The following is a 57,408-nucleotide window of genomic DNA, read 5'->3' as shown; positions in this document are numbered from 1 at the left end:
CCAGAAATAACTATTCGTTTGCCAATCATGTTCGCACTTCGCTTGATGCACTGAACCAGTAATGGCTGAACCTTTAAAAAACCCATCCGTGAAAGCGGGTGGGTTTTGGGTGTAAAATAACTCTCTCATTCTGGGGGAGAGATCAGAAAACCTAGATTTCATTTAACGGCTTTGGTATTTCACTCCCCACTCACATAATTGTTCCAAAACAGGTAATAGAGTTTCCGCTTTATGTGTGAGACTGTACTCGACTTTAGGAGGAACTTGAGGGTACTCTTTCCGTGTCACCATACCATCTGCTTCCAATTCCTTTAGTTGGGAACTCAATGTTTTATAAGTAATAGCCCCTATCTGTCTTTTCAAATCATTAAAGCGAACCGGCTGGTTTTCTGCCAGGAGGTATATAATAACCATTTTCCATTTACCACCTATGACTGACAAGGTATAACCAAACGGTGTATCTTGAATATTCTTAACCTTACCTTTATATTCAGCCATGCTCATTTTTTACACTATCCTTTCTGGTAGTAGCTATCAATAATGTGCGTACTGTTTTTTTATTTGATTTACTTTTATTCTAATCTTACTTTGAGTAAAGGAGAGAATAAAATGGCTCATGTTAAAACCTACAATCACGGTGTTGCTTGGGAAGAAGGTTTCGGCGTCACACAAGGTTATAGCGTCAATGGTACGATCTACATTTCGGGGCAATTTTCCCATGATATGCAGGGCGCGTTTGTTGGCGAGGGTGATATCGAGGCACAGACCCGACAGACGCTGGATAATCTCGATCGCGTGCTGGCGGGATTTGGTGTCACGAGGTCGAACATCGCTGAGATAGAGGTCTTTCTGACAAATCCGCAAGAGCATTTCGAGAAGTGCGTCAGTATGTACAAAGAGTATGTCGGTGACCATCGTCCGGCTGCTACTCTCATCGGCGTGTCGGGTCTTGCGTTTCCTCAACAACTGATTGAAATCCGCGCCGTCGCACATACCAACTAACTAGGCTGCCGTGGTCAGGCGCAGCAGGTGGGGGGGCTGAACCGCTTGCAAACGGAAGCTAGTTATGTCAAAGACGTGTGGTCTTGGTTTTAAAAGACCAAGGTATGTATTTTCACAATCACCTTTGATGATCAAGGGAAATTTGCAAAACCAAAACCCTGTAACGGAATTAATCTGCTGTTACAGGGTTAGGCAATGTCTTCTCATTCGTATCACAATTATTGACACATCGACAATTCTCGATATAATAATGCGTATGGATCCAATTGAAATTTTTAAAGCGCTGTCCAACGAGTCTAGACTCCAAATTTTGCATTGGTTAAAAGAGCCTGAAAAACATTTTATACCCCATGAAGGAGTTGATATGAGAAAGATCGGGGTATGCGTCAGTCAAATAACTGAGAAATTGAATATGACCCAATCAACCGCGTCCCAATATTTGTCCATTCTCCAACGCGCTGGGCTGATCAAGACGGAGCGTATTGGAAAATATACGTACTATACCAGGGACGAAGAAAAAATACGTGAAATAGGCGCTTTTTTTAGCAGTCAAATATGAACGAATATAACTGAATGCTTCATGGAGTATTCAGTTATATTTTGAGTTTCATATCGACATATCTTAATATGTTTAAATTTTAAGGGGTGCAATTCATGTCGAATACATGGAAGGTTTACTTTTTGTCATTGGTCAGTTTTCTGGTGGGTACTTCAGAGTATGTAATCTCTGGCATCCTGGATAAAATCTCGGATACTATGGGCATCTCCATTACAGCGGCAGGACAGCTGGTTACTATATTTTCATTTGTGTATGCCATTTTAACTCCTGTGATGATGGCCATAACGGCGAAAATGGATAGGAAGAGGCTTCTTGTTAGTGCGCTAGGAATTTTCGTAGTTGCCAATATACTTTCGTTCGCTCTTCAGGGATTTGAATTCTTTATTATGGCGCGTGTGATCATGGCTGTAGGTGCTGGGATGGTGGTTGTGACTGCTTTAGATATTGCGGCCAAGATCTCTCCTGAAGGCAAGCAGGCGAGTTCAATCGCAACTGTCATTATGGGATTTACAGCATCTTTAATTATCGGAGTTCCCCTTGGACGAATAGCGGCAGCTGCATTTAGTTGGCAATCTGTATTCGGGTTTATTGCAATTGCAGGTCTTTTGGCGATGTTTGTCCTGTCCCGCACAATCCCACGAGTAAAAGGAGATGAACCCGTACCTCTTTCGAAGCAATTAGCACTGTTGAAAAACCCGAAAGTTGGGCTTGGTTTATCGGTTACGTTCTTTTGGCTGGGTGGATACTCCATTGCCTATACTTATATATCTCCTTATCTTCTCGAAGCAGCTGGTATAAGTGAAAATTTGTTGAGTAGCGCTTTATTGGCGTTCGGTTTAGCTAGTCTGGTCGGTTCCAAATTCGGTGGTTACAGTACGGACAAATGGGGAGTATCTTCTACATTACTTGGTGGAATGGTTCTGCACGTTGCAGCTCTCATTTTGCTCTCGATTACCGTCTCTATCTCACATGAACCGTTTACGGTGATCGCGATATTGGTATTATGGTCCTTCGCCGCTTGGTCTTCCGGGCCAACGCAACAGTATAATTTGGTTCGGATTGCACCGAATAATTCTGGGGTAATGCTTGGTCTTAACCAATCCATGATGCAGCTCGCGATGGCGGCAGGGGCTGGAATTGGCGGTATCGCTGTTGATCAAGTATCCTTATCGTCAATTACTTGGTTTGGTATGATTGGCGTGTTGATCGCTATCGTTGCTGCACTGATTTTACATGTGATAGTAAAAGAAAAAGTTAGACATAAACCAGGCACATACGAAACACAGTCCAGCAACCGCTGAACGCCAGTCCTAGAGACACAGGCTCGAGGAACGTATGCGTCGGTGACGCGATGTTAACAGAAGGCCATCCTTTCAGGGTGGCCAGTTGTTTTGAGGAACCAAATCATCCGGTGCGGTTTTCATCTTAACTGACTAACTAAGCACAGCCTGCTTCTGAAACTCACTCATGATCCCAATCAGCATCTCTTTATCCATCTGCAATTCGTCTTGCCCCACTTTTTTCAGCAGTTTCTTGGTGTTGTCATTCGGGAAAGTGATACTCCGCTTCCAATACGAATGGAACAAGCTCATAGAAGCATTAAAGGCTTTCTCTTCTTCGGTTAGCAGCTCGTCTGTTTCAAATGGAACAGGTACTAAGTTCGGAAAGTTCAAGACTTCTTTGATGCAATCGACTACTAATTGTTGGGTAGGTGGAACAGGGTTGGTAGCATGATAGATTTCCTTATGCTCGCCATGAGTGAGCGCAGCGAGCAAGACAGAAGAGACATAATCAACCGGAACGAGGTTCGAATTCACGTCGACATCCACCAAGATTCGGTACTTCTGATTTTCCCAGCCTTCTGTGCGGGACGCTCTTCTTTTCAATACGCGAAGGCCTTTTAATAATCCATACAAGCCAAAATTGGTATCAGCCTCGCCCGTTTTGGAATCGCCGATAATGATCGACGGTCTGACAATGATGGTCTCCATTTTGTCGCTATAGGAAAAGACGAGATGCTCTGCCAAGCATTTTGTCTCTTCATAGTTGTTCACGTAGGAGCGTTCCGGGCTGTACAGCGCTTCTTTTCCTTCTGTTTCGGTGCCGATGGTATAAGCCGTACTTACATAGATAAAGCGGGGGGAGCGAATGGCTTCTGCGAATTGTAACGTATTTTTTGTTCCCACTACATTTACCTCGTACGTCTGCGGTTTCTGAGCGGGATCAAAGGAAAGGTATGCGGCAATATGGTACATCGCCTCTATTTTTTGATTGAGCAGTCCCAGATCATTTTCAGAGACGCCCAAGCCTTTTTTCGAAACATCACCGAGTAAAATATGTACCCTTGCCTGGTGTTCTTCGGCAAAGCTCTGCAACAAATCGCTTGCTTTTTTTTCATTACGAGCGAGTAAGTAAAGGGAATGGCCTTCGTTTAATAGATCTTGGGATAGTTTTTTTCCGAGAAAACCTGTTGCTCCGGTTACAAGGATATTCATATGGTTAACCAGCTCCGTATGTTTGTTAGGGGGAGTTACTGACATATCAACAATTCATTATATGATGAAAAATACAGCTGTGACGAGTGCGGATGAAACGGTATCGTGAACAACGGCGCCTTTTAAACAACTGTTTAACAGTCACTTTGATAGCTATTTGCCCTGCTTTCCCGGTATTTTCCTCTGGAGACAAACTGAAAAAACCTCCTGAGCTACTACTGTGTAGCGGCAGGAGGTTTCTTGCTTACAAGCTATGCAATCCAATCGATGGTAGTTCCAGATGCATGTTGGTTTTCCATTCGCTGTTGCAGGTAAGGGTTTTTCTTTTGCTCATCTAATTGCTCGTCATTAGATGAACGCTCTGTCTGATTAGCCTCTTGAGAATTCTCAAGCTTTTTGTCGATCTCGTCAGCCATCTTCAGCAACTTGCCGTCCAAGCCTTCTGCTTTCCGCTTTAGTTCTTCGGACTTCGTAAAATCTCCGTCCTTTGATGAGGGCTCCCACGCTTTAGCTTCTAATTCCAAGGTAATCTGAGCGCGTTTTACACTGTGTATATTCTTGAGGTCGTGAGTTGCCGTTAAAACAGCATGGAGGGTAGGGGAGGGTTGAAGTGATGACTCGTCTTGGTCGGGGGCGATATCCGAAGATTTCTGTTCCTGGCTCTCTTCATCCGTGCCTCTCGCCTTGCGTTGTTCTTCCAACTGAATTCGTTTCATTTGCGTCTCGATTTCCTCGATCTGTTTGTCCATCTCATCCAGTCGTTCTTTCATGACTTTCGGGTCTGTCAGTTTTTCAACCGCATCCGCATAATAGTTGTTCCGTCTCTCCAGCATGGCTTGCTTTTGTTCCATGAGGCTTTGCAGCATCTTATTGGGTGCGTTTTTTCCATTGCTTAGCTGTAGGCCTTGCTGGCTAATCGTTACATGATCCTGCTTTTTGTTGCTGTCATGCTCCAGGGCTTTCGTCTGTAGGTGAATTCCTGGGCTTCTATACTGGACGGACGAGCTTATGGCATATCTAGGTGTAACAGACAACATGAATGATGATACCTCCTTTCATAAATCGAATCGTCAACCAAAACGGCAGCCAATCCAGAGTGCGGATTACTTTTTGGTTATTATTTGTATCGGAAAGAATTTTTCCAAATTTTACTTATCCAATGCCGTGAAGTTTCAAATAGGTACTAACAGGGGAAATATACTTTGCAGAAATGTTCACGTGGAAAAGGTGGGCATAGGTATAAGTCTGACCTGATAGGAACGCGCCTTCTGACGACCGGTGGGGCGTTGTTTGCGTTGCAACTCGTTATTCTACTTCACTAGAGAGGAGTCATCACAGATGATAAAGAAAATGATTACTGGTTATAAAGCATCGCTATCAAAGCAGATCCTGTTTTTACTCGTCCTGCTTATTGTTGTTCCCTCTGTCGTTTTGAGCCTCACCTTAACACAACTGGCGCGCAACCAGTTAGAGCACGAATTGCTGTCTCAAGTCGAATCGGTTACTACGATGATTACACAAGTACTCAATAACTCGTACGAGGATTATTCTGCTACGATTGATAGCTTTGCGGATGTTCAAGTTCCGCCGGGGCAAAGTGCGGATACGTATATCTATGATCGCATCCGCAACATAGAGAAAGACATTGACAATGTTTTGGCTGCGTTTATGTACTACGACAAACGATATTACAACTCGGCGAAAAAGGAAATTGATCCGACTACCCGTGAATGGTACAAGGAAGCAATGCAGCATAAAGGGCAGGTCGTTGTGACGCCACCTTATATCGACGCGATAAGCGGAAGCTACGTGATTACGTTTGCCAAGACGCTCCCCGATGGGAAAGGAGTAGCAGGAATCGACGTTTCTATCGATCACTTAAACGAGCTGGTAAAGACGTACAAGATCGGAGAAAAGGGATATGTCAGCTTGTTCGATCAGAACAATGTGACAATGTCGCATCCGCGATTCCCGCAGGGCAAGCCGCTTGAAGACGAGCGCTTCCAAGTGATGCGTAATCAGGCGCAGGGTTCTTTCGAAATGGAGGATAACGAGCTTCGTGAATATTACCATTTCAACAAGGAAAATTCACTCGGATTGAACGTTGTCTCCGTGATAGATTGGAATGAAATCAATCAAAAAACGGGGCCACTGATGCGGACCTCATTCTTGTTCATCGTACTGTTGCTTGCCCTCATTGCCCTGTTTGTTTGGATATTCATGAAACGCACAGTGCGACCAATTCTGCAATTGAAGCAACTGACCGACTCAATCGCGCAGGGCGATTTGACGGTCCGGTCCATCCAGAGTGGAAGAACGGATGAGATTGGGCAGCTGCAATCCAACTTTAATACGATGTCGCAATCGTTGTCAGATGTCTTGCGTCAAATTACCGATCATTCCGAGCAAATCTCAGCTTCCTCCCAGCATCTGTCTGCGAATTCGGAGGAGAACGTGCAAACAATTGAACAAGTCGCTGCCTCTATGCAAGAAATAGCGTCCATGTCTTCCGATATGAATCAGAGTATAGATACCGTGAAGCAATCGGCGACGCAAGCGCAACAGGAGCTGGATGACGCCATCCGCATCCTGCGTGAGAGCACGGAAATGTCGCAGGTCATCACCAGTCTGGCTAATACCGGAGAGGAGTCCCTTGGAGCTGCAAGACAACAGGTGAATATGATCGTGGAACATTCTGCCCGTTCTAAGCAGGAGATGGAGGAATTAAAACAGGTTGCTGAAGAAATTAGCGGGGTGACGAATTTCATCCAGGATATCGCCTCTCAGACGAATTTGCTTGCGTTGAATGCTGCTATTGAAGCGGCGCGCGCCGGGCAAGAAGGTCGGGGGTTCGCTGTCGTCGCTGATGAGGTACGCAAGCTGGCTGATCAGACAGGGTCTGCTGCTGAAAAGATCGACAGTCTGATCGGTGAGGTTCAGAATCGCGTGCTTCACATGGTTAGGCGCACGGAGGAAGGTGTAGATTCTGCTACAGCGGGAAGCGATTTGACACAATCGGTTGAGCAGCGCTTTACAGAGATGTATGAGGCCATTAACCGCATTGACGCGCATCTCGCGCAAGTAGCCCGCGTTAGCGAACGGTTGATGCAATCAAATACAGCGATGCTGGTAGCCTTTGGTGAATCGAGCTCTATGAGCCAAGCTACTGCACAAGAGGTCGACCAAGTCGCCGCAGCCAGTGAAGAACAGAATGCTTCGATGGAGGAAGTGGCGGCATCGGCAACGCATCTTGCCAACATTGCGGAAGAGTTGCAGTCATTGGTGCAGCGTTTTAAATTGGAGCGTACACAGTAGTTGTAGTGATAGAGAGAAAGAAGACCAACAGATGTTGGTCTTTTTTTGTCCATGTTGATCCGAATAGTTATCTAAGTAACGTCAGCGTAACTTCTATCGAATTATCAACAAATGATCGATTTGGACGAGATTTCAAGATGACGGTCAGTCCAATTAACGATACGATAAGCGCTTGTGCAGTAGCTTTCGCTTCTATACCCGAATCGAGTTCACCTGATTGGATACCTCGCTCAATCGTTTCTTGAAAGATGACAGAGAGGTACATTTGGTGTTCCCTTGTCAAAATCTCAAATTTCTCATCATGAGGGGCTAGCTCGACCATGGTATTAATGCAAAAGCATCCTCGGCTGAGACCTTCCGCATATTCCTCGTCGGCTACCTCCCTAAAAAAGTGGCGAAATGCCTCTTTTACAGATGGATGGTTTTGAAGCTTCGCTCGTATCTCCGAAGCACGAGACATCGTGTATCTACGTAGTGCGGCTTCGAACAATTCTTTTTTGTCCCCAAAGGTTGAGTAAATACTGGGGCGCTGGATACCCATACGGGAAGTTAAATCACTTAATGAGGTAGCTTCATACCCCTTCTCCCAAAAGAGCTGCATAGCTGCTTCTAGTACTTTTTCTTCGTCAAATTCGCGTGTTCTTGCCATAAAGAGTACCTCTCATTACTCATGTATTCAAATCTATGTATCGGCCAACATTTTGTACTGAATGGTATTTTATATTTTATTGGTTTTCATCTGCCTTGTCAATTTTAGGCTGGTTTATTCACAACTAAAAAGAATGATGTTGACAGAAAAAGAAATAGTGGGATATATTTACTGGGCATAATAACGTACCGATCAGTATGTTATTATGCTCGGAACGAAAAATGAAAGGAGGTAAGGTGAAGTCAGATGGAGGAAGCTGTTGAAAAAGTAGCGGCTAAAGCCGATAGGAAGGCGGATTCAGTGCAAGGCTCTCCCATGCCTCGCTATGTAACACTATTGTTTGCGGTTGCTTGCGGGATGTCAGTTGCGAATATCTACTTTGCGCAGCCGCTACTTGATCATTTGTCGAGGGAGTTCGGAATTAACTATTCCCTCATTGGGATTCTGATCACCCTTACTCAAATCTTTTATGCAGTAGGACTGTTGTTGCTTGTGCCGCTTGGCGATTTATTGAACCAGCGCCGCTTGATTATTGGTCAGATGTTTTTATCTGTGGTAGCGCTGGTTGTCGTAGGGACTGCTTCCACCAGCACGGTACTATTCGCAGGTATCGCTGCAGTCGGATTGCTTGCCGTTGTGACGCAGACAATTGTTGCTTTTGCGGCGACCATGGCTGCTCCTGCTGAGCGAGGACGAGTGGTTGGAGTCGTTACAAGTGGAATCGTCATTGGCATACTTCTAGCGCGAACCATTGCGGGAGTTTTAACAGATCTTGCGGGGTGGCGTTCCGTATATCTGGTCTCTGCTGCCTTTCTATTGTTACTGGTTTGCGTATTATTTCGGGTATTGCCAAATAGGGTACGAGAGGTAAAGCCGCTATCCTATCTCCAGTTACTTGGATCGGTACTGATGTTGTTTGTGCAAGAACGGTTATTACGTATTCGCTCTGTTCTGGCTATGCTGATCTTTGCTGCCTTTAGCATTTTGTGGACGCCATTGGTACTGCCTCTGAGTGCGCCGCCACTATCTCTGTCGCACACGGCGATTGGGGCGTTTGGTCTCGCAGGGGTTGCCGGAGCGTTAGCCGCAGCGAGGGCAGGGAAGCTTGCAGATCGGGGTTATGGACAGAGAACGACGGGTTTTGCCTTGAGTCTATTGCTACTATCGTGGCTGCTCATCAGCTATACAGAACAGTCGCTATTTGCCTTGGTGATCGGTATAGTTTTGCTTGATTTGGCGGTACAGGCCGTGCATGTTACGAATCAAAGCATGATCTTCACCTTGGGTGCAGAAGCGCGGAGTCGGCTCACGGCGGGCTATATGGTTTTCTACTCGATCGGCTCATCTGCTGGATCCATTGCCTCGACCTATACATATGCGCATTTTGGCTGGGAGGGAGTATGCTTGCTCGGAGCCTCTGTCAGTGCGTTGGCTCTGGTGTATTGGGCAGTGACGAGACGCGTTTCGGCTATCCCAGGGAAATAGAGTTACTGAAATAGTTCGAAATGGAGATATTTCAAATGAAACTATTCTAGTTCCAGAGCTGTTGACTGATACAAGTTTTGCAAAAGGAGAGATGGCCTGTGGAGATTGGGATTACTTCGTTTGTGGAAACGACACCGGATGTTCAGACAGGTGAGGTGATGAGCCACGCACAGCGATTGCGTGAAGTGGTCGAGGAAATCGTCCTCGCTGATCAGGTTGGGCTTGATGTATTTGGCATAGGTGAACATCATCGCAAGGATTATGCTGCTTCTTCTCCAGCTATGGTGCTGGCTGCGGCTGCGCCACTGACAAAAAGGATTCGGCTGACCAGTGCAGTGACAGTGCTTTCTTCGGCTGATCCAGTGCGTGTTTTTCAAGATTTTGCTACACTCGATGGCATTTCGAATGGACGGGCAGAGATTATGGCGGGACGCGGTTCCTTTATCGAGTCTTTTCCCCTGTTCGGCTATGACTTGAATGACTATGATGAGCTGTTTGAAGAACATTTGGAACTGCTCCTGAAAATACAGGCGTCCGAAAAAGTAACCTGGCGGGGCGGTCATCGGCCAGCTATTCAGAATTTGGGCGTTTATCCACGGCCTGTTCAGAACCCTTTACCCATATGGATTGGGAGCGGGGGCAATCAGGAATCGGTTGTTCGTGCGGGTCTGCTGGGATTGCCGCTGATGCTGGCGATCATTGGTGGGAGTCCGCGGCAGTTTGCGCCACTTGTGCAGCTTTACAAAAAGGTGGCCATGCACGCGGGTCATGACGTATCGCGATTAACGGTTGGGTCCCATTCACTGGGATTTGTTGCAGAAGATACGGAACTGGCGGCAGATACATTCTTTCCTTCTACCCAGGCAGGAATGAATAAAATCGGAAGGGAGCGGGGCTGGGCGCATTATAACCGTGCTACCTTCGATGCCGCACGCAGCTTGGAGGGGGCATTGTATGTGGGTGATCCGGAGACGGTGGCCCAAAAGATCATCCACCTTCGCAAACAGGTAGGCATAACGCGCTTTATGATGTATGTACCGATATCCACGATGCCGCATGATCAGGTAATGAGAGCCATTGAGCTGCTGGGAACAGAGGTAGCGCCTCGGGTGCGAGAGGAAATAACCAAGTGGGAAGCAGAGACAGAGCAAGAATCAACATTGGCTTAATGGAGGGATTCACGTGGACTTTCATCGTCGAGTACTGCCGGAATTAAGGCAAACATTAGCACAATTCCCTGGTTTTCAACTGGAAGAAAATTTGGAGTCGAGCAGGGCTATGCTGAAAAATCCGCCTATTGTGAAGTCGGAGCATGTACGTACCACAAGTCGAATGATTCCAGGCGCAGCAGGAGAGATGCTGGCGAAAATATACGAGCCCGTCAAGCGAACAGGCGGTAAGCTTCCGGCTATGCTGTGGATTCATGGAGGAGGCTATGTGTTGGGGCACCCTGATATGGACGACGCTTTATGCGAACGCTTCGTACAAGCGGCTAATTGTGTCGTCGTATCGGTCGATTATCGTCTGGCTCCCGAGCACCCTTATCCAGCTGCCATCCAGGACTGTTACGCCGGTTTAACGTGGATGACAGACGAAGCTGAGTCACTCGGCATCGATGTGGATCGGGTTGCGATTGCTGGTGCAAGCGGGGGAGGGGGGCTGACCGCAGCCCTTGCTTTAATGGCTCGCGACAAAGGCGGACCGGCGCTTATCTTCCAAATGCCGTTGTATCCAATGATCGATAACCGTAATCGTACAGCGTCCAGCTATGAAATCGAGGCGGAGAATGCAACCTGGAACCGGATGAACAATTTGGCTGCGTGGAGCATGTACCTGGGCGAAGATGCCGACGACAGTCAGGTATCCGCATATGCGGTGCCGTCGAGAGCAGACAGCTTGGAGGGGCTGCCGCCAACTTATACGTGCGTAGGACAGCTCGATCTGTTCCGAGATGAGACGATCGAATATGTGACGCGCCTTGCACAAGCGGGGGTAGACGTAGAATTTCATCTATATCCCGGATGCTACCACTGCTTTGAAGTGTTTGTCCCCGAAGCGGAAGTGAGCAAGCGTGCCAGCCAAAGCTATGTGGATGCGATGGCAAGAGCGCTTAATCCGAAATAGTCGAGGAGGCAAAAAGCACAACAACCGCTCGAGGGAGGTCTCGGCGATTGTTGTGCTTTTGTATGCTCTTGTAAACGCAATGGCACAGGAATTTTCGGCATCTTCTCATTGAATCGTTCCCTGTTTTTCCTCCATCACATCATTGATTAATATGACGCCATGCGAAAGGGTAGTTCCGCCGCCGAATGCTCCGGCTACTGCTACTGTTTCAGCAATTTCTTTTTGGGAAACTCCGTCGTTGAGAGCTGCTTCCAAATGATAGACAATGCAGTGCTCATTTCCGGAGTAAAGGGAGATAGCCAGTGCCTGCAAGTGCTTATGCTTGGATGACAATTCACCGGACGAAAAGCATTGGCTGGTGAATTCATTATATGCTCGCAAGGCCTCTGGCATCAGCTGTCCAAAAGCTTGCAGTCCTTCTCGATACTGTTCGGCCAAATAGTGCTCCATGGTTCCATTTCCTCCTATTTTGAAATCGCTGATAGTATTTCTTAGCTGGGAAATTTTCATACTGCTTATCCTTATATAAGTAGAATCACATTTAGAATTAATTGATTTGTCATGTATTTTTCTTCTGGTTGAATGCAATCATCTTTGATCATCAAGTATTTTCCTTGTAAATATAATTGTAGATATTATAAAAACATATTAAAATATATGAAGTAGTCTACCAATATAGTGTAAGACGAGAGAGGTGAATAATCTTACTAACTAGTAGGAATGCTTGATAAGAAGTGAAGGGATATCTAAGGGGCAGTTTTTCAATCAATAAAACGAGAATGACTAGAAGCTATCCGAAATACCGCCAACAGCAGAGAGGAAGAGGAAGCTTACGTGGGAAACAAGGAACTGAAGAGAGGTCTGGAAGCCCGTCATATTCAGATGATTGCTTTGGGCGGTACGATTGGTGTTGGGCTATTTATGGGGTCTGCCAGCACGATCAAATGGACGGGACCATCCGTCATGCTAGCTTATGCAATTGTAGGAATTTTTATTTTTTTCATCATGCGTGCAATGGGTGAAATGTTGTATTTGGAACCGAGTACTGGTTCATTCGCGACCTTTGGGCATAAGTATATCCATCCGTTAGCAGGTTATATGACGGCTTGGAGTAACTGGTTCCAGTGGGTCGTTGTCGGGATGGCGGAGATCATTGCCGTCGGGACGTATATGAAGTACTGGTTCCCAGATTTGCCGGCTTGGATACCTGGTATTATTGCCATGGTGATACTCGGTATAGCGAACCTGGTTTCTGTGAAGTCATTTGGTGAATTTGAGTTTTGGTTCGCTATGATCAAAATTGTAACGATCGTTTTGATGATTATTGCAGGGTTTGGATTGATTTTCTTTGGCATTGGAAATGATGGAATCGCAATCGGATTATCGAATCTGTGGGAAAATGGCGGATTCTTTACAGGTGGTTGGACAGGCTTTTTCTTTGCCCTTTCCTTGGTGATCGGGGCGTATCAAGGTGTCGAGCTCATCGGGATTACAGCAGGGGAAGCAAAAGACCCGAAAAAGACATTAAGAAGCGCGATCCAAAATATCATTTGGCGCATTTTGATTTTCTATATTGGTGCGATCTTTGTTATTGTAACCGTTTACCCTTGGGATCAATTGCAGGCAATCGGCAGTCCGTTCGTTGCTACTTTTGCGAAAATCGGCATTACCGCAGCGGCAGGTCTCATTAACTTTGTCGTGATCACTGCTGCCATGTCTGGCTGTAATAGCGGGATTTATAGTGCAGGGCGTATGCTGTATACCTTAGGGGTAAATGGCCAAGCCCCGAAAGTATTTACAAAGCTGTCTTCGAATGGTGTACCGTTGTTAGGTACGATTGGTGTTCTGATCGGTCTGGGCATTGGCGTTATCTTAAGCTATATCGCCCCAGAAAATCTCTTTGTTTATGTGTACAGTGCGAGTGTTCTGCCGGGTATGGTTCCGTGGTTTGTCATTTTGATCAGTCAAATCAGATTCCGAAAAGCAAAGGGTGCTGAAATGGACAACCATCCATTCAAAATGCCTTTTGCCCCAGTGACCAACTATTTGACCATTGCTTTTCTCATCATGGTACTTATCGGTATGTGGATCAATGATGAGACACGCGTCTCCCTGATTGCCGGAATTGTCTTCTTGGCGATTGTGGTTATTAGCTTCTTTACACTCGGAATTAACAAGGCCGTACCACTGGATGAGCAATCAAACAAGAAATAACATAAGGGACCAACATTTGTTGGTCCTTTTTTTGTTCATCAAATCGCCTTTGTACGGCATACCTACTTCGTTTATCATTAGGATGACTGGACTGGCTAACCACTTGTGGCCGCCAATGTCCGGGCTCGTCAATGGGTAGACTAAAGCGGGATACTCATTCATGATCTGAGAAAAAAGGAGCATAAGAATGAAACAACGCAACTATACACCGATTATCGTTATTCTCACCATAGCGATTAACACGCTTGTCGCCATCTTGTACTTCATGCCGAAAAACAATGATTTCAGCCATCTCGACCTGACCTTTCTGCCGTTTTTTAATGCGGTCATGAACAGCTTTACCTTTATTTTTTTGATTGCCGCGCTTGTTTCCATCGTGAAGTTCAAAAACGTGAAGATGCATCGAGGATATATTTTTGCAGCCTTTTCCACAACAGCTCTCTTCTTGGTTTCGTATGTGATCTACCACGGAATGGCACCTAGCACTTCCTACGGGGGAGAGGGAATTCTGCGTCCGATTTATTACTTCATCTTGATTACACATATTCTGTTGTCGGCGATTATCGTTCCATTTGCGCTGATAACGACTGCACGTGGACTCAACATGAAAGTGGAAAAACATAAAAAAATCGCCCGCTGGACGATGCCGATGTGGCTGTATGTCAGTGCGACGGGTGTCATTGTTTACCTCATGATTTCTCCGTACTATTAATCAAAAAAAGAGCATTAGCTGCTATAGCTAACGCTCTTTTTTTATGGACGAAGCCTTTATATTTTCGATTCACGTTTCTTAAACCAACGTTCGATTACCAATCCCAGCGGCTTTGTTTGATTCCGAGATTTACGGCGAGCACGGAAGCAATCGGTTGCTTGATGGGGGCAAGGGAATTTGCCGTGCAGCTGGATTCTGGCTGATAATTCAATTCCTTCGCTTTTTGAATATCAGCTTCGGCTAGATTGTTCGTTTTGTTGGCTTGCTCATAACAGGGCGGTGAAATATACGTCTTCTTCGTGTGCTCCAATATGATTCGTGTATCGGGTGAGGGGCCTGCCTCAACAGGAATGGAAAGCACGCCTGCTACTACGACTACAGCACCAATGCCAATAAGAAGTCCTCGCTTCATCCTATTCACTCCATCTGTTTAGTAAAGGATTGTCCAAATGAGCCGATTTATTGTAACACCTTATTTCCAAGCCAGTAATGGCTCAATGGAGCTATTTACATAAAAAACCACCGCCTCCAATCAGGGACGGTGGTTGGTATATCTAAGAGATCTCTGTGCCGTTTTCATCAACACCCAGAGCTTGTCGTGCCATGATCTTGAACTCTTCCAGCCCTGATTTCAGCGCAAAGGTCGCAAGAGTGACAGGATACGCAGCCGTCATTTCGACGATATGCTCATGCATGCGCGGCCATACACGTCCTCCTGCTTTCTCATACCGTTGGATGAAATCCGCCAAGCCAGTATCTCCGAACAACAGGTAGACAACCGTGAAATCAACAGCAGGATCAGCTACCTCGGCCTCCGTCCAATCCAGGAGCCCTGTTACCTTGCCGTTTTCAGCAACCAAGATATGCCCCGGATGGAGGTCACCATGTACAAGAGCAGAATGGGCAGGCCAGAATGTGTCATCCGCAAGCCATTTTTGCCATCGATCCCATAGCGCCCCAGAAACGCCAAAGACGCGTTTGACTTCATTCATCTTTTCTCGAAGGCTTGCTCGTGCTTCGCTAGGCTGCTTGACGCGGATACCAGCATCTCGAGCGAGATCATGATGAATACCGTGTAATGCGACCAATGCTTCCGCCCATGTTTGGATACACAATTCAGGTAGTGATTCAGGATTCAAATACCACTCATAACTTTTTGTTTCCATATTAATCGTCGCCAATGGTGTGCCACCCAGGATCGGATAAGCGATGAATTCAGAGGTGTGAACCTGCCAATCCGGCACTTCCACACGTAGATGATTTGCAACGAGATCTAACACCTTTTTCTCATAACGGGCTGTCTCCACGACATCGTCCCGGCGCGGTTGGCGCAATACCCATGGAACACCATCTATCGTACTTGCAAAAATAGCAAGGAAGTCTAAGCCGGATTCATTCACCTTCACGGTAGTTGGGTCTACAAGGATTCCGTTGTTTTTCGCGATTGCAAGCATTTGCTCTACATTGTTTTTTGACATAACAAAAACACCTCATTCATGAATAGTTAAAATCAATCCAAACAAAAATAAACCCATACCATTCCGTTTTTAAAAATGGCTGAGCCTAATGGGGTCTTGTCGATTTTAACGAAGTCTCATGAATGCGATGCCCATTGCAATGTCCATCATCGTAACCTCCTATAATTGAAAACAAAGATAGTGTACCATGGATTCTATCAAATAGCGATGAGGAGATTAGCGATGACGAAATTGATTTCTTGGAATGTAAATGGACTTCGCGCATGTGTAAACAAAGGTTTCTATGAATACTTCAAAGAAGTGAACGCTGATATATTTTGCTTGCAGGAAACGAAGCTGCAAGAAGGTCAAATCGAGATGGAGATCGGCGAGGAGTATCATCAATATTGGAACTACGCAGAGAAGAAGGGTTACTCCGGAACGGCTGTTTTTACAAAAATGGAGCCACTATCTGTGCGCTATGGCTTGGAAGAAGACCATGAGCCTGAGGGACGAGTCATTACGCTGGAGTTCCATGATTTCTATCTGGTGACGGTATATACCCCGAATGCGAAGCGTGATTTGTCGAGATTGGATTATCGGCTGGTATGGGAGGATCGGTTTCGGAACTACTTATTGCAGCTAGATGCGAAGAAGCCCGTTGTGGTTTGTGGGGACCTGAATGTCGCCCATCAAGAGATTGATTTGAAAAATGCGAAGTCCAATCGCGGTAATTCTGGATTTACTCCTGAAGAGCGTGAGAAGATGACGAACTTGCTGGCAGCCGGGTTTGTGGATACCTATCGATATTTCTATCCGGATCAGACAGATGCATATACGTGGTGGTCTTTCATGCCGAAAGTGAGAGAGCGGAATATCGGATGGCGTATTGATTATTTTCTCGCGTCTGAGAGATTGGCTCCGTCGTTGCTCGGGGCGGGAATTGACTCACAGGTGATGGGGAGCGATCATTGTCCGGTCGTGTTGGAGCTGGGGACCATTGAGTGAGTATGCAATGCCTGTAATCAGCAATTGTGAGGGTGAGTGACCTGAAATAGCAAAACTGCCTATAATCAAACAATTAAGACGAAATTGGATATAAGCGAACGTTGATGTCAAGGGGCGGGGTTTCGTACAATGAAAACGTAATACTTCTAATGAAGAGGGGATAGGATATTGCTAACCATGAATTTGTTACTAATTGCTTTTCTGATTTTTGCTACCGCTTTTTTTGTGGCAACTGAATTTGCAATTGTAAAGCTTCGCCCGAGCCGTGTAGACCAATTGGTCATGGAAGGGAGAAAGAATGCTTTTGCTGTTCAGAAAGTAGTTAGTAACCTGGATGGATATTTGTCAGCGTGTCAGTTGGGCATTACGTTGACAGCCATTGGCTTGGGGGTATTGGGGAAACCGACGATTGAAAGCATCATTAGCCCGTTTCTTACGCCGTTTTTACCCGAACAAGTCGTGGCAGTTCTGTCGTTTGTGATTGCTTACTCGCTCGTTACGTTTCTCCATGTGGTTGTCGGGGAACTGGCACCGAAAACAGTGGCGATCCAAAAGGCAGAAGCGGTTAGCTTACTTTGTGCGAAACCCATTATTTGGTTCTATAAATTGATGTACCCTGCGATCTGGGTGCTGAATGGCTCGGCTGCTCTGCTTGTGCGTTCATTTGGTATGAAACCGACCAAGGAGCACGAAGAAAGTCACTCAGAAGAAGAGCTGCGAATCATTTTGACGGAAAGCTATGAGAGCGGCAAAATTAATCAGTCTGAGTATGGATACGTTAGCAATATCTTTGCTTTTGACGAGATGCTTGCCCGCGAGATTATGGTCCCCCGGACAGATATGAGCTGCTTGCACAAGGAATATACCCTTGAGCAAAACCTGCGAATCATGAAAGAAGAGCAGTATACCCGTTTCCCGGTTATATCGCAGAATAAAGATCATATTATCGGGATGATTAACACGAAAGAGTTCTTTCTGAATTATGCCGATGATCCGAATTTGGATATTTCCAAGCTCATCCGACCGTTTTTGATGGTTTCAGAGGCGACTCCTGTAAAAGACCTTTTGAAAAAAATGCAGAAACAAAGAACGCATATCGCGATCCTGGTGGACGAATATGGCGGAACCTCCGGAATGGTTACGATCGAAGATATCTTGGAGGAAATTGTAGGGGAGATTCGTGATGAGTTCGACGCGGAGGAAAAAGCCGAGATCGAAATTGTGGAAGAGAATAGCCATGTGATTGTGGACGGAAAGGTACTTCTCTCCGAGGTTAACGACTTGCTCAACGCCAATATTAATGAAGAAGAACTCGATACCATCGGGGGCTGGCTATACAGTCAAAATCCGACGCTCAAAGAAGGTATCCAATGGCAATACGATGATCTCGTCTTTACGATCCGAAAGAAAGACAAGCATCGCATACGGAAAATGGAGATTCAAAAAGCAGCAGAGGCTCCAGCTCGTGAGCTGCAGGATGTAACGTAATCATATGACAGAAGGTAAAGAAACGGGGCCGATTGATGCGGTCCCGTTTCTTTTGTGACATTATATATAAACAATGTTGTACGTAGGCTTCGTTACGCCGTTCGCGTACTGTTTCATGTCTACTAACTCGAGTTTGAGACGTGGCTTCGCACTTCCAAATAGCGGGACACCTTCACCGACCATCACCGGATTCACTTTCAGCACTAATTGATCAATCAGTTGATGTGCCAGTAACGCTCCTGCCAACTCACCCCCTCCACATAGCCACAGCTTGCCGTTTTCTTGCTGTTTGAGATTTTTGATAAATTCAACGGCGTCGCCTTTGATCAGCTCGACTTCCGCGTTGGATTCAAACTGCATGCAGTTTGAGAATATATAATGCTTGATTCCCTTATAACCTGGTTCGCCCGGCTTGGCACCGAATTTAAACCCAAACTCGTAGGTTTTGGCGCCCATCAGCACTGCATCATATTCCTGAATTTCAGATAAAAAGTCCGGTACATGTTCTCCCTCAAATAAAAAGAGAGTGCTGTCGATATTTCCGTCCATCATGGCTTGATCGGCAATGAAATTATCTAGCGAAACGGCAACGTGATACGTTAAGGTAGCCATTCAGAGATCCCTCCTTTTTCGTAGTTCCATTTTATGTGAAACAAGCTGGGATTTGAACACACGAGAATTGACATAGTCGTAGATTATCGTTTATTTTAATAGTTAAGTTAACTTAATTGTTAGGGGTGGTTAAATGAATGAAGATCTCGTCGCTTTTGTCCGGGAGCTAAACGAAATCGAGTATGCTTGTCAGGTGATGCTGACGCAAGAATACGCGGATGTGCTGGATGAGACGATTACGAATAGCCAGATCATCATGATTAACTTGCTGCATGAACGCGGTCGACTGCTCACTGGGGAATTGGCAAAGCAAATGGACATCACGGCAAGTGCAGTCAGCCAAATGTTGAACAAGATGGAAAAGCGCCAGTTAGTCAAACGTTCGATTAACCCCGGGAATCGCCGGGAAATTTTTGTGGAGCTGGATACTGCCGGAGTGAACTATATCGAAACAAGCCGCAAGATTGAATTGTCGATCATAGAGCGCTTCTATTCCAAGCTTCCTTACGAAGATTTGGTAGCGCTAAAGGAAATAATGTTGAAGTTCCGGAGAATTATTGAGGAAGAGCAGACGCGAAAGACGGTTGAATAATTACGAAACAAGGGTGAGCGGCTGGGGCCCAGGAGACGGGCGAATGTCCTGGCTAACCTGCGCCTTATATTTAAGTTTAATTAAATATTAATTTGTATAAAACATTTGTCTGAAGGAGGCAGCATCCATATGCGGATTTTTGAAGTTGTGTTTGTCATTTTGGCTATAGGTTTATTGTGGTACTTAATTTGGTCTCGGAAAGCCCCAGGGCGGCTAGTTCTATGGGGAATGCCTATTTTGCTGGTCGTTACAGGGCTGTTTCACCTAATTTTTGAAAAGGCGCGTTGGCAAATGGGTCCAGCCTATTTGGTTGCACTAATGATCCTATGCATGTACGGAGTCAGGACTTACCGGAACACGATAAGGGATAGGGAATGGAAGAAATCTATTTTACTCAGTGTGCCGGCTTTTCTGCTCAGCGCACTCGCCATTTGTCTGCCATTTATGTTACCTGTCTTTTCCTTTGAGAGACCAACTGGCGCTTATCGAGTAGGAACAGTTACCTACACATGGTCGGACAACTCTCGCATAGGGAGTGACGGGACTTCCAGAAAGATCAATGTGCAGATCTGGTATCCAGCTGATTCGTCATCTTCTGCTACTCCGGGTAAATACATTTCCAATCTGCCGGCGTTTGCCAAAGCTATCGAGGAACAGTACGGATTTTCTGGGAAAGTATTGAGCTACCTCGAACAGGTGGAGACGCATACTTACGCGGGAACTTCCTTCGCCTCAGACCTAAAAGAAGCACCAATCATTTTCTTATCGCACGGGAATATGCTAGGTAGCCGCTTCACGAATACGTTTCAAGCGATTGAATTAGCCAGCCACGGTTATATTGTAGCGGCGGTCGAGCATCCAGGGACGGCGATGATCTCTGTTTATCCAGATGGCAGCTATGCTCCTTTCATAGACACGAGCTCTCATCTCCCTATGGAATACGACGTACAGAATCATGCTTCTATTCCGGTTATCAAGGAGCAGACGCAGGATATCGAATTTGCCCTTCAGCAGCTTATGGACATGAGTGAAAGGGTAACGGAGAGTCCGTTTGCCCATCGAGCTGACTTTTCTAATGTTGGCATTATCGGTCACTCCTTTGGGGGTGCAACTGCGGTGGATGTTCTATACAAGAATCCTGTATTTAAAGCAGGTATTAATATGGATGGCTACTTGTATGGTGAGGATCGTGACAAACCGTTAACGAAACCGCTGATGATTATGAACGGAGGCTTCAAATTACCAGAACTGGAGGATTCGCCGGAGATGAAACTAGCCGAAGAAGGGCGGCGAGAGCGAGTATTAGCTCAATCAGGTGTGGAGTTGGATATCTGGCAGGCGGGGCATCTCAGCTTTACAGATTTTCCTCTGTATTCACCACTGATGGAAGCACTTAGTCCTGAAGTGCGGCGCAATCACACCATTATTAACGAAGTATCGCTAGCCTTCATGGATCGGAATCTTAAGGGTGATCCAAATGCTTCCTATTTAGATGTTGTGGGGCGCTATCCAGATGTTACGATAAGGATGAAGTAATGAAGGGGCACCATTAATAGGTGTCCCTCTACTTCGAAATTTTCAGTTTGTCGCCAACAGTTCTTTTAAGCTGTTATCAATAAACGCGGTATCGACAGGGTTAAGTCCAAACCCAGCCAAGTGTCCCCAGATTGATTCAATTGGCTTAAAGGTAGCGTTAGGGATGTGCTTCGTCTCATATTCACTGTCTTCTGGCGTGAAATACAAATCAGTCCGTACAGGCATCACAACCGTTCGTGCCCGGATGCTTCGTAGCGCCGCCTCAAAGTCTCCCTTGTACTTATCATTTTGGCTAATGTCGGCATGCTGCCACGTCCACATCATCGCCAGCAAATCGTTTGCATCCGAAGGAACAAAGCTTTCCTCCCAAAATTCCGAGATAAATTCGGAAAGAGTCTCATAGCCCAAAGCTTTATAGCATTCCTCGCGGTAAAATGGCTGTGAAAACCCCCAACTCGCATAAACGCGCCCCAAGGTACGTAAGCCAACCTCGGGAGATGCCGTATACTGCCCGTTATTCCAAGCTGCATCGGCCAGTAATGCTGCTCGGATGCCTTCGATCAAGACGATGTTATGCGGCCATGTTTTTGCGGTTCCGGCAAAAGGAGCCAATCTTTCGACCATATCTGGGTAGATCGCCGCCCAATGAAAAGCCTGGATGGCCCCCATCGACCAGCCGGTTGCCAGCGCAATTTTTTTGATGCCAAACCTCTCTGTAATGAGTCGATGCTGAAGAGCGACATTATCGTAGATCGTAACGTGTGGAAAATGGGCTCGATCATACGGGTTGGCTGTGTTGCTCGGGGAGGACGATAGCCCGTTGCCGAGCATATTGGGAATGATGATAAAATATTGATTCGTGTTCAAAGCCTTATCTTCCCCGATGAGCCATTCGTTTTGGTAATGCTGGTCTCCAAACGATGTAGGAAATATAATGACGTTATCCTTGGCGGCGTTGAGTGTACCATAGGTTTTGTAAGCAATAAATGCATGAGGTAGTGTCACTCCTGACTGCAAGCGGACATCTCCCAAGTGAAAAATGTCGTAATCCATCTCGCATTGCTCCTTTGTAAGCATGATTTTTTTCAACTATAAACGTTCCCGTACAGGGGAAAGTCAAGGGAATGATAGATTGGGGTCTTTCCATGTTTAAGATCAGTGAATTTTCCCGATTGAGCAGAGTGTCCTTAAAGACGCTTCGTTTTTATGATCAAATTGGCATTTTGAAGCCAGCGGATATCGACAAAGAAACTGGCTATCGGTTTTATGCAGCAGAGCAATTGGTTACGCTGAATCGAATCCTCATGTACAAGGACTTGGGATTTACGTTGCAACAAATTCAGCAATTGCTGCATGAAGAGATGTCTCCGGAGCAACTACAAGGCATATTCAGGCAAAAAGAAAGAGCAATGGAACAGCTGCTTGAGGAGGAGCAAGCACGATTGAATCGAATCAAGGAGCGTCTGCTGTCGATCGAGCAAAAGGGGTATGTAGCACAAGAGGTTGTATTTAAACGAGTCGAAGCCCAAAAAGTTGTCTCGTTTCGTTCAGAAGGTACGGTAGAAGAGATTCCGATGCTTTTCGAGCGGCTGTCTCAACACGCAGGCAAGCAGCAGAGATGGATGCTTTCTCCCATCGTTTTGTGGAAGGAGTCGGAGCGAGACGAGACGGCATTCGAATTGGAGATCGGCTATGTACTCAAGCAGGACATTCCCTTGCCATCCGATATGCTGGAAATACGTATGCTGCCAGAGGAGCCGATGATGGCCACCCTGGTCCAACGTGTAGAGCCATTCGTTCCTTCTACGGCCTGTATTGACTTGGCAAAATGGATAGAGCGCAATCAATACCGGATCAAAAAAGATCAGCCAGGCAGAGAAAACTATCTGCAATCCCCACTTGGGGGCGATACGTATGTAGAAGTGCAAATTCCCATAGAATTTCCATGAAAAAGGCCAGTACCCGCATAGACGACGAGGTACTGGCTTTTTGCTTGTGTTCATTTGACGCTGGTGGAAGGCGGGTAGTACAGTAATAATGATCGAGGATACAGAAAATTCCAAATGCGAAAGAAGGGAATCCTGCTATGAATAGAAAAGCACGTCGGTTCGTTGATCTGAGTGTGCCTCTTGATCATCTGGCAAAAGAACCGTTTCCACCTGAGATTCAATACAGTAGTCATGAAGAAGGGGCTGTCCAAGCCGCGCAGTACTTCGGATTGCAACCAACGGATTTTCCCGAACAGAAGGCATGGGCGAGTGAAACGGTGACACTCACAACACATACGGGGACACATGTCGATGCGCCTTGGCATTACTGGCCTACTTCTGAGGGAGAGCCGGCGAAAACGATTGATCAGTTGCCGTTGGAGTGGTTCTACGGAGATGGTGTTCTGCTTGATTTTAGTGAAAAGCCGTCTGGCTATGAGATCACGGTGAATGATGTAAAACAGAAGCTCGCACAAATCGAATACGAACTGAAACCGTTCGATATTGTCCTGATCAGGACGGGCGCGGATAAAAGATACTATGAGGAGCACTATTTTCAATCACATGCCGGAGTATCCGCCGAAGCGACACATTGGTTGATCGATCAAGGAATCAAAGTCATGGGAACCGATGGGTGGGGATGGGATATCCCGTTTTCCGTTCAAGCCGCTGATTATAAACAAAACCCGCGCGATGGTGTTTTATGGGCAGCTCACTATGTGGGAAAAGAGAAAGAGTATTGCCAGATTGAAAAGCTGGCGAATTTGGAACAATTGCCGAGACCCTACAGGTTTACCGTCTCTGTGTTTCCTGTAAAAGTGAAAGGAGCGAGCGCGGGATGGGCGCGTCCTGTCGCGATTTTTGAGGAAGAGGAGTAAGTCGTATGGGCATGAACCAGAGCGCGAAGGTTCTTTTCCTCCTATTCTTCTTGGGCTTTTGTTTTATCATGATCGCGAATGTTTCTCTGATCGGGTATCCTGCATTGCCATTCGAATCCAAGTCCAAAAAAGAAGTGACGGAGCTGTTGGGTGAAAACAAGGGAAAAATCGTCAAATTGACAACGGAGGGAAACGTCGATTGGTATGGATATGGGCCGCAAGCGAATCAAGCTACAGCGGCGGAAGCGATGAGACGAGCGGTGACAGAAACAGGCTGGACCTTCATCCAACAAGAAGGGGCCGGATACTTCTTTGAACGGGGAAAAGAGAAGATGGTCATTACGACACAAATGTGGACGGGCAACTATGTACTCTATCGAATCCCCGCAGGTATTCTAAAACCTTAAAGGGGAGGGGCTTTCCACAACAAATATTTTTCTCGTAAACAAACAGCACAAGGTCGATACCCCGCAGCAATAGCGGTAGCTTCATCCGCAAAAAATACGCGATGGCGCACATAACCGCCTCGCGTAATGGCTCTGATGGCAGAGGGGCAATCCAGTCGTCCGTATATTTTGCGTGGACGATAGCCCCCCAATGTACCCGGAGAATCACTCTGATAAAAAGAGCGATCAGCTCCGAGCAGGGTGTATGTTTTGGCAGAGTCAGCATCTTGAGGTGCTGGCTTTTTCGGTGTAGGCATATGGCTCCCCCTCTATTGGTAATGTGTCGTTTTCGCTCCAAAAGGAGGAAGCCACAGTCAGTCAGCCTACATGAAGTGTTCTTACCTTACGAGAATTTCGGAATCGCGAAGTAGGCAGTCAAGCGGTGGTTAATCTGCTCTTCGGTGAGCTCCGGGAACAATCTCGCTTCCTTCACCATATCGTACAGACGCTCCATTGGCTCGCGGCCATCCGCTTTCTTTGCCTTCGCGTCGTTTTTGAGCAACTCCCAAATCCCAACCACATACTCGCGTCTGGTGACATCTTGTTTGCGGAAAAAGAAATCGAGGCGCTCCACATGGTCCATGAATTCGTCGCCGAAGCGCTTGTCCACTTCCCCGCGCAGGAGGGCGATTTCTGCTTCGTACATCGGACGCTCGTTGCCTTTTTCCTTGCTGATCCAAGGTGTCTCCAGTACAAGCGGCAGGTGGCGGATTTTCTCGTGGTTCACGATGTAATTCATCGCATCAAAGCCGATGAGTCCCGCACCGATTGGCGCATGGCGGTCTTTGCCTGCCCCGCGGAAGTTTTTGCTGTCATTCAAGTGAACGACGGCGAGACGGTCCAAGCCGATTGTCCGGTCAAACTGGTCCAGGACGCCATCGAAGTCGTTGACGATATCATAGCCAGCATCGTGAATGTGGCAAGTATCCATGCAGACGGTCAGCCTGCTGTTGTCTTCTACTTTCTCGATGATGGCCGCGATTTCCTCAAAGCTGCGACCGATTTCCGTCCCTTTGCCCGCCATCGTCTCCAACGCGATTTTTACATCGGTGTCTTTTACGCCTGCCAGAACTTCATTCAAGCCTTCCGCGATCCGGGCGATGCCATACTCTGCATCCTTATCCGTGTAGGCGCCAGGGTGGAGCACGATATTTTTGACGCCAATGTAGTCGGTCCGGCGAATCTCTTCTTGCAGAAAACGGACAGCGAGTTCATAGGTATCGTCCTTGTAAGAGCCCAAGTTGATAATGTACGGGGCATGTACGACAATCTCATCCACGCCCTGCTTGGCCATGACTTCTTTGCCTTCCGTAATGTATTGGTCCTCGATCGGTTTGCGGCGGGTGTTCTGCGGTGCACCCGTGTAGATCATAAAGGTACTCGAGCCGTAGGTGGCTGCTTCTTGGGCGGCATTCAGCAGTCCTTTACCGGAGAATGATACGTGCGAACCTATTTTTAGCATAGGATAGAACCTCCTTTGATTAATAAAGAAAACGCCATAAATAAAAAGTAGCGTACGACTCCCAATTCGTCCAAGCCTTGGACAGCTCTCGTATTTCTGCTTTTGTCGGCTTTTTTTCTTTGCCTAGTAAAAATTTGATCGCATTGTGCAGGCCGACATCATCAATGGGAAAAGCAGAGGGCATTCGCAGACAGCGCATGAGCACATAGTTGGCTGTCCACGGTCCAATCCCACGGATACGGGTCAAACGTTTCTCCGCGGTTTGATAATCTCCTCCGTCCCATAATAGCTCTTTCGATAGTTTCCCTTCAACGATGAGTTGTGCGACGTCAATCAAATACTCGCATTTCTTGGTCGTCATGCGCAATCCATCCAGATCAGCGACGGATAATCCGGCGATTGTTTCTGCTGTGGGAAAAAGCCAATACGTCTGTCCTTCGAAATCTACTCGTCTTCCGAATGTCTCTACCAACCGCCGCTTGAGGGTGTACGCATAGGTCAGGTTAATTTGTTGACCAATGATTCCCCAACTGAGCGCTTCAAACAGGTCGGGAATGCCCATAGTCCGCAGCCCGTAAAATTTTTCAACGGCTTGCTGTAGAAGAGCATCCCCTGCGGCAAGCTCATAAAACGGAACCAGGTCTCGATCGAGATCGAACCAATCTCGCACATAGCGGGCAACCTCCATCCGGACTTTTTCAGTGGGAAGCGAAGGGCTGAGAAAACGCACAGTCAATCCTTGATCGTTTTCTGCGTGAATTTCGACCACTTGTGAATCTTGTTCAATCGGGATGGCTTTGTAGAGGCGCCCGTTTTGAATGTGAAACATGCATTCGTTGGATGCTCTGGACAAGTAGTGAAGATTTTGCGAAAAACAGAATTCCGTAGGTACGGACAAGATTAATTCTTTTCTATTATCGACCCAAGCCGAGTGGGATAGACCGCTTGTCATGTGAAAACCTCCTGTCTTCCTCCTAGTTTTATAACAAGAAAAGCTATCCTGTCATTTCGTTATCTTGCTATTTTAATCTTCTAGCAGTACGGATCATGTAGCGTGGGGGTATACTGTCGGTAAGAGCAAGCGATTCGATAACGGCTATGGCAAAGGAGAGGACATGTGTTGGAGGAACGGGTAACCGATGAGCGATGGCAGGCCATTATTCATAACGATTCGTCTTACGATGATCAATTTTTTTATGCGGTAAAAACGACGAAGATTTTTTGTAGACCGTCGTGCAAGTCGAAGCCGCCGAAGAGGGAGAACGTGCGGGTTTTCCAAAATGCAAACCAAGCCCTACGGGAAGAATTTCGCCCATGTAAACGCTGCAAGCCTACGGGAGAGAGGTTGCCTGATCGTGAGTGGGTGGCACAAATTACACAGTACATTGATTCTCATTATAACGAAAAGCTGACGTTGGAGCATTTAGCTGATATGTGCCATGGCAGTCCGTTTCATTTGCAGCGAACGTTTAAGCGACTCATGGATATGACGCCTGTGGAGTACATCCAGAAAAAGCGGATAGAAAGGGCACGAGAGCTGCTGGCTCATTCGAACAACCAGATCGCGGATGTTGCGCAATTGGTAGGGATGCCGAATACGCCGTATTTTATCACGTTGTTTAAAAAAATGACGGGCAAGACGCCGAGTGAATATCGCCAACTGTACGTCAAAAAACAAACGACATAAGCTGCTTGTGAAATATGATATCTTAAAAAGTAAGGAGCATTGAAGATGAGAAACAAAAGGAGCCCTGCCAAAATGAACGATACGAAAACCTTGCGAGAAGTATTTAAAAAGACCACTTATCAAATCGCCGGGCACAGCAAGAGAGACCTCCATCAATTGCAGCAGGTCCTATCCAGAGTGGACGGGAATATGGAGGGTGATATGTACGGAACAGGCGAACTCATCGAGAATTTCCAACGCAAGATGGCCGAATATTTGGGCAAAGAGTCTGCCGTATTCTTTCCCAGCGGTACGATGGCCCAACAAATCGCGTTACGCATCTGGTGCGATGAGAAGGGAATCAAAAAGGTCGCCTATCATCCGCTCTGCCACTTGGAGATTCACGAGGAGGATGGGCTCAAGGAGTTGCATCAGATCGAGGCTGTCTTGCTGGCGGATAAAGACAGAGTGATTGAACTGGCCGATGTTCTCGGCATGGACGACGATATCGCGTGCCTGTTGCTGGAATTGCCACAGCGGGAGATTGGCGGACAGCTACCCACGTATGAGGATTTGGAGGCGATCTCCCGTTATTGTCGGGAAAAAGGAATTCGGCTGCATCTGGATGGCGCCCGGCTTATGGAAATCCTGCCGTTTTACGAGAAGACAGCCGATGAGGTATGCGCGTTGTTCGATAGCGTGTACGTTTCCTTTTACAAAGGGATAGGCGGAATTGCCGGAGCGATCCTGGCTGGGGATGAAGATTTCACGAAGCAATCGAAGGTATGGAAAAGACGCCATGGCGGGGACCTGATTAGTTTGTACCCGTATATTGTCACGGCAGAATACCATTTTGAGCAGAGAAAGCATAAATTCGGTCAATATTACGAGCACGCAAAGGAACTGGCAGCATGGTACAACCAATGCCAGGGGATATCCACGAGACCAGCCGTGCCTGTATCCAACATGTTTCATGTGCATGCAGAATTGCCGAAAGAAGAGCTTGAGCGTATCATGGTCTCTCTTAGTGAAGAGACAGGAATTGGTTTCACGCATTATGTAAGAGAGGACGACGAATCGACTAGCTCCTATGAGGTAAGTATTGGCGATCGGTATGCGATGATCCCGAAGGAAGAGCTGGCATTGGCATTCGAAAAGCTGAATCAGAAATTAGGGGAGCAGAAATAAAAAGCCGAGAACGAATCAACTTCGGGGCGGTGGCAGTCTGGTGCTTACAGATTCATACCGGGCTGTCGCGAATTTTTCCGTAAGAAGAGAAAGGAACCAAGATGTTCATTATCAGACCGTACGAAAAAAGCGACTACCCTTCGATCATGGCTTACGATTTACCGCAAGAACAAGCGATCTACACATCTATGCCAGTCGATGTGATTGAAGCATCTCAAAACGATCGTGGATCTATGCCCTATGTGGTTTTCGACCAAGGCCATCTAATCGGCTGCTTTGCCTTATTCACACCACACACAGGCAATCCCTACACACCAAATGGCGAGGCTATTATTTTCAAATCATTTTCGATTGATTCCCGCTATCAAAAGAAGGGCTACGCCTTGCGAGTATTCCATGAGTTGGCTGACATCGCACGAGTGCATTACCCGGAGCGAGATGAAATCGTGTTGACGGTGCATCATACGAATACGCCAGCGATCCAACTGTATAAAAAGGCTGGTCTAGTCGATCAAGGATGGAGATTTGCGGGTGAGTTTGGCGAGGAGCTGATTTTTCATCTCGCTTTGTCATCAAGGTAGAAGCACGGGAAACGAGGAACTGAAGAGGCGACAGTAGAGTGTCTGCTTTTTGGGCGTGATCAGTCCATCATGACCGCAATGGTAGCGACTACCGTAGCAAAATCGCTCTATGAAGAATCGTTTCCTCCAGGAGTCCACCACATGGAACAACTGTTTTCATTAGGAAAAATGAGAGTTTGGCTGGAGCGGAAAGCATCACTGACCGTATTTGTCAGGGAAGCCGGTCTATGATAGAGCTATCGAAGAACCAAAGAGGGGGCTTTATCATGACACACTATGCCAAAAACATGTACGACTTTCACGCGTGGGCGAATCAAACGTTAATCAATCGCTTAAAGGAGCTTCCGGAAGGTGTTTACGAGCAGGAGGTCCAAAGCGTTTTCCCGACAGTAGCAAAAGTGATGGAGCATATTTATATGGTGGACCAAGGCTGGATTCGCATATTGCAAGGGATGGACATGCAAGCGGCATTGAATGAGGCATGGCAGAAGGAAAAGGAATTAACGGGAAAAAGCTTGGAGGAAGTTGAGCAGTTGTATGCCGAACTGGTCGAGCAATTCAGAGCTTTTCTCAGCCAAGATGAAGATTTGGAGCGACGCATTGTCCTTGATAATCCGTACACGAGAGTGCGAGATACGAGCTTGGCAGAAATCATCATGCAAGTGGTCAATCACGGAACGTATCATCGTGGAAATATAACGGCGATGCTGCGCCAAATGGGGTATCCTTCTGTCATGACCGATTATGCACTTTACTGGTACGCCAACTGAAAAGAGTCTTGGGCTGGAAGAGATTTCATTCTTCTGGCTTTAGGCTGTTGACAAGGGACAATTCACGTCCTATAATTATCTTAAATTCAAGATATTTAATTTTCGTAACATCGTCATCCTACTTCCCCAAGCAGGAACATTTTTAAACCCATTATCTTTAATTTGAGATATCAAAAAATGAATGAGATAGAAAAAATCGAGGAGGAAGTCCCATGAGTGAATTCACCACCCTTGTAAAAAACAGAAGATCTGCAAACAAGTTTCTAACGGACGTAACGATAACACCTGCTGAGATCGATGAAATCATGTCGCTGGTCAAATTCGCGCCATCAGCATTCAATTTGCAGCATGCCCATTATGTAGTTGTCATCGATCCAGAAGCCAAAGAGCGTGTATATGAAGCGGCATATAGACAGTATAAGGTAAAGACCGCTTCGGCAGTTGTGCTTGTATTTGGTGACAAGGAAGCGTACCAAAGTGTAGAGCGCATTAATGAAGGCCTTCTTCATTTAGGAGTCATGGATCAACGCGAGTACGACCACAACAATTCTTCTGTCAGAGCAATGCACGAGGCTGGAGGAGAGCAGTTCAAGCGTGATGAAGCGATCCGCAATGCCAATTTGTCCGCAATGTTGTTCATGCTCGCTGCAAAGGATAAAGGCTGGGATACGTGCCCGATGATCGGATTCGACCCGGCAGCGGTGCAAGAAATAGCGAAGGTTCCGGACAGCTTTGTGCCAGCTTTGATGATCACGATTGGAAAAGAAGATACATCCAGCCAGCGTGTCAGAGGGTACCGCAAGCCCGTTGGAGAGTTCGTAAGCTACAACACATTCCAAGCAAGTAAATAATAAATTTGAGGAGGCAATTCAAAATGACACAGCAAACAGCAGGAATTCACCATATCACAGCTTTTGTAACAAGCGCCCAAAATAACGTTGATTTTTATGCAGGGTTTCTCGGATTGCGCATGGTGAAAAAAACGATCAACTTCGATGCACCAGATGTATATCACTTGTATTTCGGGAATGAGGTCGGCAGTCCAGGTACTGCAATCACCTTTTTCCCGTGGGAAACTGGTCGCCGCGGACGCGTTGGCGGTGGGCAGGTTGGCTATACAACCTTCTTGATTCCGGTGGGGGCGTTTTCCTTCTGGGAGGATCGACTGAAAAAATTCGGAATCGAGTACCGCCGCGTGGAGCGTTTTAATGAAACGTATCTGCAATTTACAGACAGAGACGGCTTACAGCTGGAGATCGTGGAACGTGAAGGCGGTCCAGCGAGCAAATGGTCCTTTGGCGGAGTGCCAGCTGATAAGGCGATCAAAGGCTTCGGCGGAGCGATCTTGTACAGCATGGCTCCAGCCCACACTATGGATGTTCTCGAGAGACTGATGGGACTGACCAGAGTCGGCGAAGAAAACGGCCTTGTCCGTTTCAAGGCTCACGGCGATTTGGGCAATGTCATCGACGTGAATGCCGAGCCGATACCAAGAGGAGTAGGTGGCGCAGGTACAATCCACCATATCGCATGGCGTGCCGTAGATGATCAGGATCACCAACTGTGGCAGCAGCGTGCGGCTCAATCCGGACTCCATCCGACGGATATTATCGACCGTCAATACTTCAACGCCATCTACTTCCGCGAGCCAGGCGAGATTTTGTTTGAGATTGCAACAGATCCTCCAGGATTTGAACGAGATGAGCCATTTGAGGCACTGGGTGAAAAACTGATGCTCCCCGAGTGGTATGAACCACGTCGTGCCCAGATTGAGCAAGGTTTGCCGCCGATTACAGTCAGAGTGTTGGAGGAAGATAAATTATGAATTTGAAGCATATTTTTCGAAAAGGAACCGATTCAAAAGCACCAACGCTGTTGTTGCTTCATGGAACAGGCGGAGATGAAAGCGACCTCTTGCCACTGGCCAATCGCATTTATCCAGGCGCTTCTGTTCTGAGTGTCCGTGGGAATGTTCTCGAAAACGGCATGCCGCGATTTTTCCGACGCTTAGCAGAGGGTGTATTCGACGAAGAGGATTTGGTCTACCGCACGCAGGAGCTGCATGAGTTTTTGGATCAGGCGGCGGTTACGTATCAGATCGAGAGAGACAATATCGTGGCAGTCGGTTATTCGAACGGGGCGAATATCGCAGGTAGTCTCCTGTTCCATTACCCGACTCCGCTAAAAGGGGCGATTCTTTTCCACCCAATGGTTCCACGCCGTGGGATCGCTCTGCCTGATATGTCAGCCATTCCAGTGTTCATCGGAGCGGGTACGAATGATCCGATCTGTACTGCACAAGAGACGGAGGAGCTGAACCAATTACTCACAGAAGCAGGTGCTGACGTGACTGTGCATTGGGATTCATATGGTCATCAGCTAACGGTGAAGGAAGTAGAGGCTTCGGCCGCGTGGTTTACAGAGAAGTTTCGCAAGTAATCGAATGAGTAACAAGAGTGGCGGACCTAAGTGTCTGCCGTTTTTTGTGTGTGCAAACATTGTTTTTCCGGGAAAAGAGCAGGTTTTCCTCAGATTTAATCAAATGTGTAAGGGTCTTCAAGAGCCAGCCGTATTCGTTCATCTCTTGTTCATATTGCTTCTTTACGATTGATCCGCGCAGATAGGCGCAAGCCAGTGACGATTTGCAGGAGGATAAACAAGTGAGTATCATTCAAAATAATGAAGCAGGAGAACCAGAGGGCGAGTAACAAGGAGGCCAGCTAGATGAAACTGACGATTCTGATTGCAGATGACGATCCACACGTACGCGAGCTATTGCGGTTTTACTTAGCTAAAGAGGGATACAACGTCTTGGCTTGTGTGGATGGAAATGAGGCTTCGCAGCTGTTAGAGCACGAGTCTGTCCAGCTCGCCATCGTGGATGTGATGATGCCAGGCAAAAACGGCTGGGAGCTATGCCGGGAGATCCGGGAATTTTACGACCTCCCTGTCATCATGCTAACGGCAAAGGGAGAGGTACGGGATAAGGAAAAAGGTTTTTTGGCGGGGACGGATGATTATTTGACCAAGCCATTTGAGCCTACCGAATTGTTGTACCGCATCAAGGCCTTGCTGCGTCGTTATCAGATGGTCAGCAAACAAATCATTGTCATAAACGATACTGTCATCGATCGTATCAGCCATGTTGTGAAGGTGAAAGAAGAGTTGATTCATTTACCATTAAAGGAATTTGAACTGCTTGCCCAGCTTGCCAGTTTTCCTGATCGGATCTTTACCCGGGATCAACTGTTGGAGCTCGTGTGGGGGAGTGATACGGAGAGCGATAGTCGTACCATCGATGTGCATATTAAGCGGCTGCGAGAGAAATTTACGGAGAAAACCAATGACTTTGTCATTTCTACCGTTCGTGGTTTAGGCTACAAGCTGGAGGTGCGAGGCACGTGAAATCTCTCTACGTTCGGGTTGTTTTTACCTTCGTCGCCATTGTACTGATCAGCGGCACACTTGGATTTATGCTGGCAAATGAGTATTATCAACGAAACCTGCGTGCTTATAATGAACAAAAAATCACGAGTATCGGACAGCAGATAATCGATTTGTACGAGCATAAATCCTCGCTCGACCTCACCGCCTTTATGACCCATGTCGGCAATTTGAATTTTCAGTTGCATCTCGTGGATGAGAATGGCGGAGTAAGCCAGTTCGGAGCACCTTTTCGAGACCAGCAGATAGAGCCTGCCATCGTTCAAAAAGTATTGGCGGGTGAGACCTACAGAGGAATTACAGAAGAACAGCACGGCTTGTTTGTGACCGGATTTTTCGAAAACACGTTGACAAACAGCATTGGCTTGCCGCTTATAGCAGAAGGGAAAAAGTACGCCCTGTTTGTACGGCCAAATATTGAGCAGCAGTTTGGCGAGGTGCACATTATGTTTGCTTTGCTGCTGGCAGCGATGTTTGTCCTTAGCCTGATCCTGATTTTGGTATTTACCCGTTATTTGGTGAAGCCGATCGAGAAGCTAAGCCGTGCGACCAAAAAGCTGGCAGAAGGGCAGTATGATATACACTTGGACATCGCTCGCCGGGATGAAATCGGCGATTTGGCTATGCATTTTGCGAGAATGACAGAGTCACTCAAACAACTGGACGAGATGCGCCAAGAGTTTGTCTCCAATGTCTCTCATGAAATCCAGTCTCCATTGACATCGATCCAAGGCTTTTCTCAAGCCATCCGCAGCGGTGGTGTGACAAGCGAACAGCGGGAGATGTACTTGACGATCATCGAAGAGGAGAGCAGACGTCTGTCTTCCTTGAGCAAGCAGCTGTTGACGCTCGCTTCCCTGGACAAAGAGACCGGGCTGTACGAACCGACCCGTTTTCGTCTGGATGAGCAGATCAGGCAAGTCCTCTTAGTTTTGCAGCAGCAGTGGCAACAAAAAAAGCTCGCGATGGAGCTGACCTTACCGGAGACCTTCATCGTGGGTGACAAGCAGCTACTCAATCAAGTATGGATGAACCTGCTTGCGAACAGTATCAAATTCACCCCAACGGCTGGCTCTATTTACATTGCGATACAAAAGGATACGCGAATCGTCGTGACCATTCGGGATACGGGGATCGGCATGTCAGAAGAGGAGCAGGAGCATGTCTTTGACCGCTTTTACAAAGGAGACAAGTCACGCAATCGGGAAGCGACGGGAAGCGGGCTCGGTCTTTCTATCGTGCAAAAAATTTTGCAGGTCGCAAAAGGCAGCATTCACATTCAAAGCCGTATAGGCGAAGGGACAACGGTCAGAGTCAGTCTACCGACGGGTGAACATCCTACTGCGCGAACGACAAACGAATCTTAACGAAACGATGCAAGGGAGTGATTTCCATGAATATCGGCATGCGTCTCCTCGCCGCAGTTATATCCCCTCTCTTTACCGGTCTGTATGCTGCGTTGATCATCTACCTTTATCGTGACCCTAGCGCGCCGTACGGGTTTGGACAAGAGTATTTGCTGGGCGTGCTCATCAGCATGGCAATGAACCTGATTGTCTTCGTATGGCTGTCGGTATTCGTGGACTGGCTAGTGAATCGATCACACGTAATCGGGTGGAAAAAATACGCAGTGCGTTGCGCCGGATATGCTGTCATCGGCTATGCTCCTGTACTTTTTCAATGGCTAATAAGTGTTGATCCGCAAGCTGCATTGTTTTATCCGCAGGCAACAGTGTTTGTGTTCGCTTCCATATGTTACTTCTTTATATTTGTGGGAATAGAGGCGATCAGGCAGCGGTTTACCCGGAAAACGAGTATAAACCGCCATGGTTAATCAAATGTTTAAAATGCCGGAGTAACAAAAAAGCCCGAGCAATCAGGTAGCTCGGACAATCGTTTTCTGTTCTTTGGCGTGTTCAATCCCCGCAGATATGAGATGGCGTACATGGTCATCATCCAACGAGTAAAATACGAGTTTTCCTTCTTTGCGGTACTTGGCCAGTCCCATGTTGCGCAGAAGCCGCAGATGATGGGAGGTGTTAGCGATCGAGCTTCCGATAATAGCAGCCACATCGCAGACACAGAGCTCGTCTTCCATCGAGAGGATGTGAATGATTTTGGCGCGGGTGTCATCGGCCAACGCCTTGAAGATTTTTGCTACCCCTTCTGATTCTGTGGCGAACGGCTTTAACCGATTTACTTTTTCCTCATCAAAACATTGGATTTCACAGATGTCATCCACTGTAACCATCACCTCATGCTCTACAATGTCCTATTATTATAGACATTCACAGAGAAAGTGAAAAGGAAAAACGACATTTTCATGGCAGTGTAGTGTCCCTCTCTGTTTTCGTGTAAGATGAACATGATCCAAGAAATGGGGAGAGAATACCATGAGTGCACAACCAAAGTGCCCGAAGTGCCGTTCTGCGAAAATCGATTTGACGGAATCGATTAATAAGCCATTATACATAACCATTTATGCAGCGGTTTTGGCAGTGCTCGCCTTGATCGGCATTTCAGTGAAAGGGACTCCTGTCATCTTTTTGTTCCTCGGACTGTCCGGTGCCTTTATCCTGTTTGCCGTTCGTCTTGCCTTAGAAAAGCGTAAAGTAATCAAGTGCAAATGTCTGGACTGTGGGGAGCGTTGGCAGACCACTCCAGCACCAGTAGAAGCCCGTACCAAGTAACAAGACTCCTAGTAATAGGGGTCTTGTTCTTTATTCTCGGTCTGTAAAAAAATGGGCGAAATATTCAAATCAATTCTTGAACGAACCAGAAGGATACGATAATATAATAATTAAATATTTGTTTGAATGTTTGTGGATGATTTCATTCGAAGCTGGGCAAAATAGATGCTTGGAAAAAGGTGAAAACAGATGGCAGAAGAACGAAAAAAAGATGAGTGTTGCAGTGGGCCTCAATGCGGCAGTGAGCATAAGCATGCTGGTAAAATTCTCACGGTTCTCGAGCCTGCGGCTGCGGCAACAGAAAGCGCAGGCATTCTTTCTTCACAGGCTGTTGTTTATCGCGTTATAGGCATGGATTGCAGTTCGTGCGCCAAATCGCTGGAAAAGCATATGCAGACGTTGCCTGCTGTCAAAGAGGTAAACGTGAACTTTTCCACGGGTAAAATGCAGCTCGTCGCGGATGGGCTGGGAGAAGATGCAGTGGTCAAGGAAGTCGCCAAGGCTGGCTACAGCGCCATGCTGCTTACGAGGCGTACAGCCAAAGCAGTACCGAAAACGGATCAAGCAGGGACGGTTCTGACGACGATTTCCGGTGTGTTGTTGGCACTCGGTTTTCTAGGTTCCTTATCGCCTAGCATATCTCCATTGGTCGTCACTGTGCTCTATGCGTTGTCGATCATAAGTGGCGGCTACCGACCTGCGCGCAGTGCTTTTTACGCGATCAAAAGCGGTTCACTGGATATGAACGTATTGATGTCTGTTGCGGCAGTAGGAGCAGCCTTGATCGGTGAGTGGCTGGAGGGCGCAACAGTCGTCTGGCTCTTTTCCATTGGAAACTTGCTGCAGACCAAGTCGATTGAAAAAACGCGTGACTCTATACGCAATCTGATGGATTTGGCTCCGCCTGAAGCATGGGTCAAGGTTGGGGAGTCTCTTACCCGCAAGCCGGTTGAGGACATCGCTGTCGGTCAAGTCATCGTAGTGAAGCCCGGAGAGAAAATCCCGCTGGATGGTGTGATTGTACACGGGACATCTAGCGTCAATCAGGCCCCGATTACAGGTGAATCAATCCCAGTAGATAAGCTGGTCGGCGACAGTGTTTTTGCAGGGAGTGTCAACGAAAGTGGCGCGGTGGAGATCAGGGTAACCAAGCTGGTGGAGGATACGGCGATTGCCAGAATCATTCATCTCGTGGAGGAAGCGCAGGAGAAAAAAGCGCCTACTCAGGCGTTCGTCGACAAATTCGCTGCGATCTACACGCCAATCGTGCTCGTGCTTGCTTTGTTCGTGATCGTATTCCCGCCATTACTCGGACTCGGTACCTGGGGAGAATGGTTTTACAGAGGGCTTGAGCTGCTGGTTGTTGCTTGCCCGTGCGCTCTGGTCATTTCCACGCCAGTTGCGATTGTGTCCGCGATTGGAAATGCCGCGAGAAACGGAGTCCTGATCAAGGGCGGTACGTTTTTGGAAAAGGCGGGAGCGATTACCGCAATTGCTTTCGATAAAACGGGCACATTGACGGAAGGAAAACCACAGGTTGCAGCAGTTATCGAGATGGAGGGAAGCGAGGACGAAGTAGTGTCGATCGCCAGAACGATTGAAGAGCGTTCTTCCCATCCGATTGCACAAGCGATTCTCACCTATGCCAAACAAAAGCAGGTTGCTTCCCGGAGTGGGCAAGATTTCAAGGCGATCGTCGGAAAAGGGGCGAGCGCTGTCATTGGAACCGAAACATTCTATGCAGGGAAGCCCGCCCTGTTTCAAGAGCTGGGAATCGATCTGTCGTCATGGCAAACGAAAATCGATTCGTTGCAAAGTGAAGGACATACGCTAGTAGTTATCGGTACCGCAACGAAATTGATCGGGATGATTGCCGTTGCTGACACCATTCGTGAGATTACGGTTAGTGCCATTGGCAAGCTCAAGGCCGCGGGAATCGAAGACATCGTGATGCTGACCGGCGACAATACGGGTACGGCGAAAAAAGTAGCGAGTCAGACAGGCGTCAATCGTTATTTTGCAGAGCTGTTGCCACAAGATAAGGTAGAAGCGGTCAAGCGACTCCAGCAAGAAGGCAAGGTCGTCGCCATGGTGGGGGACGGGATCAACGATGCGCCTGCTCTCGCATCAGCTGACTTGGGGATTGCCATGGGTGGAGCAGGTACTGATACGGCAATGGAAACCGCGGATATCGTACTAATGGCTGACAATCTCGAAAAGCTGCCACACACGATGAAGATCAGCAGAAAAGCACTCACGATTATCAAGCAAAACATCTGGTTTTCGATCATCGTGAAGCTGATTGCACTCGTGCTGATATTCCCAGGATATCTCACCTTGTGGCTGGCGGTGCTCAGTGACACGGGAGCCGCCTTGCTGGTCATCTTAAACAGCATGAGACTGTTGCGTATGAAGGACTAAATAAAAAGGGAGATGAGCTGTCAAAGCTCTCTCCCTTTTCTTGTGTATAGGTTTATACCAAGACGCCGCCGCCGTATCTTTCGAATTCTTTCTGGGTGCAAGCGACAAAGTGACCGCGCTCAACTTCACGCAAGACGCGTTCTTCCCCTTGATCACGCAAATATTCCTGATCATCGAAAACGATCCGCTTACGGTTGCGCTCATAATCAGGGTCTGGCAATGGAATTGCCGAGAGCAACGATTTGGTGTACGGATGAATCGGATTCTCGTACAGACGATTACTTTCTGCCAGCTCCACAATACGTCCGCGGTACATAACACCAATGCGGTCACTGATGTATTTAACCATGGACAGGTCATGGGCGATGAACAGATAGGTCAGGCCTTTTTCTTTTTGCAGGCGCTTGAGCAGGTTAATGACTTGCGCCTGAATGGACACGTCGAGGGCAGAGATCGGTTCGTCGGCAATGATGAATTCCGGATCAACAGCCAATGCCCGTGCAATCCCGATCCGTTGGCGCTGTCCGCCGCTGAACTCATGCGGGTAACGGTTTGCGTGCTCGCGGTTGAGGCCGACGGTTTCCAACAGCTCGTGTACTTTGGCGATGCGTGCTTCCTTGTTCGCCAGGCGATGAATGTCCAGACCTTCTGCAATAATATCGGATACGGTCAGACGTGGATTCAACGATGAGTACGGGTCTTGGAAAATCATTTGGATTTTGCGGTTGAGCCATTTCTTTTCTTCGAGTGTTTTCTTCCCGTGTACACTTTGTCCATTGAACAAGACCTCTCCGCCAGTTGCATCGTACAGGCGCAGGATAGTGCGTCCTGTGGTCGACTTACCGCAACCAGATTCACCCACAAGACCGAAGATTTCCCCTTTATAGATGTCAAAGGTGATACCATCTACAGCTTTCAGCGTATGACCATTCCCGAGGTCAAAATGCTGTTTCAAATCTTTGACTTCAACCAGCTTCTCTCGGTTCTCGTAGTTGAACGTTTTTTTGGTGCTTGCTGGAGTCTCGGTCGGCTCATCAGAATTGACTTTTCGTCTCACAGCCGAAGCAGGCGGTTTGATGTCAGGTGCCATTTCATGCAGGAGCCATGTTGCCGCATAGTGCGTATCGGAGATTTTGAACATCGGTGGCTCATATTCCAGATCGACCTTCAACGCAAATGGGTTACGAGCCGCGAAAGCATCCCCTACAGGTGGCTTGAACATGTCGGGCGGTGATCCAGGAATGGACATCAGCTCGTCATCGCTGGAATCGAGGCTAGGCATGGAGCCTAATAGACCCCATGTATACGGGTGCTTAGGATCGTAGAAAATTTCATCGACTTTACCGATTTCCACAATTTTACCTGCATACATAACCGCTACACGGTCTGCCATGTTAGCAACTACACCGAGGTCGTGGGTAATAAAGATGATCGAGGTACCCATCTTCTTTTGCAGTTCCTTCAGCAACTCCAAAATCTGCGCCTGAATCGATACGTCCAGAGCAGTTGTCGGCTCATCGGCGATGATAATTTTTGGATTGCAGGCGAGTGCGATGGCAATGACAATCCGTTGACGCATCCCACCGGAAAACTGGTGCGGGTATTGATCGACACGTTCTTTGGCAAATGGAATCCCTACCATTTCCAACAGCTCAATAGCACGGGTGCGCGCTTCTGCACGGTTCAGCTTTTGGTGCTTGATGAAGCTCTCCATGATTTGGTTCCCGATAGTCATCGTCGGATTCAAGGAAGTCATCGGGTCTTGGAAGATCATCGAGATATCGCGACCGCGAACATCCTGCATTTCTTTTTCGGAAAGCGTAACCAAATCTCTTCCTTCAAAAAGAACTTGTCCTTTTGGAATGCGTCCAGGAGGAGAAGGAATGAGGCGCATAAGTGCTTGGGAGGTGACGGATTTACCGGAACCAGATTCACCAACAATCGCCAGTGTTTCTCCTTTTTCCAGATCAAAGGAGACGCCCCGTACTGCTTTGACTTCACCTGCATACGTATCGAATGACACATGCAAATCTTTTACTTCTAACACTTTTCCCATATCATCATCCCTTTCGAGCATGCTTTGTCGTGAATAACCCTCCATGTATATCTAACAATCTCTCTAGTAGGAATTTTTGCGAAAATGAAAATCATTATCATCATTATACTATATTCATTAACCGTTGTTAAAAAATTTTTTTCTACGTTGCATACTCATGCAGAATCTTCTTCAATTTTGCCAAAAGCCCAGAATAGAGGTTTTTTTAGCGTTACCAAATGATAGCCCAGTCATACTATGCATCAAAGCACAGAATACTGGCTTAAAGGAGGGTAACGCTTGTGAACAAGCTCAATGAGCCCAAGGAAATCGCACTCACTTTTGATGATGGACCGGATCAGATGTGGACGCCTCGTGTGTTAGACATATTAGCCCACTATCAGCTAAAGGCCACTTTCTTCTGTGTGGGACAAATGGTGAAGTACAATCCGAAAATGCTGGAGCGGATCGTAAAGGAAGGACACATGGTAGGAAACCATAGCTGGGATCACCCTGACTTTACGAAAATCCCCCTCTGGGCTGTTCATGAGCAGGTAGAACGTACCTCAGATCAGATCGAAAGGGTAGTGGGTGTGAGACCTCGGACGGTACGGCCGCCATATGGAGCAGTGAATGAGGAGGTCATCCAGCTGCTTGCGGCGAGCGAATACGAAATCATTTTGTGGGATATAGATAGTTGGGATTGGAAAGGTCTCACCGGCCCACAGGTCGCGAGGAACATCCTGGGACATGTCACCCCGGGCGCAGTCGTGCTTCAACATTCCGCTGGCGGTACAAAAGACACGCTCAAGGGGAGTATGGACGCCTTGCCCTATGTCATTGAGGTGTTAAGTGAGCAGAAATATACCTTCTCAACCATTTCCGTCATGTTTCAAATGGCAGCTTATCGAGAAAGAACCGACCCTGTCGTGAAAAGGAGAAGGGACAGATAGAGGAAAAGGATTAAAATCTGTGGTAATAAGTAGAATCAGAAGATTTCTTTTAGGGGAGCGAATCCGTACATGTCCAAATCTGATAATATGCTCTCCATTTTGTGGCTGTTGAAGACCGGCAAGCGAATGACAGCCAAGCAATTGGCAGAGATTCTCGAGATCAATATTCGCACCGTTTATCGCTATATCGACTCACTGTGTGCGAGCGGTGTACCCATCATTTCGGATGCCGGACACAATGGTGGCTACAGTTTACTTCAGCATTTCAATGAAGCTCCGTTGTTTTTCGACCTCAACGAGCAAAAAGCCTTGATTCATGCAGCGGCTTTTGCCCAAGAGGCTGGTTATCCTTTCGGAGCAGATTTACACCGGGCCATTTCCAAGCTAAAACGTTACACAAATGAAGAGCAGCGTGACGCGATTGACCGACATAGTATCGGCTTCGAGGTGATTCAGCCTCCTGTTGATCCTTCTCTCGAATCTACCCTACAAGAACTGGAGCTGTCTGTTGCCAATGGATACACCCTTTCGATGGTGTATCAGAAAGCCTACCAGACAACGAGACAGAGGCGTCATATCGATCCATACGGGCTCGTTTATTGGAAGGGAAATTGGTATATCGTTGCCTATTGCCATCTCCGAAGTACCATTCGCAGCTTTCGTGCAGATCGTATTCATGAGATCCAACGGACAGAAGCTAGCTTTCAACGCCCTCCTGAATTTTCTGCGCGCCATTTTTTTCTCTCGAATTTACTGCCGGAAGCAGACAAGCAGGGCAACACCGTTTTGATCAAGGTCAAAGGAAGGTCACAGTCACTCGCTGATTTGTGCAGGCATTGGTATCTCGGACATACCGTGATTGAACGCAGCGAGGCACAGGTGATCTTTCAAGTAGATGAGCAAATGGCCCATTCGATCCTTCCTCATTATCTTTTGCCATATGGAAAATCCATTCAAGTTGAAGAACCAGCTTTTGTAAAAGAGCGATTGGCTGCCATCGCTGCCGATTTATTTCTTTTTTATCAGTCGACGTGATATCACTGACCATTTTTGTCAGTAGAGTTGATTTATATTGAAAGCAAAGAAGAGATGGAAAAAGAAAATGGAGGCAGATTAATGATGAAGCATGAAGCATTGCGTTTGTACGAATATCATGTATGGGCAAACGAAAAAGTATTCGAGCGGCTGCAAGAGGTACCAGAAGAAATAAGTGAGCGGGAGGTTCCGAGTGTGTTTCCGACCATCACTCAGACGTTGGTACACATGCTCAAAACGGATTATGTTTGGCTGTTAGCCATGAAAGGAGAGAGCTACGAAGAGGTGGGACCAAAAGTTGGGGTTCTCTTGCAGGAATTAAAAGGGAAGAACGTACATGAGTTGCGAAAACTGTTTGCCGAATCAGCCCAGCAGTTCAGAGACTTCTTTGGGCAAATCTCGATGGAAGACACCGCGCCATATACGCACCCGGCATTAGGCACGGTTCATGCTCGTTATGCCGACATAGTCCAGCATGTCGCCAACCACGGCACCTATCATCGAGGCAATATCTCCGCCATGCTCAGACAAATGGGTCACGCGGGAGCTTCCTCCGATTACATTTTTTATTTATTTGAGACTTCCGCGGTAGAACAATAGAGGTTTTTTCTTTCCATCAACTAACGAAAAAAACAAGCAGCTTGCAAGAGGGAACAGGAGAAAACAGCGAAGATCTTAGGGACACCGACCGAGACGCAATGCAAAAAGCGAAACACGCCCTTAAGCGTCCACCTCTGAAATACATCTTGAGGGGACCACTTTGGACGCGGTTTCGCTTTTTGCATGGAGTCGGCCAGTCAATCCCCCAGCGGGTGGTCCTAGAAGCTGAGTCGTTTTCTCCTGTTCCCTCTCCTCCACTACAGCCACGCAAACTGTTTGCTTTTAAGGATTCATCGTCCGAGCAATCCGCACCTCGAGCCCATTCAAGAACTGACTAAGGTTCGGCTTTAGTTCTCCGACGATACTTTCATTAGGCTTGCCGGGTTCAAAGACCACGTCCTTGTTTTTAGCGACCTCGCTCAAGTAATCCTTGACGATCTGTCCTGTTTTCGTAGCCTCATATTTCTTGGCAAAGTTCTGATACTCTTCCTTGACGGCCGGGAGTAGCTTCATGGTTGCTTCGTCAATGGCATCGTAACGGTAATCAGACAAATATGTTTTGAGATAGTCGATATAGAGCGTACGGAGCTTCACTGCACGTGGGCTACTGCGGTAGTTGACCAAATACTCTTCGACTTCAACCATTCTAGGTCCGAGCTCGGCCCGGGTGATTTGCAACCCGCCGTCACCTAAATACGGTTTACCCGTTTCTGTTTCTTGAATGGACAAGTAGTCCTTTCCTTCTTCACCGAGTGAAGCGGCATATTTTTGCAGTGCTTGGTAATCCACTTGCCAATAAAAAGACATGTCTTTCGTCGCCTTTAAGACGAGTCCGCCCTTAGTTTGATTGAGGAGCCATTGCTTGAAGCTGTCATCGCCTTCTAGCTTGTTGAAATCGTAAGGGTACTGCAAGGCATACAGCTTATCCGCTTTTCCCGGCTGGGCGAGGAGTGCCTTGAAGTTATCGTTTATCGTAGGCAGATGTTTTTCATAGTACTGATCAAGTTCAAAAAATAATTGATCGGCAGTTTTCGTGTCCGTTTTCGCCAGATACTGGTCTAAAAAGGCAGTTAGCTCATTCGCTTCCTTGGCTTGCGAAGCAAGTACGGTGAACTGCTTGAGCAAATCATCCGCTGGCTTTTCGCCTTTTGTTGCATCAGCAGGAGACTTCCCTGTGTTTTCCGTTGCAGGTGGAGCAGGGTCTTTTACTGTCAGTTGATCAGAGGCAGCAGAGGTGCACCCTGTCACAAAAGTAATCGCGACGAGGCTAGAGATAAAAGGGAGAACATATCGTTTCATATCTTCATTTTCACTCCGTAATATTGAATGGTTTCAGTTGATAAATTGTTGTAAATTCGCAAAGCCTTTTCGCCATCCATGACGAAAACCTTGCATTCCACTGACACTCCCTCCCGTCGGTTCCCTTTATATTGGTACGTACCATACCACGTTCAAGTTATCAGTTCAATTCGATCAAATATTCCTGATAGGAAGCAAGCGTCACTTTTGATATACTTTCTCTATTGATGATAATGAGAATGATTATCAATTTTACATAGAGGATCGGGCAGAGGTGAGAACATGAACGAAACACAAGCCTTGGTTCAACAATTCACAGAGAATACCATGGCAGAAGCCATTTTTAAGCTGCGTGACATTACATGGCTCAAAGCACAGGGACATGACCGACTACGCCAACAATTCACTCATTCGCATATTTTGCTGGTAGTAACCGGGGGGCGAGGGCGCCTGCGGCTGGAGAACGAGGAGTACCAATTGCGGCAGGACGCAATTTACGTATGCCCTCCTATGCTTACGTTTGGCATCGTCCCTGATTCGGCTGATCATTTGGAGATGTACATGCTTCGTTTTGATGTCTTTATGGAAACGAGAGACAGGCATCGGCGATTCCAAGCCCTTCGGGAAAAGGATTTGTTTCCTTTTCGGGGAGAGATCTCTGTCCAATCGGCAGGGCAACTGCCTGTCTATTGTGATTTGATCCAGAATCTATGGAAGCAGGAGACGGCGCTCGAGCGATTCCGAGGCCAACACACTTTTCAAGAGCTATGGTACCACATCGTCAAGCATGCTCACTTTTCGGCCACCGATTCTGGAATGGCGCTGGAGCGAGCACGCACACATATGGAAGAGCATTACTCGGAAAATGTGACGATTGAACAGCTGGCTCGCATTGCAGATGTGAGTCCAAAATATTTCGTCGATCTGTTCAAAAAAACGTATGGCATCTCCGCTATGGATTATTTGGCAGAGCTTCGCATCAGCCGGGCGAAGCAGATGATGGTTCAGTCGCATGCCAAGCTGCGCGATATCGCTCATCAAGTGGGCTACAACGACGAGTTTTACTTTAGTCGAAAATTCAAGAAAGCTGTCGGAGTTTCACCGACTCTCTATATGAAAAGCCGCCAACGAAAAATTGCGGCGTACGGCTCGACCATCATCGGGCATTTGCTGGCTTTAAAAATGATCCCTTACGCGGCGCCACTGCACCCGAAATGGACGGCTTACTATCATCACAGCTATCGAAACGATATCCCGGTACATCTGAGTGCGTTTCGAATCAATCAGAATTGGAAAGCCAACATCGAAATGCTTCGCGATGCCAAGCCGGATGTCATCATTGGCTTGGACGAGACGAGTTTGCAGGAACAGAAGCAACTGAACGAGATTGCGCCCACGTTGTACGTACCCTTTGAAGAGCGGGGATGGAAAGAACAACTTCAGCTTATGGCAGACTTCTTGGGTGAGTCCATGGAAGCCCATCATTGGCTTTGCGAGTATGAGAAAAAGGTGAAGCGAGCCAGGGTACAGCTTCAACACGCTCTAGGCGATGAAACGGTGCTCATCGTGCGGATTTTGAAAAATCAGCTCTATGTCCACTGCAATCGCAGTATGAATGAAGTGTTTTATCAGGATCTGCAAGTCAAACCCGCTTTTGTTTCGAAGCTGAATGAATACGACCAGCTTGTGACTGTACAAGAATTGGTTGCACTCGCGCCAGATCGCTTGCTGCTGTTGGTTTGCCAAGAGGCTGAAACGTTGGCATGCTTCCAGGCCTTGAAAGAATCGGGACCATGGCAAGAGATCAAAGCAGTCCGCAACAATCGGGCGCATGTCATTATGTCAGACCCTTGGCGAGAATACTCGGCAACGGCTCATGAACGGATCGTGGAAGAGAGTGTGCGATTATTTTCAGGAGATCGTCCATGTTGATTCTGGATTTCGTCCATGGTCGGGCAGGAGTGGATGCTTTATAATCACGAATGATAATCGTTATCACTAAACTGGAGTGAAACAGTACATTTCTGAGAGGGGTCTTTCAAGAATGAAAAAGATATACCTGGGCTTGAGCATTGCAGCGCTGACATTGGCTCTGACAGCATGCGGCGGAGGAAAAGAAGCAACGAATAACACGACTACTCCAGCACCTGCGACAACAGCTACAGCAGAAAAGCCGGCCGATGAAGCTAATAAAGCAGAGACACGCACGATTAAATATTTGGATAAAGAATATACCGTTCCTAGCAAAACAGAGCGAATCGTCATTGCAGGCAGCATGGAGTCCATGGAAGATTCCCTTGTATTGAACGTAAACCCGGTAGGAGCGATTTCTGTCGGCGGCAAATTCCCGGAGATGTTTACATCGATTACGGGCGAAGCCAAATCCATCGGGGAGAAAACACAACCGAATCTGGAAACGATTTTGTCCTTGAAGCCGGACGTCATCCTCGGTAGCAGCAAGTTCCCACCAGAAACAGTCGAGAAAATGAACAAGATTGCGCCTACTTTCCCTGTTTCCCACATTTCGACCAACTGGGAAGCAAACCTGCAATTGTTGGGTGAACTGACTGGCAAGCAAGCCGAAGCAGAGAAAGCGCTCAATGAATATAAAGCAGGAATTGAATCGGCAAAAGCAAAGTTGGGCGACGGCATGAAGGATAAAAAAGTGTTGGTGATTCGTCTGCGCCAAGGAAACATCAACATCTATCCAGAGAAGGTGTTCTTCAACCCGGCTCTGTACACAGACCTTGGTTTGACTGCACCTGAAGAAGTAAAAGCGGCGAAGGCACAAGAAATTATCTCCATGGAAAAGTTCAGCCAAATCAACCCGGACTACCTATTCATTCAATTCTCTCCAGACGAGAATAAAGACAAGCCAAACGCATTGGAAGATTTGCAGAACAACCCGATTTGGAAGAGCGTGAATGCAGTGAAAAACCGCAATGTTTACGTAAACGTGGTGGATCCTCTCGCACAAGGCGGTACTGCCTGGAGCAAAACACAATTCCTGAAGGCGGCTGTAGAAAAATTGTCTGCCAAGTAAAAGTGGGCGAGGGTAGGCTATGCAATCCAAAAAAGCAACTTCTATGATCATACTAGCTGTTTCGCCAGTGGTGATCCTCCTTACAATCTTGCTCTCCATTCATTACGGAGCCAAGTCGATTGATCCCGGGACCATTTATCAAGCTTTCTTTGCCTTTAATGAAGGGAATGTCGATCATCAAATTGTCATGCACTCTCGTTTGCCAAGAGTATTGGGCGCACTCATGATCGGAGCATTCTTAGCGATATCAGGAGCGTTGATGCAGGGGATGACGAGGAATTACCTCGCGTCCCCCTCTATAATGGGCGTGTCTGACGGTTCGGTCTTTGCTGTTACGCTGTGCATGGTTTTCATTCCATCCGCTACGAGCGTCACGATGATTACCATGTCCCTGATCGGTTCAGCACTTGCGGTTGCGATGGTTCTCGCTTTTTCGCGACTATTGCCGAATGGCTTGACGCCAGTAGGGATGGCGGTCATTGGCACAATTACGGGCACCTTTTTGAGCAGCATTTCAGCCGCGATTTCTACTTATTTTCAAGTCTCGCAAAACGTTAGCTTTTGGTACAATGCAAGGCTGCATCTCTTGGAGCCTGAATTGGTGAAGCTGGCGGTTCCTTTTGCCATCGTCGGTATAGTCCTGGCGCTTCTTTTGTCCAAATCGATCACGATCTTGTCCTTGGGCGACGAAGTATCTCGCGGCCTCGGACAGAGAACGGTGATGGTCAAAGTGCTGGCAACGACCGCTGTTGTCATTCTGACAGGCATTTCCGTAGCGTTGGCAGGAAAAATCGCCTTTGTCGGGCTGATTATTCCGCATATTACTCGCTTTTTGGTAGGTCTCGATTATCGGTGGATCATTCCATGTGCGGGATTACTGGGCGGCATTTTCCTGGCCTTGTCTGACGTTCTCAGCCGATTTATGAACAGTCCATTTGAGACCCCAATCGGTGTGGTAACGGCTTTTATTGGCGTTCCGTTCTTCCTCTATTTGATTTACAAGAGAGGAGGGGGAAAGCATGCCTGATCGAAAAGCTAGATTTCGTTTGCTGTTACTGGTCAATATCGCCTTGATTTTTCTGGCGATTTATATCAGCCTGACCAACGGTGTATTCGACATGACGGTGTTGGATGTCATCCAGACGTTATTGCGTATCGATCCTGTAGCGGAATACGATTTGGTGATTTTCGATTTTCGTCTGCCGCGGATCGTTATTGCGGCGTTCGTCGGATTTGGCTTGGGGGTCGCTGGTACCGTTATTCAGGGGATCACCCGTAACGGGCTGGCTGATCCGGGGATTTTGGGCATTAATGCTGGGGCAGGAGCCGCTATCGTCGCCTTTATGTTTTTCTTCGGTGGACAATTCATGGATGCGAGCTGGTATTCCATTATGGCCATGCCTTTGTTCGGTTTGACAGGCGGATTGCTTGCGGCTGGACTGATTTATCTATTCGCCTGGCGTAACGGGGCGCTTGACCCACAACGACTGATTTTGGTGGGGATCGCAATTGGCTCGGGATTGGGTGCTGTGTCTCTGTATCTTTCGTTAAAAATGAATCCCAATGATTTTGAAATGGCAACCGTATGGCTCTCGGGCAGTATTTGGAGTGCCAACTGGACGCATATTGCGGGGATGCTGCCATGGCTAGTCATACTCATTCCTGTTTTGATGCGCAAGGTGCATATTCTCGATTTGCTTCAACTGGGCGAGGAATCTGTCAAGAATCTCGGTGTGTCCGTCGAAAAGGAGCGCAATATTCTCCTGCTGTCGAGTATCGGGATCGTGAGCGCGTGTGTCTCGGTTTCCGGAGGCATCGGATTCGTCGGTTTGATGGCACCGCATATTGCGAAGCGTTTGACGGGAATCCAGCACAGGTATGTTCTCCCCCTGTCAGGGACAATCGGGATGCTCATGGTAGTGGCAGCGGATTTTATCGCCAAAACTGTGTTCACCCCCCTTGAACTGCCAGTGGGTATCGTCATTTCGATCATCGGTGTACCGTATTTCTTCTATTTACTAAGTAGAAGAAAAAAATAAAGAGGGGACGTGCAAATTGTGAAGGGACAATTGTTTGCAGACGTATGCCATTACCGGGCACTGCTCGTATATTTGCCGCCATCCTATGACAAGAGTACGTCCCGATTTCCCGTCATGTATGTCCATGATGGCGGTGACTTGTTTGATCCTGCGTTCAGTACTGCACTCGATGTAATCGAAGACAAGTTTGCAGAGGGACAAATTCCTGAGCTGATTCTCGTCGGCATCCAACCAGAAAACCGCCGGGATGACTATACGCCCTGGTTTTCCAAAGCGATCTCGCCTGAGCGCAACATTGATTTTGGCGGGCAAGGAGATGCGTATCTTTCTTACATCGCCAATGAATGCAAGGCGTATATCGACAGCAAGTACAGGACAGACCCTAGGCCGGAAAAAACAGGGATCATCGGATTTTCGCTTGGTGGCTTGATCTCGATGTACGCTGCGCACCAATATCCGGATGTTTTCACGAAAATCGGCAGTATCTCGGGATCGTATTGGTATGAAGGTATGGTTCCGTTTATGCGGGAAAAGAAAATGTACCATCCCGAACTGCGCATCTACATGGATGTTGGCAGTCAGGAAGGTGCTAAAAAACAGAACATCCAGAAGCAAATGGTCCCGCTGACAAAAGAAGCGCATCAGATATTGGCTGATAGCGGCTTCACAGCAGATCAGCTCGTCCTGTTTATGGAAGAAGGGGCGGATCATTTGAGCAAATATGCAAACGCCAGATTTCCGGGGGCGTTGCAATGGCTCTGGAATGAGAAGGAGGAGAAAGAAATGGAACTGGCCAAATTGATTAGAGAGCGCCGCTCGATTCATCGCTTTACAGATCGGGAGGTAGACCCTGGGTTGGTTACAGAACTGATGGATACAGCCGTATGGGCGCCGAATTATCACATGACACAGCCGTGGCGCTTTATCGTGACGTACGGGGAAGGCAAGAGAAGAATCGCCGAGGCCGTACGGATCATGAAGGAAAAGCGGGAGATTGATCCGGCGAAAAAGAAAGAAGTCGGCGAGAAGTTTTACAATAAAATTATGGCGATTCCGATGCTAATGACGGTCATCATGGAAGAAAGTCCGAACCTGATTACCCGTCAGGACGACTTCGCTTCGACCAGCATTGTCATTCATAACTTTAGCTTGCTGGTGTGGGAAAAAGGCATCGGTCTGACGTGGGAGACGTACCCGTGGATACACGAGCCGGAATTCCGTGAAGCGATGGGCATTCGACCAGGAGAGAAGGTGCTGGGGAACTTGCATATCGGTTATCCAGCCGCGATCCCTAATGCTCAGCCGCGCATTCCTGCAACAAAGCGCATCACGCTTGTCGACAAAGCATAGGACAAGATCAAGTGAATTTTTCTTGTCACAGGATTACTTTTTGTGGTACCCTTGGATCATTCTACAAGAAAGGGTGACCATTAAGCCAATGATCTGCTAACTCCTATTTCCACAAAACTAATCGGATAAAACGATGCGTTTTTGGATAGGGGTAGTATGTGCATATTGGCGAATAGATGGTAGATCCTTTTTAGACTCACCAAAGGGTTTCTATGTCTTTTTGACGATAATATGCGTAGCCTCCTGTCCAGATCGCAATGGATAAGGAGGCTTTTTTATGTCAAATGTTTTGAAAAACCGCTATGTCAGGGCTATTTTGTTATCAGCATTTCTGTTGCAAATCGGAGTATGGGTTCGCAACATGGCGATTCTGCTCTTTGTGATGGATCATACAGGAGGAGATCCGTTCGCGGTATCCATGATTTCTGTGGCGGAGTATGCGCCAATTTTTCTGTTTTCCTTTCTTGCTGGTACGTTTGCCGACCGCTGGCAACCGAGAAAAACGATGGTCTGGTGTGAGGTGCTTAGTGCTCTATCGGTTGTCGGAGTGCTGCTTACCTTCGTTTTCGGCTCGTGGAAGGCTATCTTTTTTGCCACACTCATTTCAGCCATTCTCTCTCAGTTTTCCCAACCGTCCGGAATGAAGCTGTTCAAGCTGCATGTACCTGGTGAACAGCTCCAGGTAGGAATGTCCGCATACCAGACTATTTTCGCGATCTTCATGGTATTTGGTCCGATTGTCGGTACGTTTGTGTTCCAGCAATGGGGGATGGAGGTTGCCATGGTCATCACTGCGGTTGCGTTTCTATCTGCGGCCGGTGTCCTGTATTTGTTGCCGCCAGATCGCATCGAGAAAGGAGAGCAGCAAGAAACGGCACTGCTTGGCGAGATGGTTAGCGGGATTCGGTATGTGTTCTCCAGTCGCGTATTGTCAATGCTTGGCTTTTGCTTTTTGGCTGTGGGCTTCTCATTGGGAATGATTCAGCCGCTTGGGATTTTTATTGTGACCGAACAACTGCAATTGCCAAAAGAAAGCTTGCAATGGTTAATCACCGCCCAAGGTGTGGGGATGATTGCTGGAGGGGCCATGACGATGGCAGCCGCCAAAACGATTCCACCGCAAAAGCTGTTGGTCATGGGACTCCTTGGAAACGCGGTCGCAGTAGCGATTTGCGGGATGTCTACGAATCTGTGGTTGACGCTTGTTGCTCAGTTCATCGCGGGATTGCTCTTGCCCTCCATTCAAATTGGGATCAACACCATGCTGCTTAAAAACACAGACAGTACCTTTATCGGTCGGGTGAATGGGATACTAACCCCGTTGTTTACAGGCTCCATGGTCGTCATGATGAGTATTACGGGGGTATTGAAGCTGTATCTTCCGCTCGCAGTCATTTATGGGATCGCCGCATTCCTGATGATCATTGGTCTCAGCTTTATTTTGCCACTTTATCGTATGAGAGAAGGAAACGTGGTGCAAAGTACAGAACAGACTGGTGTATAAGTGTTTGGAAGCAAAGGGAGGCTTGGAACAGATGGTGCACGAACAGATTTCTTCTATGGAAGGTTTGAAGATGGTAGCTGCTGTTCGCGAGCTGGCGATGCGGTTGCCAGAAGTAACGGAGCAGGTAGACGCTTTTGGACATACATCGTTTCGTGTAAACGACAAGCCGTTTGTCATTTTGGGAGAGGGGGGCACCGAAGGCCCCTCCTTTTCTGTGAAGGTGCTGAAGACGACCCAAGAGATTTTGCTTGCGCAGGAGCATTTTTATAAGACGCCGTACATCGGCCATCACGGCTGGGTTTCCATCCTGGACAAAAACGTGACAAGCTATGGTGAAATCGAGGATTACATACGGGAAGGCTATATGTGCGCGGCTCCCAAGCGATTGGTCAAGCAATTACAACGCCGCCCCTGATTGTTCCTGTATAATTTTGGCGTAACGAGTAGTGAGCGAGGGTTCGACACAGCAGCATTGAGACAAAGGGGGAGCCGGTTTTGGATTGGAATCTCCAGCAGATGAGCAAATTGCTTGAGGTCGTTTTTGAAAATGCCCATGAACCGATGATCGTAACGGACAAGGACGGAAAAATACTCTTATTGAATCGGAGCTATCGGGAATTTCTTAATGTACAGGACGTGATCGGACAGCCAGTGACGGATGTCATCGAAAACACGCGGATGCATATTGTCGGTCAGGCTGGCGTTGCCGAGATCGCCGACATTCAGCAAATAAAAGGCCAGAACATGATTGCGCATCGCATCCCGATTATGGACGAAGGAAAAGTGATTGCGGTTCTGGGAACGGTGCTGTTCCAGGATGTGCAAGAGCTCACAGCCTTGGCTGCGATGGTTGCTCAGTTGAAGGACGAATTGACCTATTATAAGAAAGAGCTGCGGCGGCGGATGGGGGCTACCTATCACTTTGACCAAATCGTTGGGTACAGTCAGAAGCTGCAGGAGCTTAAAAAATTTTCTCAGAAAGTTGCGAAAAGCGATTCGACTGTGCTCATCACGGGTGAGAGCGGGACGGGCAAGGAGCTGTTTGCCCACGCCATTCATGCCGAGAGCAAGCGCAAAATGGGTCCTTTCATTCGGGTAAATTGTGCCGCTATTCCGGATTCTTTGCTCGAATCAGAGCTGTTTGGCTATGAAGAAGGTGCGTTTACCGGAGCTGTTCGCCGCGGAAAAAAAGGAAAGTTCGAGCTAGCCAACCACGGAACCATTTTGCTGGATGAGATCGGGGACATGCCGTTGCCGCTGCAAGCCAAGCTACTGCGTGTGTTGCAGGAAAAAGAAGTCGAGCGGGTAGGTGCTGTAAGGACGACGCCAATCGATGTGCGGGTGATCGCTTCCACGAATTCGGATATGCTTCAAAGCATCAAGGAAGGGAAGTTTCGGGCGGACCTCTATTATCGGTTGAATGTCGTGTCACTCTCGATCCCTCCGTTGCGCGAGCGTCTGGAGGATTTGCCAGAGCTGGTTTCGAATCTGCTCAAACAGCTTGGCGAGTCCACTGGTGTTGCGGTTAGGGCCATTGATGAAGAGGTATGGAACGTGCTTCGAGGCTACTCCTGGCCAGGCAATGTACGGGAGTTGAAAAACGTGCTGGAACGAGCCCTGCATCTAATGGAAGACGATGTCTTGAAAAAGGAGCATATTTGGCTGCCTGTATCTGACGAAGGGACGCCCGCATCCTTGTCGGGTCCAACTCATGCCGTTCGACCATTGAAACAAGTCTTGGAAGAGGCTGAGCAGGAAGCGCTTCGCCAAGCGATGCAGCAAGCAGGGGGGAACAAGCTTGCCGCCGCCAAGCTGTTGCAAATCAGCAAGTCCAGCTTTTACGAAAAATGGGAGAAGTATCAGTAACACGAGGCGTGTATAAGTCGGGGATGTGGTGTTGAGCCAGGTTCGCGGCTTTTTTCATCTGTAGGTACAACGTTTTGGTAGATTCCGGTTTTCTGGAATAGAGCAAGATGACGTCCCGCAAAAATCCAGTAGCCTTTCTTGAGTAAATTCCCTAAAAAGTGGCGGATTTTTTGCTAGATTCCATAAAACCGGACGAGAAATTCCGGAAATCCGGAAAAAATGCAAGCGTTATCATCTGCTTACCAACAGTCAAGGCACGATGAAAGGGGATGGTTGAACGATTTTTCAGGAATCGGTTGAGGTTGGCATGGTCCATGCAAATAAGTTGGGTTTGAAAGCGTTTTCTTCAAGTGAATCGACACAATTTCCTCTGTAAGCGGAGGAGAAAATTGAAAGGAGAATTCTATGATCATCGAAGTGTTATCCATCTTGATTTCGCTCGGTCTCCTGATGTTTTTTGCGTATCGGGGCTATCCTGTTATCGTATTTGCTCCTATTTTTACGCTGCTGGCCGTTGTCCTTTCCGGGATCTCTCTGCTGCCAAGCTACACCGAAACCTTCATGACGAATGCAGCAAACTATGTGAAATCATTCTTCCCTATTTTCTTACTGGGTGCCATTTTCGGAAAAGTCATGGAGTTGAGCGGTGCTGCCTCTTCCATTGCCCACACGATTGTGAAGGCACTTGGCTCCAATCGTGCGATCTTGGCTGTCGTTTTGGCTTGTTCCATTTTGACGTATGGCGGGGTTTCCTTGTTCGTTGTGGCATTTGCTGTGTACCCGTTTGCTGCTGCGATTTTCCGTGAAGCCAATATTCCAAAGCGTCTCATTCCAGGAACGATTGCGCTCGGTGCTTTTACGTATACGATGGACGCCTTGCCAGGTACACCACAAATTCAAAACATCATTCCTACGACTTATTTCGGTACGGATGCTTATGCTGCACCTGTTGTTGGAACGATTGGCGCCATTATGGTTTTCATTGGCGGGATGCTATGGCTGGAGCGTAGACGCAAGCAGGCTGTCGCTGCTGGGGAAGGCTACGGCGAGGGACATACGAACGAACCAGAGTTGATCAAAAATGAATCGTATTTGAACATCTGGGTCGCGATTCTCCCGTTGGCGTTGGTGCTCGTGGGTAACTATATGTTCAGCAGAGGGATTTGGACAGTAGAGACGTGGTACGATCCAGCGATCCTCAAAGAATCATTTAAGATTGAGAAAGTGAAAAACGTTGTATCTTCTTGGTCACTGATTATTTCGCTCTGTCTCGGAATTATTGCTGCGCTTTTAATCAATGTGAAGCAAGTCAAAAACAAACTGGCTAGTGGGTTGACTGCAGCCGCGATGGGCTCTCTCTTGGCGATCTTCAATACTGCTTCCGAAGTTGGATTCGGAAACGTTGTGAAAACATTGCCGGGCTTCAAGCTCATCCAAGGCTGGATAATGGGAGCTAGTGATCATCCTTTGGTTTCTGAGGCACTGGCTGTTAACGTACTGGCAGGTGTGACAGGTTCAGCTTCGGGCGGTATGTCGATCGCGCTGGAGGTTATGGGCAAGCAATATCTGGAGATGGCGAGTGCTGCGGGAATCAGCCCTGAGCTGCTGCACCGTATTGCCTCGATGTCTTCCGGTGGTATGGACACATTGCCGCATAACGGAGCGGTCATTACACTGCTCGCGATTACTGGCTTGACTCATCGTCAATCGTACAAAGACATTTTCGCGATTACGGTTTTGAAAACGGCTGTCGTGTTCATCCTGGCATTTGCGGTGTCCATTTTCTAATTTTCATCAGAGATCAGCCGGTTTATAGACAGAGAAAATGAGGAGCAGGAGAGGAGATAGTAGGATATGGAGAAGTTGTTGGAGCAACAAGTTGCAGTAGTAACAGGGGCTGCAAGTGGTATTGGTCTGGAGATTGCCCGGACGTTTGCCGAGGAAGGGGCGAAGGTCGTCATACTGGACTTGAATGGGGAATCAGCGGAAGCAGCAGCAGCTCAATTGCAGAAGGAAGGTCACGAAGCCATCAGCTTTGGTTGTAATGTCACCGATGAGGTACAAATACAGGAGTGCATTCAGCAGACAGTCCAGATTTTTGGCAGACTCGATATTTTGGTGAATAACGCTGGATTGCAATTTGTCTCTCCAATAGAAGAGTTTCCGACTGCAAAATTTGAACAAATGCTCAGTATTATGCTGACAGCGCCTTTTGTGGCGATTAAACACGCGTTCCCCATTATGAAGCAACAAGGCCATGGCCGTATCATCAATATGGCTTCAATCAACGGCTTGATTGGCTTTGCAGGGAAGGCGGCTTACAATAGTGCCAAGCACGGAGTCATCGGGCTCACCAAAGTTGCAGCTCTTGAAGGAGCAGCGGCTGGTATTACGGTAAATGCCATTTGTCCGGGGTATGTCGATACGCCGTTGGTACAAAACCAATTAGCGGATTTGGCTAAGACAAGAAATGTGCCGTTGGAAAAGGTGATGGAAGAGGTCATCTACCCGCTGGTGCCGCAGAAGCGACTGCTGCAAGTAAAAGAAGTAGCGAACTATGCTGCCTTTTTAGCTAGCAGGAAAGCGTCAGGTGTCACGGGTCAGGCTGTCGTCATTGATGGCGGGTATACAGCACAGTAAGCCTGTTAAAGTCCCTATTTTTATAGGGGCTTTTTTTATTTTCGCTATCTTTTTTTAAAAAAACTAGTAAAAAACTCTTGTATTCTATTTTTAGATGTGATAGATTATTCCTTGTCGCCAAAAACGACGACAAAATGCGAGAAAAGAAAACGAGATTCGATAAAAAACTTCTTGACTCGCAAATAACGAACGTGATAAGATATGAAGCGTTCGACAAAAAATGCTCTTTGAAAACTGAACAGCGAAAGCGTTAATGAGTCTA

57 protein-coding genes (1 of these 57 only partly in view) are annotated in these 57,408 nt (G+C 47.4%); 42 read left to right on the top strand and 15 right to left on the bottom strand.

The window, feature by feature from the left end; all coding sequences use genetic code 11:
• Positions 1-62, top strand: partial view of a chitinase gene (locus tag KB186_RS24250; RefSeq protein ID WP_173612536.1) — the end only. The gene continues 1,462 nt to the left of window position 1, outside the view; the window shows 62 of its 1,524 coding nt (coding positions 1,463-1,524); its start codon lies beyond the left edge, outside the window; the stop codon is at positions 60-62.
• 100 nt (positions 63-162) lie between these two features.
• Here KB186_RS24250 and KB186_RS24245 read toward each other — a convergent pair whose 3' ends face one another.
• Complete coding sequence (locus KB186_RS24245; RefSeq protein WP_173612535.1) at positions 163-504, bottom strand: winged helix-turn-helix transcriptional regulator; 342 nt, start codon at positions 502-504, stop codon at positions 163-165.
• 105 nt (positions 505-609) lie between these two features.
• Between KB186_RS24245 and KB186_RS24240 the strand changes: the two genes are divergently transcribed.
• From KB186_RS24240 to KB186_RS24230, 3 genes are all read left to right on the top strand, one after another.
• A complete protein-coding gene (locus KB186_RS24240; RefSeq protein ID WP_173612534.1) occupies positions 610-1,002 on the top strand; it encodes a RidA family protein in 393 nt (130 codons plus the stop codon).
• A gap of 256 nt (positions 1,003-1,258) precedes the next feature.
• A complete protein-coding gene (locus KB186_RS24235; protein ID WP_064203332.1) occupies positions 1,259-1,561 on the top strand; it encodes an ArsR/SmtB family transcription factor in 303 nt (100 codons plus the stop codon).
• A gap of 95 nt (positions 1,562-1,656) precedes the next feature.
• On the top strand, positions 1,657-2,862 hold the full coding sequence (locus KB186_RS24230; RefSeq protein ID WP_221867431.1) for an MFS transporter: 1,206 nt from the start codon (positions 1,657-1,659) through the stop codon (positions 2,860-2,862).
• A 132-nt stretch (positions 2,863-2,994) separates the two neighbouring features.
• On the opposite strand, the gene KB186_RS24225 is transcribed toward KB186_RS24230, so the two are convergent.
• Entirely contained in the window at positions 2,995-4,056 is a 1,062-nt protein-coding gene (locus tag KB186_RS24225; protein WP_221867430.1) for an SDR family oxidoreductase, read from the bottom strand.
• 251 nt (positions 4,057-4,307) lie between these two features.
• The gene (locus KB186_RS24220) at positions 4,308-5,093 is read right to left on the bottom strand and encodes a hypothetical protein (protein WP_232774532.1); all 786 of its coding nucleotides are present in this window, start codon (positions 5,091-5,093) and stop codon (positions 4,308-4,310) included.
• A gap of 301 nt (positions 5,094-5,394) precedes the next feature.
• Here KB186_RS24220 and KB186_RS24215 point away from each other — a divergent pair, with 301 nt between their 5' ends.
• A complete protein-coding gene (locus KB186_RS24215; RefSeq protein ID WP_232774531.1) occupies positions 5,395-7,371 on the top strand; it encodes a methyl-accepting chemotaxis protein in 1,977 nt (658 codons plus the stop codon).
• Positions 7,372-7,438: 67 nt separating this feature from the next.
• Here the strand turns inward: KB186_RS24215 and KB186_RS24210 are convergent, their stop codons facing one another.
• Entirely contained in the window at positions 7,439-8,020 is a 582-nt protein-coding gene (locus KB186_RS24210) for a TetR/AcrR family transcriptional regulator (RefSeq protein ID WP_232774530.1), read from the bottom strand.
• A 246-nt stretch (positions 8,021-8,266) separates the two neighbouring features.
• Between KB186_RS24210 and KB186_RS24205 the strand changes: the two genes are divergently transcribed.
• The 3 genes from KB186_RS24205 (at position 8,267) to KB186_RS24195 (ending at position 11,629) form a co-directional block, all read left to right on the top strand.
• Positions 8,267-9,505, top strand: a complete 1,239-nt coding sequence (locus tag KB186_RS24205) for an MFS transporter (RefSeq protein WP_370646714.1) — start codon at positions 8,267-8,269, stop codon at positions 9,503-9,505.
• 98 nt (positions 9,506-9,603) lie between these two features.
• Complete coding sequence (locus KB186_RS24200) at positions 9,604-10,674, top strand: LLM class flavin-dependent oxidoreductase (protein ID WP_173612527.1); 1,071 nt, start codon at positions 9,604-9,606, stop codon at positions 10,672-10,674.
• A gap of 13 nt (positions 10,675-10,687) precedes the next feature.
• The gene (locus KB186_RS24195; RefSeq protein WP_232774529.1) at positions 10,688-11,629 is read left to right on the top strand and encodes an alpha/beta hydrolase; all 942 of its coding nucleotides are present in this window, start codon (positions 10,688-10,690) and stop codon (positions 11,627-11,629) included.
• A gap of 105 nt (positions 11,630-11,734) precedes the next feature.
• On the opposite strand, the gene KB186_RS24190 is transcribed toward KB186_RS24195, so the two are convergent.
• Positions 11,735-12,079, bottom strand: coding sequence for a carboxymuconolactone decarboxylase family protein (locus KB186_RS24190; protein ID WP_012684054.1), 345 nt, complete (start codon positions 12,077-12,079; stop codon positions 11,735-11,737).
• A 384-nt stretch (positions 12,080-12,463) separates the two neighbouring features.
• Between KB186_RS24190 and KB186_RS24185 the strand changes: the two genes are divergently transcribed.
• A complete protein-coding gene (locus tag KB186_RS24185; RefSeq protein ID WP_221867427.1) occupies positions 12,464-13,843 on the top strand; it encodes an amino acid permease in 1,380 nt (459 codons plus the stop codon).
• 187 nt (positions 13,844-14,030) lie between these two features.
• The gene (locus KB186_RS24180) at positions 14,031-14,555 is read left to right on the top strand and encodes a DUF420 domain-containing protein (protein WP_232774528.1); all 525 of its coding nucleotides are present in this window, start codon (positions 14,031-14,033) and stop codon (positions 14,553-14,555) included.
• A gap of 94 nt (positions 14,556-14,649) precedes the next feature.
• Here KB186_RS24180 and KB186_RS24175 read toward each other — a convergent pair whose 3' ends face one another.
• Complete coding sequence (locus tag KB186_RS24175) at positions 14,650-14,967, bottom strand: hypothetical protein (RefSeq protein ID WP_173612432.1); 318 nt, start codon at positions 14,965-14,967, stop codon at positions 14,650-14,652.
• Between the two features lie 142 nt (positions 14,968-15,109).
• A complete protein-coding gene (gene mphJ, locus KB186_RS24170) occupies positions 15,110-16,033 on the bottom strand; it encodes a macrolide 2'-phosphotransferase MphJ (RefSeq protein ID WP_232774527.1) in 924 nt (307 codons plus the stop codon).
• A 222-nt stretch (positions 16,034-16,255) separates the two neighbouring features.
• Between mphJ and KB186_RS24165 the strand changes: the two genes are divergently transcribed.
• Both KB186_RS24165 and KB186_RS24160 read left to right on the top strand, forming a co-directional pair.
• Positions 16,256-17,020 carry an exodeoxyribonuclease III gene (locus KB186_RS24165; RefSeq protein WP_173612430.1) on the top strand — a complete coding sequence of 255 codons (765 nt, stop codon included), beginning with the start codon at positions 16,256-16,258 and terminating at the stop codon, positions 17,018-17,020.
• 168 nt (positions 17,021-17,188) lie between these two features.
• The gene (locus tag KB186_RS24160) at positions 17,189-18,508 is read left to right on the top strand and encodes a hemolysin family protein (protein WP_173612429.1); all 1,320 of its coding nucleotides are present in this window, start codon (positions 17,189-17,191) and stop codon (positions 18,506-18,508) included.
• 60 nt (positions 18,509-18,568) lie between these two features.
• Here KB186_RS24160 and KB186_RS24155 read toward each other — a convergent pair whose 3' ends face one another.
• The gene (locus KB186_RS24155) at positions 18,569-19,120 is read right to left on the bottom strand and encodes a dihydrofolate reductase family protein (RefSeq protein WP_173612428.1); all 552 of its coding nucleotides are present in this window, start codon (positions 19,118-19,120) and stop codon (positions 18,569-18,571) included.
• 133 nt (positions 19,121-19,253) lie between these two features.
• Here KB186_RS24155 and KB186_RS24150 point away from each other — a divergent pair, with 133 nt between their 5' ends.
• Both KB186_RS24150 and KB186_RS24145 read left to right on the top strand, forming a co-directional pair.
• Entirely contained in the window at positions 19,254-19,712 is a 459-nt protein-coding gene (locus tag KB186_RS24150; RefSeq protein WP_173612427.1) for a MarR family winged helix-turn-helix transcriptional regulator, read from the top strand.
• Between the two features lie 129 nt (positions 19,713-19,841).
• Entirely contained in the window at positions 19,842-21,248 is a 1,407-nt protein-coding gene (locus tag KB186_RS24145; protein ID WP_232774526.1) for an alpha/beta hydrolase family protein, read from the top strand.
• Positions 21,249-21,290: 42 nt separating this feature from the next.
• On the opposite strand, the gene KB186_RS24140 is transcribed toward KB186_RS24145, so the two are convergent.
• Positions 21,291-22,301 (bottom strand): alpha/beta fold hydrolase, encoded by a 1,011-nt coding sequence (locus KB186_RS24140; RefSeq protein ID WP_173612425.1) that lies wholly within the window; start codon positions 22,299-22,301, stop codon positions 21,291-21,293.
• 92 nt (positions 22,302-22,393) lie between these two features.
• On the opposite strand from KB186_RS24140, the gene KB186_RS24135 reads away from it, so the two are divergent.
• From KB186_RS24135 to KB186_RS24125, 3 genes are all read left to right on the top strand, one after another.
• Positions 22,394-23,197: a MerR family transcriptional regulator gene (locus KB186_RS24135; RefSeq protein WP_173612424.1), complete on the top strand. Its 804-nt coding sequence runs from the start codon at positions 22,394-22,396 to the stop codon at positions 23,195-23,197.
• Between the two features lie 137 nt (positions 23,198-23,334).
• Positions 23,335-24,114 (top strand): cyclase family protein, encoded by a 780-nt coding sequence (locus tag KB186_RS24130; RefSeq protein WP_232774524.1) that lies wholly within the window; start codon positions 23,335-23,337, stop codon positions 24,112-24,114.
• Between the two features lie 5 nt (positions 24,115-24,119).
• A complete protein-coding gene (locus KB186_RS24125; protein ID WP_173612422.1) occupies positions 24,120-24,521 on the top strand; it encodes a hypothetical protein in 402 nt (133 codons plus the stop codon).
• On the opposite strand, the gene KB186_RS24120 is transcribed toward KB186_RS24125, so the two are convergent.
• The 3 genes from KB186_RS24120 to KB186_RS24110 form a co-directional block, all read right to left on the bottom strand.
• Positions 24,518-24,817, bottom strand: a complete 300-nt coding sequence (locus KB186_RS24120; protein ID WP_173612421.1) for an Ada metal-binding domain-containing protein — start codon at positions 24,815-24,817, stop codon at positions 24,518-24,520. The genes KB186_RS24125 and KB186_RS24120 overlap by 4 nt on opposite strands.
• An 86-nt stretch (positions 24,818-24,903) precedes the next feature.
• Positions 24,904-26,022 (bottom strand): deoxyribonuclease IV, encoded by a 1,119-nt coding sequence (locus KB186_RS24115; RefSeq protein ID WP_173612420.1) that lies wholly within the window; start codon positions 26,020-26,022, stop codon positions 24,904-24,906.
• Between the two features lie 19 nt (positions 26,023-26,041).
• On the bottom strand, positions 26,042-26,974 hold the full coding sequence (locus KB186_RS24110; RefSeq protein ID WP_232774523.1) for a DNA-3-methyladenine glycosylase 2: 933 nt from the start codon (positions 26,972-26,974) through the stop codon (positions 26,042-26,044).
• A 165-nt stretch (positions 26,975-27,139) separates the two neighbouring features.
• On the opposite strand from KB186_RS24110, the gene KB186_RS24105 reads away from it, so the two are divergent.
• The 10 genes from KB186_RS24105 to KB186_RS24060 all read left to right on the top strand — a co-directional run bounded on the left by KB186_RS24105 (position 27,140) and on the right by KB186_RS24060 (position 35,505).
• Complete coding sequence (locus KB186_RS24105) at positions 27,140-27,709, top strand: bifunctional transcriptional activator/DNA repair enzyme AdaA (RefSeq protein WP_173612418.1); 570 nt, start codon at positions 27,140-27,142, stop codon at positions 27,707-27,709.
• Between the two features lie 72 nt (positions 27,710-27,781).
• Positions 27,782-28,876: a threonine aldolase family protein gene (locus tag KB186_RS24100; RefSeq protein ID WP_221867417.1), complete on the top strand. Its 1,095-nt coding sequence runs from the start codon at positions 27,782-27,784 to the stop codon at positions 28,874-28,876.
• A gap of 101 nt (positions 28,877-28,977) precedes the next feature.
• Positions 28,978-29,457 (top strand): GNAT family N-acetyltransferase, encoded by a 480-nt coding sequence (locus KB186_RS24095; protein ID WP_173612416.1) that lies wholly within the window; start codon positions 28,978-28,980, stop codon positions 29,455-29,457.
• A gap of 266 nt (positions 29,458-29,723) precedes the next feature.
• Positions 29,724-30,227: a DinB family protein gene (locus KB186_RS24090; protein WP_232774521.1), complete on the top strand. Its 504-nt coding sequence runs from the start codon at positions 29,724-29,726 to the stop codon at positions 30,225-30,227.
• A 212-nt stretch (positions 30,228-30,439) separates the two neighbouring features.
• Positions 30,440-31,078, top strand: a complete 639-nt coding sequence (locus KB186_RS24085) for a nitroreductase family protein (protein ID WP_087349231.1) — start codon at positions 30,440-30,442, stop codon at positions 31,076-31,078.
• 23 nt (positions 31,079-31,101) lie between these two features.
• On the top strand, positions 31,102-32,052 hold the full coding sequence (locus KB186_RS24080) for a ring-cleaving dioxygenase (RefSeq protein ID WP_232774519.1): 951 nt from the start codon (positions 31,102-31,104) through the stop codon (positions 32,050-32,052).
• Positions 32,049-32,666, top strand: a complete 618-nt coding sequence (locus KB186_RS24075) for an alpha/beta hydrolase (RefSeq protein WP_232774517.1) — start codon at positions 32,049-32,051, stop codon at positions 32,664-32,666. Before KB186_RS24080 ends, KB186_RS24075 begins: the two co-directional genes overlap by 4 nt.
• Before the next feature lie 285 nt (positions 32,667-32,951).
• Positions 32,952-33,632 (top strand): response regulator transcription factor, encoded by a 681-nt coding sequence (locus KB186_RS24070; protein WP_173612412.1) that lies wholly within the window; start codon positions 32,952-32,954, stop codon positions 33,630-33,632.
• Positions 33,629-35,038 (top strand): sensor histidine kinase, encoded by a 1,410-nt coding sequence (locus KB186_RS24065; RefSeq protein ID WP_232774516.1) that lies wholly within the window; start codon positions 33,629-33,631, stop codon positions 35,036-35,038. Before KB186_RS24070 ends, KB186_RS24065 begins: the two co-directional genes overlap by 4 nt.
• 26 nt (positions 35,039-35,064) lie before the next feature.
• The gene (locus KB186_RS24060) at positions 35,065-35,505 is read left to right on the top strand and encodes a hypothetical protein (protein WP_232774514.1); all 441 of its coding nucleotides are present in this window, start codon (positions 35,065-35,067) and stop codon (positions 35,503-35,505) included.
• Between the two features lie 42 nt (positions 35,506-35,547).
• Here KB186_RS24060 and KB186_RS24055 read toward each other — a convergent pair whose 3' ends face one another.
• Complete coding sequence (locus KB186_RS24055) at positions 35,548-35,922, bottom strand: ArsR/SmtB family transcription factor (protein WP_035290894.1); 375 nt, start codon at positions 35,920-35,922, stop codon at positions 35,548-35,550.
• A 142-nt stretch (positions 35,923-36,064) separates the two neighbouring features.
• On the opposite strand from KB186_RS24055, the gene KB186_RS24050 reads away from it, so the two are divergent.
• Both KB186_RS24050 and KB186_RS24045 read left to right on the top strand, forming a co-directional pair.
• Entirely contained in the window at positions 36,065-36,361 is a 297-nt protein-coding gene (locus tag KB186_RS24050) for a hypothetical protein (protein WP_173612409.1), read from the top strand.
• A gap of 189 nt (positions 36,362-36,550) precedes the next feature.
• Entirely contained in the window at positions 36,551-38,782 is a 2,232-nt protein-coding gene (locus KB186_RS24045) for a heavy metal translocating P-type ATPase (RefSeq protein ID WP_255688946.1), read from the top strand.
• Positions 38,783-38,834: 52 nt separating this feature from the next.
• On the opposite strand, the gene KB186_RS28330 is transcribed toward KB186_RS24045, so the two are convergent.
• On the bottom strand, positions 38,835-40,838 hold the full coding sequence (locus KB186_RS28330) for an ABC transporter ATP-binding protein (RefSeq protein WP_173612407.1): 2,004 nt from the start codon (positions 40,836-40,838) through the stop codon (positions 38,835-38,837).
• A 281-nt stretch (positions 40,839-41,119) separates the two neighbouring features.
• Between KB186_RS28330 and KB186_RS24030 the strand changes: the two genes are divergently transcribed.
• From KB186_RS24030 to KB186_RS24020, 3 genes are all read left to right on the top strand, one after another.
• Complete coding sequence (locus tag KB186_RS24030) at positions 41,120-41,770, top strand: polysaccharide deacetylase family protein (RefSeq protein ID WP_232774513.1); 651 nt, start codon at positions 41,120-41,122, stop codon at positions 41,768-41,770.
• A 69-nt stretch (positions 41,771-41,839) separates the two neighbouring features.
• Entirely contained in the window at positions 41,840-42,805 is a 966-nt protein-coding gene (locus KB186_RS24025; RefSeq protein ID WP_221867411.1) for a helix-turn-helix transcriptional regulator, read from the top strand.
• A gap of 84 nt (positions 42,806-42,889) precedes the next feature.
• Positions 42,890-43,405 (top strand): DinB family protein, encoded by a 516-nt coding sequence (locus KB186_RS24020; RefSeq protein ID WP_221867433.1) that lies wholly within the window; start codon positions 42,890-42,892, stop codon positions 43,403-43,405.
• Positions 43,406-43,687: 282 nt separating this feature from the next.
• Here the strand turns inward: KB186_RS24020 and KB186_RS24015 are convergent, their stop codons facing one another.
• The gene (locus KB186_RS24015) at positions 43,688-44,704 is read right to left on the bottom strand and encodes an ATP-binding protein (RefSeq protein ID WP_232774511.1); all 1,017 of its coding nucleotides are present in this window, start codon (positions 44,702-44,704) and stop codon (positions 43,688-43,690) included.
• Between the two features lie 282 nt (positions 44,705-44,986).
• Between KB186_RS24015 and KB186_RS24010 the strand changes: the two genes are divergently transcribed.
• From KB186_RS24010 to KB186_RS23965, 10 genes are all read left to right on the top strand, one after another.
• A complete protein-coding gene (locus KB186_RS24010) occupies positions 44,987-46,636 on the top strand; it encodes an AraC family transcriptional regulator (RefSeq protein WP_232774510.1) in 1,650 nt (549 codons plus the stop codon).
• Positions 46,637-46,748: 112 nt separating this feature from the next.
• Entirely contained in the window at positions 46,749-47,747 is a 999-nt protein-coding gene (locus tag KB186_RS24005) for an iron-hydroxamate ABC transporter substrate-binding protein (RefSeq protein WP_221867408.1), read from the top strand.
• Positions 47,748-47,766: 19 nt separating this feature from the next.
• Positions 47,767-48,774: a FecCD family ABC transporter permease gene (locus KB186_RS24000; protein ID WP_173612402.1), complete on the top strand. Its 1,008-nt coding sequence runs from the start codon at positions 47,767-47,769 to the stop codon at positions 48,772-48,774.
• A complete protein-coding gene (locus KB186_RS23995; protein WP_173612401.1) occupies positions 48,767-49,786 on the top strand; it encodes a FecCD family ABC transporter permease in 1,020 nt (339 codons plus the stop codon). Before KB186_RS24000 ends, KB186_RS23995 begins: the two co-directional genes overlap by 8 nt.
• 18 nt (positions 49,787-49,804) lie before the next feature.
• Complete coding sequence (locus tag KB186_RS23990) at positions 49,805-51,136, top strand: alpha/beta hydrolase-fold protein (RefSeq protein ID WP_232774509.1); 1,332 nt, start codon at positions 49,805-49,807, stop codon at positions 51,134-51,136.
• 277 nt (positions 51,137-51,413) lie between these two features.
• The gene (locus KB186_RS23985) at positions 51,414-52,640 is read left to right on the top strand and encodes an MFS transporter (RefSeq protein WP_173612399.1); all 1,227 of its coding nucleotides are present in this window, start codon (positions 51,414-51,416) and stop codon (positions 52,638-52,640) included.
• A gap of 31 nt (positions 52,641-52,671) precedes the next feature.
• Positions 52,672-53,055 (top strand): MmcQ/YjbR family DNA-binding protein, encoded by a 384-nt coding sequence (locus KB186_RS23980; RefSeq protein WP_173612398.1) that lies wholly within the window; start codon positions 52,672-52,674, stop codon positions 53,053-53,055.
• Between the two features lie 80 nt (positions 53,056-53,135).
• Positions 53,136-54,506, top strand: coding sequence for a sigma-54 interaction domain-containing protein (locus KB186_RS23975; RefSeq protein WP_173612397.1), 1,371 nt, complete (start codon positions 53,136-53,138; stop codon positions 54,504-54,506).
• Between the two features lie 405 nt (positions 54,507-54,911).
• Positions 54,912-56,294: a GntP family permease gene (locus KB186_RS23970; protein WP_173612396.1), complete on the top strand. Its 1,383-nt coding sequence runs from the start codon at positions 54,912-54,914 to the stop codon at positions 56,292-56,294.
• Positions 56,295-56,360: 66 nt separating this feature from the next.
• Positions 56,361-57,146: a 3-hydroxybutyrate dehydrogenase gene (locus KB186_RS23965; RefSeq protein WP_173612395.1), complete on the top strand. Its 786-nt coding sequence runs from the start codon at positions 56,361-56,363 to the stop codon at positions 57,144-57,146.
• The last annotated feature ends 262 nt before the right edge of the window (positions 57,147-57,408 follow it).

This window comes from Brevibacillus sp. AF8 (assembly GCF_021270385.1).
Taxonomy (GTDB): Bacteria; Bacillota; Bacilli; order Brevibacillales; family Brevibacillaceae; genus Brevibacillus.
This window is presented reverse-complemented; position numbering and strand designations above follow the sequence as displayed.

What these genes read in the sequence shown, in the direction of transcription:
- KB186_RS24085 (WP_087349231.1), top strand. Translation starts at nt 30,440, where the DNA reads ATGAGTGAATTCACCACCCTTGTAAAAAACAGAAGATCTGCAAACAAG.
- KB186_RS24220 (WP_232774532.1), bottom strand. Translation starts at nt 5,093, where the DNA reads ATGTTGTCTGTTACACCTAGATATGCCATAAGCTCGTCCGTCCAGTAT.
- KB186_RS24235 (WP_064203332.1), top strand. Translation starts at nt 1,259, where the DNA reads ATGGATCCAATTGAAATTTTTAAAGCGCTGTCCAACGAGTCTAGACTC.
- KB186_RS24175 (WP_173612432.1), bottom strand. Translation starts at nt 14,967, where the DNA reads ATGAAGCGAGGACTTCTTATTGGCATTGGTGCTGTAGTCGTAGTAGCA.
- KB186_RS24080 (WP_232774519.1), top strand. Translation starts at nt 31,102, where the DNA reads ATGACACAGCAAACAGCAGGAATTCACCATATCACAGCTTTTGTAACA.
- KB186_RS24025 (WP_221867411.1), top strand. Translation starts at nt 41,840, where the DNA reads ATGTCCAAATCTGATAATATGCTCTCCATTTTGTGGCTGTTGAAGACC.
- KB186_RS24225 (WP_221867430.1), bottom strand. Translation starts at nt 4,056, where the DNA reads ATGAATATCCTTGTAACCGGAGCAACAGGTTTTCTCGGAAAAAAACTA.
- KB186_RS24095 (WP_173612416.1), top strand. Translation starts at nt 28,978, where the DNA reads ATGTTCATTATCAGACCGTACGAAAAAAGCGACTACCCTTCGATCATG.
- KB186_RS24165 (WP_173612430.1), top strand. Translation starts at nt 16,256, where the DNA reads ATGACGAAATTGATTTCTTGGAATGTAAATGGACTTCGCGCATGTGTA.
- KB186_RS23995 (WP_173612401.1), top strand. Translation starts at nt 48,767, where the DNA reads ATGCCTGATCGAAAAGCTAGATTTCGTTTGCTGTTACTGGTCAATATC.
- KB186_RS24090 (WP_232774521.1), top strand. Translation starts at nt 29,724, where the DNA reads ATGACACACTATGCCAAAAACATGTACGACTTTCACGCGTGGGCGAAT.
- KB186_RS24240 (WP_173612534.1), top strand. Translation starts at nt 610, where the DNA reads ATGGCTCATGTTAAAACCTACAATCACGGTGTTGCTTGGGAAGAAGGT.
- KB186_RS24130 (WP_232774524.1), top strand. Translation starts at nt 23,335, where the DNA reads ATGAATAGAAAAGCACGTCGGTTCGTTGATCTGAGTGTGCCTCTTGAT.
- KB186_RS24135 (WP_173612424.1), top strand. Translation starts at nt 22,394, where the DNA reads ATGTTTAAGATCAGTGAATTTTCCCGATTGAGCAGAGTGTCCTTAAAG.
- KB186_RS24075 (WP_232774517.1), top strand. Translation starts at nt 32,049, where the DNA reads ATGAATTTGAAGCATATTTTTCGAAAAGGAACCGATTCAAAAGCACCA.
- KB186_RS24000 (WP_173612402.1), top strand. Translation starts at nt 47,767, where the DNA reads ATGCAATCCAAAAAAGCAACTTCTATGATCATACTAGCTGTTTCGCCA.
- KB186_RS24015 (WP_232774511.1), bottom strand. Translation starts at nt 44,704, where the DNA reads ATGAAACGATATGTTCTCCCTTTTATCTCTAGCCTCGTCGCGATTACT.
- KB186_RS24145 (WP_232774526.1), top strand. Translation starts at nt 19,842, where the DNA reads ATGCGGATTTTTGAAGTTGTGTTTGTCATTTTGGCTATAGGTTTATTG.
- KB186_RS24010 (WP_232774510.1), top strand. Translation starts at nt 44,987, where the DNA reads ATGAACGAAACACAAGCCTTGGTTCAACAATTCACAGAGAATACCATG.
- KB186_RS24110 (WP_232774523.1), bottom strand. Translation starts at nt 26,974, where the DNA reads ATGACAAGCGGTCTATCCCACTCGGCTTGGGTCGATAATAGAAAAGAA.
- KB186_RS24125 (WP_173612422.1), top strand. Translation starts at nt 24,120, where the DNA reads ATGGGCATGAACCAGAGCGCGAAGGTTCTTTTCCTCCTATTCTTCTTG.
- KB186_RS24115 (WP_173612420.1), bottom strand. Translation starts at nt 26,022, where the DNA reads ATGCTAAAAATAGGTTCGCACGTATCATTCTCCGGTAAAGGACTGCTG.
- KB186_RS24100 (WP_221867417.1), top strand. Translation starts at nt 27,782, where the DNA reads ATGAACGATACGAAAACCTTGCGAGAAGTATTTAAAAAGACCACTTAT.
- KB186_RS23985 (WP_173612399.1), top strand. Translation starts at nt 51,414, where the DNA reads ATGTCAAATGTTTTGAAAAACCGCTATGTCAGGGCTATTTTGTTATCA.
- KB186_RS28330 (WP_173612407.1), bottom strand. Translation starts at nt 40,838, where the DNA reads ATGGGAAAAGTGTTAGAAGTAAAAGATTTGCATGTGTCATTCGATACG.
- KB186_RS24060 (WP_232774514.1), top strand. Translation starts at nt 35,065, where the DNA reads ATGAATATCGGCATGCGTCTCCTCGCCGCAGTTATATCCCCTCTCTTT.
- KB186_RS24245 (WP_173612535.1), bottom strand. Translation starts at nt 504, where the DNA reads ATGAGCATGGCTGAATATAAAGGTAAGGTTAAGAATATTCAAGATACA.
- KB186_RS24055 (WP_035290894.1), bottom strand. Translation starts at nt 35,922, where the DNA reads ATGGTTACAGTGGATGACATCTGTGAAATCCAATGTTTTGATGAGGAA.
- KB186_RS23970 (WP_173612396.1), top strand. Translation starts at nt 54,912, where the DNA reads ATGATCATCGAAGTGTTATCCATCTTGATTTCGCTCGGTCTCCTGATG.
- KB186_RS24180 (WP_232774528.1), top strand. Translation starts at nt 14,031, where the DNA reads ATGAAACAACGCAACTATACACCGATTATCGTTATTCTCACCATAGCG.
- KB186_RS24215 (WP_232774531.1), top strand. Translation starts at nt 5,395, where the DNA reads ATGATAAAGAAAATGATTACTGGTTATAAAGCATCGCTATCAAAGCAG.
- KB186_RS24005 (WP_221867408.1), top strand. Translation starts at nt 46,749, where the DNA reads ATGAAAAAGATATACCTGGGCTTGAGCATTGCAGCGCTGACATTGGCT.
- KB186_RS24045 (WP_255688946.1), top strand. Translation starts at nt 36,551, where the DNA reads ATGGCAGAAGAACGAAAAAAAGATGAGTGTTGCAGTGGGCCTCAATGC.
- KB186_RS24190 (WP_012684054.1), bottom strand. Translation starts at nt 12,079, where the DNA reads ATGGAGCACTATTTGGCCGAACAGTATCGAGAAGGACTGCAAGCTTTT.
- KB186_RS24210 (WP_232774530.1), bottom strand. Translation starts at nt 8,020, where the DNA reads ATGGCAAGAACACGCGAATTTGACGAAGAAAAAGTACTAGAAGCAGCT.
- KB186_RS24150 (WP_173612427.1), top strand. Translation starts at nt 19,254, where the DNA reads ATGAATGAAGATCTCGTCGCTTTTGTCCGGGAGCTAAACGAAATCGAG.
- KB186_RS24050 (WP_173612409.1), top strand. Translation starts at nt 36,065, where the DNA reads ATGAGTGCACAACCAAAGTGCCCGAAGTGCCGTTCTGCGAAAATCGAT.
- KB186_RS24120 (WP_173612421.1), bottom strand. Translation starts at nt 24,817, where the DNA reads ATGCCTACACCGAAAAAGCCAGCACCTCAAGATGCTGACTCTGCCAAA.
- KB186_RS24070 (WP_173612412.1), top strand. Translation starts at nt 32,952, where the DNA reads ATGAAACTGACGATTCTGATTGCAGATGACGATCCACACGTACGCGAG.
- KB186_RS24155 (WP_173612428.1), bottom strand. Translation starts at nt 19,120, where the DNA reads ATGGCTACCTTAACGTATCACGTTGCCGTTTCGCTAGATAATTTCATT.
- mphJ (WP_232774527.1), bottom strand. Translation starts at nt 16,033, where the DNA reads ATGTCAAAAAACAATGTAGAGCAAATGCTTGCAATCGCGAAAAACAAC.
- KB186_RS23965 (WP_173612395.1), top strand. Translation starts at nt 56,361, where the DNA reads ATGGAGAAGTTGTTGGAGCAACAAGTTGCAGTAGTAACAGGGGCTGCA.
- KB186_RS24140 (WP_173612425.1), bottom strand. Translation starts at nt 22,301, where the DNA reads ATGGATTACGACATTTTTCACTTGGGAGATGTCCGCTTGCAGTCAGGA.
- KB186_RS24230 (WP_221867431.1), top strand. Translation starts at nt 1,657, where the DNA reads ATGTCGAATACATGGAAGGTTTACTTTTTGTCATTGGTCAGTTTTCTG.
- KB186_RS23980 (WP_173612398.1), top strand. Translation starts at nt 52,672, where the DNA reads ATGGTGCACGAACAGATTTCTTCTATGGAAGGTTTGAAGATGGTAGCT.
- KB186_RS24020 (WP_221867433.1), top strand. Translation starts at nt 42,890, where the DNA reads ATGAAGCATGAAGCATTGCGTTTGTACGAATATCATGTATGGGCAAAC.
- KB186_RS24205 (WP_370646714.1), top strand. Translation starts at nt 8,267, where the DNA reads ATGGAGGAAGCTGTTGAAAAAGTAGCGGCTAAAGCCGATAGGAAGGCG.